This is a genomic window from Phycisphaerae bacterium (assembly GCA_012729815.1).
Classification (GTDB): Bacteria; Planctomycetota; Phycisphaerae; order JAAYCJ01; family JAAYCJ01; genus JAAYCJ01.
In genome coordinates this window covers 1-55,639 of the sequence record JAAYCJ010000016.1, presented here as the reverse complement: position 1 = coordinate 55,639, position 55,639 = coordinate 1, and the positions used below count along the sequence as shown (strand labels likewise).

At 63.9% G+C, this 55,639-nt stretch carries 61 protein-coding genes (1 of these 61 cut by a window edge); 44 read left to right on the top strand and 17 right to left on the bottom strand.

Annotated features, from left to right (window positions below):
* Positions 1-618, bottom strand: part of the annotated coding region (locus GXY33_01345) for a 6-bladed beta-propeller (GenBank protein NLX03767.1) (this coding region is incomplete at its 3' end). 619 nt of the annotated region lie to the left of the window's left edge; 618 of its 1,237 annotated nt are in view.
* 70 nt (positions 619-688) lie between these two features.
* Here GXY33_01345 and GXY33_01340 point away from each other — a divergent pair.
* Positions 689-2,035, top strand: a complete 1,347-nt coding sequence (locus GXY33_01340; GenBank protein NLX03766.1) for an insulinase family protein — start codon at positions 689-691, stop codon at positions 2,033-2,035.
* Here the strand turns inward: GXY33_01340 and GXY33_01335 are convergent.
* The gene (locus GXY33_01335; GenBank protein NLX03765.1) at positions 2,007-6,074 is read right to left on the bottom strand and encodes a hypothetical protein; all 4,068 of its coding nucleotides are present in this window, start codon (positions 6,072-6,074) and stop codon (positions 2,007-2,009) included. The two genes, GXY33_01340 and GXY33_01335, sit on opposite strands and share 29 nt — an antisense overlap.
* A 202-nt stretch (positions 6,075-6,276) precedes the next feature.
* Between GXY33_01335 and pfkA the strand changes: the two genes are divergently transcribed.
* Both pfkA and GXY33_01325 read left to right on the top strand, forming a co-directional pair.
* Positions 6,277-7,254, top strand: a complete 978-nt coding sequence (pfkA, locus tag GXY33_01330) for a 6-phosphofructokinase (GenBank protein NLX03764.1) — start codon at positions 6,277-6,279, stop codon at positions 7,252-7,254.
* A 292-nt stretch (positions 7,255-7,546) separates the two neighbouring features.
* Positions 7,547-8,242 (top strand): PEP-CTERM sorting domain-containing protein, encoded by a 696-nt coding sequence (locus GXY33_01325; protein NLX03763.1) that lies wholly within the window; start codon positions 7,547-7,549, stop codon positions 8,240-8,242.
* 12 nt (positions 8,243-8,254) lie between these two features.
* Here the strand turns inward: GXY33_01325 and GXY33_01320 are convergent, their stop codons facing one another.
* Together GXY33_01320 and GXY33_01315 are read right to left on the bottom strand one after the other, a co-directional pair.
* Complete coding sequence (locus tag GXY33_01320; protein ID NLX03762.1) at positions 8,255-9,061, bottom strand: SDR family oxidoreductase; 807 nt, start codon at positions 9,059-9,061, stop codon at positions 8,255-8,257.
* A 25-nt stretch (positions 9,062-9,086) separates the two neighbouring features.
* Positions 9,087-9,302 carry a hypothetical protein gene (locus GXY33_01315; protein NLX03761.1) on the bottom strand — a complete coding sequence of 72 codons (216 nt, stop codon included), beginning with the start codon at positions 9,300-9,302 and terminating at the stop codon, positions 9,087-9,089.
* A 96-nt stretch (positions 9,303-9,398) separates the two neighbouring features.
* Between GXY33_01315 and GXY33_01310 the strand changes: the two genes are divergently transcribed.
* Complete coding sequence (locus tag GXY33_01310) at positions 9,399-11,048, top strand: hypothetical protein (protein NLX03760.1); 1,650 nt, start codon at positions 9,399-9,401, stop codon at positions 11,046-11,048.
* Positions 11,045-13,174 carry a hypothetical protein gene (locus tag GXY33_01305; protein ID NLX03759.1) on the top strand — a complete coding sequence of 710 codons (2,130 nt, stop codon included), beginning with the start codon at positions 11,045-11,047 and terminating at the stop codon, positions 13,172-13,174. Before GXY33_01310 ends, GXY33_01305 begins: the two co-directional genes overlap by 4 nt.
* 25 nt (positions 13,175-13,199) lie before the next feature.
* Here GXY33_01305 and GXY33_01300 read toward each other — a convergent pair whose 3' ends face one another.
* Both GXY33_01300 and GXY33_01295 read right to left on the bottom strand, forming a co-directional pair.
* Positions 13,200-14,579, bottom strand: coding sequence for a phosphomannomutase/phosphoglucomutase (locus tag GXY33_01300; GenBank protein ID NLX03758.1), 1,380 nt, complete (start codon positions 14,577-14,579; stop codon positions 13,200-13,202).
* 304 nt (positions 14,580-14,883) lie between these two features.
* On the bottom strand, positions 14,884-15,900 hold the full coding sequence (locus GXY33_01295) for a methyltransferase (protein ID NLX03757.1): 1,017 nt from the start codon (positions 15,898-15,900) through the stop codon (positions 14,884-14,886).
* Between the two features lie 350 nt (positions 15,901-16,250).
* Between GXY33_01295 and GXY33_01290 the strand changes: the two genes are divergently transcribed.
* Positions 16,251-16,865: a histidine phosphatase family protein gene (locus tag GXY33_01290; GenBank protein ID NLX03756.1), complete on the top strand. Its 615-nt coding sequence runs from the start codon at positions 16,251-16,253 to the stop codon at positions 16,863-16,865.
* A gap of 165 nt (positions 16,866-17,030) precedes the next feature.
* Here the strand turns inward: GXY33_01290 and GXY33_01285 are convergent, their stop codons facing one another.
* Together GXY33_01285 and GXY33_01280 are read right to left on the bottom strand one after the other, a co-directional pair.
* A complete protein-coding gene (locus GXY33_01285; GenBank protein NLX03755.1) occupies positions 17,031-18,767 on the bottom strand; it encodes a CocE/NonD family hydrolase in 1,737 nt (578 codons plus the stop codon).
* A gap of 123 nt (positions 18,768-18,890) precedes the next feature.
* The gene (locus GXY33_01280) at positions 18,891-20,033 is read right to left on the bottom strand and encodes a hypothetical protein (protein NLX03754.1); all 1,143 of its coding nucleotides are present in this window, start codon (positions 20,031-20,033) and stop codon (positions 18,891-18,893) included.
* A gap of 550 nt (positions 20,034-20,583) precedes the next feature.
* On the opposite strand from GXY33_01280, the gene GXY33_01275 reads away from it, so the two are divergent.
* Both GXY33_01275 and GXY33_01270 read left to right on the top strand, forming a co-directional pair.
* The gene (locus GXY33_01275; GenBank protein ID NLX03753.1) at positions 20,584-21,048 is read left to right on the top strand and encodes a GNAT family N-acetyltransferase; all 465 of its coding nucleotides are present in this window, start codon (positions 20,584-20,586) and stop codon (positions 21,046-21,048) included.
* Positions 21,049-21,125: 77 nt separating this feature from the next.
* Complete coding sequence (locus tag GXY33_01270) at positions 21,126-22,148, top strand: DUF4037 domain-containing protein (protein NLX03752.1); 1,023 nt, start codon at positions 21,126-21,128, stop codon at positions 22,146-22,148.
* A 315-nt stretch (positions 22,149-22,463) separates the two neighbouring features.
* On the opposite strand, the gene GXY33_01265 is transcribed toward GXY33_01270, so the two are convergent.
* Both GXY33_01265 and GXY33_01260 read right to left on the bottom strand, forming a co-directional pair.
* The gene (locus GXY33_01265) at positions 22,464-24,284 is read right to left on the bottom strand and encodes an ABC transporter ATP-binding protein (GenBank protein ID NLX03751.1); all 1,821 of its coding nucleotides are present in this window, start codon (positions 24,282-24,284) and stop codon (positions 22,464-22,466) included.
* Positions 24,285-24,389: 105 nt separating this feature from the next.
* Entirely contained in the window at positions 24,390-26,468 is a 2,079-nt protein-coding gene (locus GXY33_01260) for a VWA domain-containing protein (protein NLX03750.1), read from the bottom strand.
* Positions 26,469-26,814: 346 nt separating this feature from the next.
* On the opposite strand from GXY33_01260, the gene GXY33_01255 reads away from it, so the two are divergent.
* A complete protein-coding gene (locus GXY33_01255) occupies positions 26,815-28,140 on the top strand; it encodes a hypothetical protein (protein NLX03749.1) in 1,326 nt (441 codons plus the stop codon).
* 231 nt (positions 28,141-28,371) lie between these two features.
* Complete coding sequence (locus GXY33_01250; protein ID NLX03748.1) at positions 28,372-29,541, top strand: phosphotransferase; 1,170 nt, start codon at positions 28,372-28,374, stop codon at positions 29,539-29,541.
* 417 nt (positions 29,542-29,958) lie between these two features.
* Here GXY33_01250 and GXY33_01245 read toward each other — a convergent pair whose 3' ends face one another.
* Positions 29,959-30,291, bottom strand: coding sequence for an inorganic pyrophosphatase (locus GXY33_01245; protein ID NLX03747.1), 333 nt, complete (start codon positions 30,289-30,291; stop codon positions 29,959-29,961).
* A gap of 390 nt (positions 30,292-30,681) precedes the next feature.
* Here GXY33_01245 and GXY33_01240 point away from each other — a divergent pair, with 390 nt between their 5' ends.
* The 31 genes from GXY33_01240 to rplQ all read left to right on the top strand — a co-directional run bounded on the left by GXY33_01240 (position 30,682) and on the right by rplQ (position 48,041).
* Positions 30,682-31,881 carry a 6-phosphofructokinase gene (locus GXY33_01240; protein ID NLX03746.1) on the top strand — a complete coding sequence of 400 codons (1,200 nt, stop codon included), beginning with the start codon at positions 30,682-30,684 and terminating at the stop codon, positions 31,879-31,881.
* A 420-nt stretch (positions 31,882-32,301) separates the two neighbouring features.
* Complete coding sequence (rpsJ, locus tag GXY33_01235; protein NLX03745.1) at positions 32,302-32,616, top strand: 30S ribosomal protein S10; 315 nt, start codon at positions 32,302-32,304, stop codon at positions 32,614-32,616.
* 29 nt (positions 32,617-32,645) lie between these two features.
* Positions 32,646-33,299 (top strand): 50S ribosomal protein L3, encoded by a 654-nt coding sequence (gene rplC, locus GXY33_01230; protein NLX03744.1) that lies wholly within the window; start codon positions 32,646-32,648, stop codon positions 33,297-33,299.
* 118 nt (positions 33,300-33,417) lie between these two features.
* A complete protein-coding gene (rplD, locus tag GXY33_01225; protein NLX03743.1) occupies positions 33,418-34,074 on the top strand; it encodes a 50S ribosomal protein L4 in 657 nt (218 codons plus the stop codon).
* A 19-nt stretch (positions 34,075-34,093) separates the two neighbouring features.
* Positions 34,094-34,387 (top strand): 50S ribosomal protein L23, encoded by a 294-nt coding sequence (gene rplW, locus GXY33_01220; protein ID NLX03742.1) that lies wholly within the window; start codon positions 34,094-34,096, stop codon positions 34,385-34,387.
* A 33-nt stretch (positions 34,388-34,420) separates the two neighbouring features.
* A complete protein-coding gene (gene rplB / locus GXY33_01215; GenBank protein ID NLX03741.1) occupies positions 34,421-35,272 on the top strand; it encodes a 50S ribosomal protein L2 in 852 nt (283 codons plus the stop codon).
* Between the two features lie 21 nt (positions 35,273-35,293).
* Complete coding sequence (gene rpsS, locus GXY33_01210; protein NLX03740.1) at positions 35,294-35,560, top strand: 30S ribosomal protein S19; 267 nt, start codon at positions 35,294-35,296, stop codon at positions 35,558-35,560.
* Positions 35,561-35,597: 37 nt separating this feature from the next.
* On the top strand, positions 35,598-35,936 hold the full coding sequence (gene rplV, locus GXY33_01205) for a 50S ribosomal protein L22 (GenBank protein NLX03739.1): 339 nt from the start codon (positions 35,598-35,600) through the stop codon (positions 35,934-35,936).
* Between the two features lie 18 nt (positions 35,937-35,954).
* Positions 35,955-36,653: a 30S ribosomal protein S3 gene (gene rpsC, locus GXY33_01200; GenBank protein ID NLX03738.1), complete on the top strand. Its 699-nt coding sequence runs from the start codon at positions 35,955-35,957 to the stop codon at positions 36,651-36,653.
* 19 nt (positions 36,654-36,672) lie between these two features.
* Positions 36,673-37,092: a 50S ribosomal protein L16 gene (gene rplP / locus GXY33_01195; GenBank protein ID NLX03737.1), complete on the top strand. Its 420-nt coding sequence runs from the start codon at positions 36,673-36,675 to the stop codon at positions 37,090-37,092.
* Between the two features lie 16 nt (positions 37,093-37,108).
* Entirely contained in the window at positions 37,109-37,363 is a 255-nt protein-coding gene (gene rpmC / locus GXY33_01190; protein ID NLX03736.1) for a 50S ribosomal protein L29, read from the top strand.
* Positions 37,364-37,388: 25 nt separating this feature from the next.
* A complete protein-coding gene (gene rpsQ / locus GXY33_01185; protein ID NLX03735.1) occupies positions 37,389-37,703 on the top strand; it encodes a 30S ribosomal protein S17 in 315 nt (104 codons plus the stop codon).
* Positions 37,700-38,089, top strand: a complete 390-nt coding sequence (gene rplN, locus GXY33_01180; protein ID NLX03734.1) for a 50S ribosomal protein L14 — start codon at positions 37,700-37,702, stop codon at positions 38,087-38,089. The genes rpsQ and rplN overlap by 4 nt, the downstream gene beginning before the upstream one ends.
* A gap of 24 nt (positions 38,090-38,113) precedes the next feature.
* The gene (rplX, locus tag GXY33_01175) at positions 38,114-38,470 is read left to right on the top strand and encodes a 50S ribosomal protein L24 (protein NLX03733.1); all 357 of its coding nucleotides are present in this window, start codon (positions 38,114-38,116) and stop codon (positions 38,468-38,470) included.
* Between the two features lie 18 nt (positions 38,471-38,488).
* On the top strand, positions 38,489-39,034 hold the full coding sequence (gene rplE, locus GXY33_01170; GenBank protein ID NLX03732.1) for a 50S ribosomal protein L5: 546 nt from the start codon (positions 38,489-38,491) through the stop codon (positions 39,032-39,034).
* Positions 39,035-39,060: 26 nt separating this feature from the next.
* Complete coding sequence (locus GXY33_01165; protein ID NLX03731.1) at positions 39,061-39,246, top strand: type Z 30S ribosomal protein S14; 186 nt, start codon at positions 39,061-39,063, stop codon at positions 39,244-39,246.
* A gap of 59 nt (positions 39,247-39,305) precedes the next feature.
* Entirely contained in the window at positions 39,306-39,704 is a 399-nt protein-coding gene (gene rpsH / locus GXY33_01160; GenBank protein ID NLX03730.1) for a 30S ribosomal protein S8, read from the top strand.
* Positions 39,705-39,722: 18 nt separating this feature from the next.
* Positions 39,723-40,298 carry a 50S ribosomal protein L6 gene (rplF, locus tag GXY33_01155; protein ID NLX03729.1) on the top strand — a complete coding sequence of 192 codons (576 nt, stop codon included), beginning with the start codon at positions 39,723-39,725 and terminating at the stop codon, positions 40,296-40,298.
* 41 nt (positions 40,299-40,339) lie between these two features.
* On the top strand, positions 40,340-40,708 hold the full coding sequence (locus GXY33_01150) for a 50S ribosomal protein L18 (GenBank protein NLX03728.1): 369 nt from the start codon (positions 40,340-40,342) through the stop codon (positions 40,706-40,708).
* Positions 40,709-40,711: 3 nt separating this feature from the next.
* On the top strand, positions 40,712-41,221 hold the full coding sequence (rpsE, locus tag GXY33_01145; GenBank protein NLX03727.1) for a 30S ribosomal protein S5: 510 nt from the start codon (positions 40,712-40,714) through the stop codon (positions 41,219-41,221).
* Positions 41,218-41,670: a 50S ribosomal protein L15 gene (gene rplO, locus GXY33_01140; protein NLX03726.1), complete on the top strand. Its 453-nt coding sequence runs from the start codon at positions 41,218-41,220 to the stop codon at positions 41,668-41,670. The genes rpsE and rplO overlap by 4 nt, the downstream gene beginning before the upstream one ends.
* 2 nt (positions 41,671-41,672) lie before the next feature.
* Entirely contained in the window at positions 41,673-43,043 is a 1,371-nt protein-coding gene (secY, locus tag GXY33_01135; GenBank protein ID NLX03725.1) for a preprotein translocase subunit SecY, read from the top strand.
* Between the two features lie 4 nt (positions 43,044-43,047).
* Positions 43,048-43,713 carry an adenylate kinase gene (locus GXY33_01130; protein ID NLX03724.1) on the top strand — a complete coding sequence of 222 codons (666 nt, stop codon included), beginning with the start codon at positions 43,048-43,050 and terminating at the stop codon, positions 43,711-43,713.
* Between the two features lie 13 nt (positions 43,714-43,726).
* Complete coding sequence (gene map / locus GXY33_01125) at positions 43,727-44,524, top strand: type I methionyl aminopeptidase (protein ID NLX03723.1); 798 nt, start codon at positions 43,727-43,729, stop codon at positions 44,522-44,524.
* Between the two features lie 10 nt (positions 44,525-44,534).
* Positions 44,535-44,759: a translation initiation factor IF-1 gene (gene infA / locus GXY33_01120; protein ID NLX03722.1), complete on the top strand. Its 225-nt coding sequence runs from the start codon at positions 44,535-44,537 to the stop codon at positions 44,757-44,759.
* A gap of 19 nt (positions 44,760-44,778) precedes the next feature.
* Positions 44,779-44,895, top strand: a complete 117-nt coding sequence (rpmJ, locus tag GXY33_01115) for a 50S ribosomal protein L36 (GenBank protein NLX03721.1) — start codon at positions 44,779-44,781, stop codon at positions 44,893-44,895.
* Between the two features lie 56 nt (positions 44,896-44,951).
* Positions 44,952-45,341 (top strand): 30S ribosomal protein S13, encoded by a 390-nt coding sequence (gene rpsM, locus GXY33_01110; protein ID NLX03720.1) that lies wholly within the window; start codon positions 44,952-44,954, stop codon positions 45,339-45,341.
* A complete protein-coding gene (rpsK, locus tag GXY33_01105) occupies positions 45,334-45,720 on the top strand; it encodes a 30S ribosomal protein S11 (protein NLX03719.1) in 387 nt (128 codons plus the stop codon). The genes rpsM and rpsK overlap by 8 nt, the downstream gene beginning before the upstream one ends.
* Positions 45,721-45,768: 48 nt before the next feature.
* On the top strand, positions 45,769-46,401 hold the full coding sequence (rpsD, locus tag GXY33_01100; protein ID NLX03718.1) for a 30S ribosomal protein S4: 633 nt from the start codon (positions 45,769-45,771) through the stop codon (positions 46,399-46,401).
* Positions 46,402-46,427: 26 nt separating this feature from the next.
* Positions 46,428-47,429: a DNA-directed RNA polymerase subunit alpha gene (locus tag GXY33_01095; GenBank protein NLX03717.1), complete on the top strand. Its 1,002-nt coding sequence runs from the start codon at positions 46,428-46,430 to the stop codon at positions 47,427-47,429.
* A gap of 21 nt (positions 47,430-47,450) precedes the next feature.
* On the top strand, positions 47,451-48,041 hold the full coding sequence (rplQ, locus tag GXY33_01090) for a 50S ribosomal protein L17 (protein ID NLX03716.1): 591 nt from the start codon (positions 47,451-47,453) through the stop codon (positions 48,039-48,041).
* Positions 48,042-48,152: 111 nt separating this feature from the next.
* Here the strand turns inward: rplQ and GXY33_01085 are convergent, their stop codons facing one another.
* From GXY33_01085 to GXY33_01060, 6 genes are all read right to left on the bottom strand, one after another.
* Positions 48,153-49,034 carry an EamA family transporter gene (locus tag GXY33_01085; protein ID NLX03715.1) on the bottom strand — a complete coding sequence of 294 codons (882 nt, stop codon included), beginning with the start codon at positions 49,032-49,034 and terminating at the stop codon, positions 48,153-48,155.
* 42 nt (positions 49,035-49,076) lie between these two features.
* On the bottom strand, positions 49,077-49,628 hold the full coding sequence (locus GXY33_01080; GenBank protein NLX03714.1) for a cupin domain-containing protein: 552 nt from the start codon (positions 49,626-49,628) through the stop codon (positions 49,077-49,079).
* A 117-nt stretch (positions 49,629-49,745) separates the two neighbouring features.
* The gene (gene rpmB / locus GXY33_01075; GenBank protein ID NLX03713.1) at positions 49,746-50,018 is read right to left on the bottom strand and encodes a 50S ribosomal protein L28; all 273 of its coding nucleotides are present in this window, start codon (positions 50,016-50,018) and stop codon (positions 49,746-49,748) included.
* Between the two features lie 273 nt (positions 50,019-50,291).
* Positions 50,292-51,014, bottom strand: coding sequence for a sugar transferase (locus tag GXY33_01070; protein ID NLX03712.1), 723 nt, complete (start codon positions 51,012-51,014; stop codon positions 50,292-50,294).
* Positions 51,014-51,820, bottom strand: a complete 807-nt coding sequence (locus GXY33_01065; protein NLX03711.1) for a WecB/TagA/CpsF family glycosyltransferase — start codon at positions 51,818-51,820, stop codon at positions 51,014-51,016. Before GXY33_01065 ends, GXY33_01070 begins: the two co-directional genes overlap by 1 nt.
* Positions 51,780-52,904 carry a glycosyltransferase family 4 protein gene (locus tag GXY33_01060; protein NLX03710.1) on the bottom strand — a complete coding sequence of 375 codons (1,125 nt, stop codon included), beginning with the start codon at positions 52,902-52,904 and terminating at the stop codon, positions 51,780-51,782. The genes GXY33_01065 and GXY33_01060 overlap by 41 nt, the downstream gene beginning before the upstream one ends.
* Positions 52,905-53,028: 124 nt before the next feature.
* Here GXY33_01060 and GXY33_01055 point away from each other — a divergent pair, with 124 nt between their 5' ends.
* The 3 genes from GXY33_01055 to tsaE are packed head-to-tail and all read left to right on the top strand — an operon-like array spanning position 53,029 to position 55,392.
* Entirely contained in the window at positions 53,029-54,129 is a 1,101-nt protein-coding gene (locus tag GXY33_01055; GenBank protein ID NLX03709.1) for an HlyD family efflux transporter periplasmic adaptor subunit, read from the top strand.
* Positions 54,083-54,886: a CDP-alcohol phosphatidyltransferase family protein gene (locus GXY33_01050; GenBank protein ID NLX03708.1), complete on the top strand. Its 804-nt coding sequence runs from the start codon at positions 54,083-54,085 to the stop codon at positions 54,884-54,886. The genes GXY33_01055 and GXY33_01050 overlap by 47 nt, the downstream gene beginning before the upstream one ends.
* 11 nt (positions 54,887-54,897) lie before the next feature.
* Positions 54,898-55,392, top strand: coding sequence for a tRNA (adenosine(37)-N6)-threonylcarbamoyltransferase complex ATPase subunit type 1 TsaE (tsaE, locus tag GXY33_01045; protein NLX03707.1), 495 nt, complete (start codon positions 54,898-54,900; stop codon positions 55,390-55,392).
* The last annotated feature ends 247 nt before the right edge of the window (positions 55,393-55,639 follow it).

The following is a 55,639-nucleotide window of genomic DNA, read 5'->3' as shown; positions in this document are numbered from 1 at the left end:
GCCGGTGTCGCTGAACCTCTGGATACGGTTGTTCTGGGTGTCGGCGACGTAAACGTCATTGGCCGCGTCAATGGCAATGCCGTCCGGCAGGTCGAATTGGCCGTTGCCCGTTCCCTGCGTGCCCCACGCCCGGTCGAATGCGTACGCCGCCGTGCCGTTGGGATCGGGAATGATGTCGTCGTCAAAGATGTTCTGGAACGCGATCACCAGTGCATTGAGGAACACGCGGCAGATCCGCTCTCCGAAGCTCGGCTCGTCCTCGGGCACCACGATCTCGTCAAACCCGTAGTTGAAGTTGCACGACCGCGCCCCGTTGACGATCCGCGAGACCCGCGTCCGCGACGGCTGGAGCAACCGGCCCGGATTGTTCGCCCGCACCCGGTCGATCGACTCGCACGGCGACGGCAACTCCGTGACCTCAGCCGCCTCGTCGCCCTCGTCCGCTTCGCCCAACAGGCTGCTCAGGTCCGTCCCGCCCAGCAGCGCCTCGATCTGGCCCTGAAGGTCCGATGGCAGGTTCGAAAGAATGGTGTTCGGATCGATCTGCGCGCTGGCACTGGCGAATGGAAAAGCTATAATCACCCCGACAAGTACGGGCAACCAAAACGTCCTTTTCATGGCGTGCTCCTCAACTTGCCTCCTATCCTTTATATGGGATCGGCAAACGAGGTTCCAGAGAAAAGTTTTAATGGAAAACAAGCAGGACTACACTCAGGCCGTCTTGCCCAACGGGCTGCGGATTGTCGCCGTCCCGGACGACCGGCTTCACTATTTCACCATCGGGGCCTACGTGGCGATGGGACCGCGGTTCGAACCCTTGGCCCACACCGGCATCAGCCACTTCATCGAGCATATGCTCTTCCAGGGCTCGCAGAAGTACCCGACCAGCGAGGACATCACCCGGGCGGCCGACCGGATCACCGGCCAGATCGCCGCCTCAACCTCGCCCGAGTACGCCTACTTCGCCCTCGCCGTCCACCGCAAGTATGCCGGCCAGGCCATCGAGATCCTGGCCGAACTGCTCCAGCGGCCGCGCTTCGAACTCGATGAGATCGAGCACGAAAAGAAGATCGTCCTCGAAGAACGGGCCCAGTTCCACGACCGCGCCCAGCGCAACCTCTCGGTCGATGAACTGCTCTACAATCTACTGACCCGCTCCAGGGAGCAGGACGTTTCCCTCGTCGGCACCGCCGCCAACATCGGCCAGTTCGACCGCGACATGGTCCGGAACTACTGGAAGCAATTCTTCACCGCCGGCAACACCGTCCTGGTGGCGGCAGGGGGGTTCGAGCCGGATGCTGTCGCCGCCAAGATCGCCAACGAGTTCGAGCCCATGCCCGCCGGCCGGCCCGCCGAGCCCCAAGCCGCGGAAAACCCCCGGCCCGGTCCCGAAGTCGTCTTTCGCCGCCAGGACTCTCCGATGCTCACCGTCGCCCTGGCCTGGCGGGCCGTCTCGTTCGATCATCCCGACTACGCCGCCTACGCTGCGCTCTCCGAGTTTCTCGGCGCCGGCACCAGTTCGCGCCTCTTCACCCGCATCCGCGAAGAGCTCGGCCTGGTCTACGACATCTCCAGCGGTCTGGTCACAGGCTCCCATTTCGGTTGGCTGCAGATCGACACCACGGTCAGCCGGTCCAACTACGTGGCCACCCTCGATGAGATCCTCAACGTGGTCGATGAATTCGTCGAGCGTCCAGCCGATGAGCAGGAGCTTGCCGTTTGCCGCGAAAAACTCCGCTGCGGCCTCGAAATCGCCCACGACGACCCCGCCGAAACCGCCGCCTGGTACGGCAAACAGACCCTCCTGCTGCCGCCCGACCGGATACTCTCCCTCCAGGACGAACTACGCCAGATCGAAGATCTGTCAATGGATCAACTCGTGAGGGTCGCCCGCTCGACCTTCACTCCCGACGGCTGTCACCTGGTGGCGGTCGGCCCGATCAACTGGCTCGACCGTCGGCGCACCCGGCGCCTGGTCCGCTCGAGGCTCGGCGTCGCCCCGCTCGTCACGGGACCGGGTCGGCCACCTTCCTGACGAACGCCCGCCCGTTCATCTGCCCCGTCATGTACAGCGATCCGCCCGAACAGGCCGCGTCATACGCAGCGTCCGGCGCCATCCCGCCCGAACACGAACTGGTCAGCAGGTTCAGATTCGTATCGTAGGTCAGCAGCAGGGCGTTGGTCTGCCCGTCCAGCGTCACCGTGCCCGTTACGTACACGAATCCGCCGTCCACCACGATACCCCATCCCTCATCGTCGCCCGGCCCGTCGAACGTCGCCGAGCCGACTTCGCTGTATGTCTCGCCGTCGTCGCTGAACTTGACCACCAGCACCGCGCTGCCCGTCGGCGACTCCATGGCGGTGAACGTCCCGACCACGTAGAGGTCCGACCCGACCACCGCCACGTCGCGGCCCACCTCGTCGGCGCTCGCGCTGCCCCAAAACGCGTCCCAACCCCACGTTCCATCGGCGTCCAACTGCCACAGCACCAACTGCTTGTCGCCCGTGCTGACCATGCTTGTGAAGCAGCCCGTCGCGTAGATTCGCGAGTCGCCCAGGCACAGGCCGTACCCGAGACAGTCCTCCCCGGTGGCATCGCTCCCGATCTCCACCACCCACGAGTCGTTATCGCCCGTGTCGCACTTCTCGACGTAGAACCACATGTTGTCGCCATCGTCCAGGGTGTAGCCGACGGTGTATACTTCGCCCGCCTCGTCCACCGCCACGTCCCGGGCCTCCTCCACGCCGAAGTATTCCGATTCCCCGCAGAACCGGCTCCAGTACCCTTCCTCCGATTGGCTTGTGTCCAGCGCGCCCACGTTGCTCCAGTGGACCACCACCGCGTCGCTGTTCGACTCGTCCGGAGACCCGACCACGTACGAATAGGTGGAGCCCGCCAGGTACACGTCCGATCCTCGCACCGCGATCCCGTACGCCCCGTCCGTCGCATCTCCTCCCCACGTCACGTCCCACACCGGCGTCCCGTTCAAGTCGTACTTGAGGGCCAGGAAATCTGTCGGCGTCTCACCGTGGCAGACATACCCGCCGGTATAGACGTACCCTCCCGACACCGCGATCCCTTCCGTACACGACGAGACCGGCTCGTCATAGGTCCACAACGACGCGGTTGGCGCGATCCTCACCAGGTAGTCGCCCGCGCCCGCCGAGGCGTGCACCTTCAGCGTATAATGCCCCGATTGCCCATCGGTCACAAAAGACGTCTCGGTCGCGCCCGTCGTTAAACCGGCCGCCGCCGTCATCGAATCGTTCAAATCATGGAGCGCGATCGCATACGCGCCCTCCGAGCCCGATGCCGTAAAATCGCCCCGCAGCCGCAATATGCTGATCTCCACGAGCCCGGTCGGCAGGTCGAATTGGAAGCAGTCAGCGCCATCCGTCTCCGCGTTGATCCGCCCGACTAACTCAATCGCATAGCCGCCGACTCCCTCGATCGTCTGGGCCTGGCTCGCATCGTCGTTCGGCTCGATCTCCGCGATTGCCCGCGGGCTCCGCATCACGGTCAGGTTGTACGTCGCGGGCGTCCACCCCGGCCCCGGCTCCACCAGCACGTAGTGTGTCCCGCTCTGAACCGCGATCGTGCCGAACGAGCCCTGAGGCGGCGTCACCGCGTAGTTGAACGGCCTGACCGCCATCAGCGAATTGCCCGCGTCCACCAGCGAGACCATCATTTCGTACGAGCCGATCACCTCCGCCCTGCCCGCGCTCGCCGCCGCCACCGGCTCAGCCGAAATCCACACGCTCACCTCGTCGCCCGCCTCAAGCTCGATCGCGTAGTAGTCCTTCAGGTCCGTCTCGGACGTCACCGCGCCCGCCGCCGTGCCCATTCCGTCGCAGAAGCCAAGCGGATTCGCCTCCGCCATCGTGTCGTTACTCTCACTCTCGGTGATATCGCACGATTCCAATCCCGTAAACGCGAACGTCGCCGACGCGGTATCGCTGGCCGCCATGTCCGGTGCGAACGCCTTGGCTTTCAGCGTGCCGCTCGTCGACAGAACGAACGGCCCCGCATACAGCGTTGACCCCGTAGTTGGCTCGCTACCGTCTATCGTATACCGGATTTCCGACCCCGTCGTGCCGCACGCGAGAGTCACCTGCACGCTCTGGCTGTGCGTGCCGCCGTTCGGGTTGATCGTCGGCGTCGCCACCTTGATGTTGGCGAAGCTCGCCGTGCCGATCGGGCTGGGCGTCATGCCCGCCGCGTACGCCCGAGCTCTGATCGTCGCCGTCTGCGTCAACACCACCGGACCGCTGTAGGCGATATCGCCCTCGTCCGGATCGCTCCCGTCGAGGCTGTAGTAGATTCTCGCCTCGGGCGTGCCGGTGCTGATCGCGACGCTCGTGCTGCCCGCGAATTGGGTTCCGTCCGGCGGGTTGAACACCGGCGTCGCGACCTGCGCGCGGCTGTACACGCCTAAAACGGTTCCGCTGGGCGTCATACCCGCCTTGAACGCCCGGGCCTTGACCGTCGCGCTATATGTAAGGTCAAACGGCCCTTCGTACAGCGTGCTGGCCTCCGTCGGTTCGCTCGCATCCAGGGCATACCGGATCTCCGCCCCCTCCGTCGCACACCGGATCGTCACCGCGAGCGGCGCCACGAAATCCTCCGCGCTCGGCGGCTCCAGCGCCGGCATCGCCACCGTCGCCCGCGTGTACGTCGCCTCCGCCACCTCGCTGGCGCTCAGCCCCGTCCGCACCGCCATCGCCATGATCGTCGTCGTCCGCTCGATCCGCAGCGGCTCCACGTACAGCTCGGATTCAACGCTCGGCGCACTGCCGTCGGTCGTGTAATAGATCTTCGCGCCCGGTGTCCCGCAGCCGATCCCGACCTCCAGAACACCCGAAAACTCCTGCGCCAGCGGACTGAAGAACGGCGCCGTCGTCACTCCATCCGACTCGCCGGCCAGCCGACGGTGCGAGATCACCTCCGACGAGTACTCACCCAGATTTGCGCACAAACGCCCCGGATCGAACGCCAACTCCGCCGCCAGCCGCCCGTACATCCGCCACCACGGCAACCCCTCCGGCATCACCGTCCACTGGCTCTGCCCCTTGACCTTCGAACCGAAGGTCTGCCGCCCATAGAGCAGCACGCCAAGCTCCGGCCTGACCGTCAGGTCCGTCTCCGACGCCTCCGACGCCCGCGGCGCGGTCGCGTTGTATTCGGTCTGGTAATCGCTCAACGGCCGCCATTTGCCGTTCAAATAGCTGATCCCCGCCGTATAGGTCACCCGCTGATCCGAAGCCGCCTCGAACCCCACGCGCACCTGCCCGTCCACGTTCACCGACACCACCAGCACCGGCCGAAGGACCACCGGAATCCCGTCCACGTATTCCGTGATCGGCGCAAACGACAGTTCCGCGATGACCGTCTCCGCCGCCGGCCCGTTCGCCGACGCCCCGGACCGTACGCTCAGCGAAGTCTCCAACGCGGTGCGATTGACGAATGTCACCTCCGTCGCCGTCAGCCACGAAAACACCACCCTCAGGTCAAAGGCCGGACTGATCGCCACCGTTCCGCTGACCGTTACCCGGTCGTCCGTCGTCTCCGCCAGCCCGTCCTGGTCGTGGAGTACCACGTCGGCCAACTCCAGGACGAACGCCGCCTCGCCCTCCGCCTCCGCCAGCGTCGCCCCTTCACCCATCCGAGGCTCCGAGGCCAGATCGTCGCCCGTCAAATCCTTGCTCACCTCCAGAACGCCGCTGCCCACCACGCTGGCCAATCGGACGGACTCGGTTTGAAGCACCGTCGTTCCGCCCTCCTGATCCACCGCCGTCACCAGGGCCAGCATCCCATCCGGCATGCCCGGGCGCGGACCGCTGGCGATCACGCTGCCCACCGCCACCTGGTCGAGGATCGCCGCGTCGCCGGAGACCCGCAGCTCGCCGTCTTCGGGCGAATAGGAAACGCTCGCCGTGCCCGCCGCCTCGTCCAGCGTCACCACATTCCATGCCGGCGGGCCGAAGGGATACGAATCACAGGAACTTATAACCCCCACAGCCGCAAGTGCACACACCGCATAATAGGCCCGGCGCATCCGGTTTTTGCTCATCATCTGTGATGCTCCAGAAGCTCGCTCCGCCACATCCCAAGGCTCCATTGTACCGAGCCTTCATGTGACGGCAAGGACGTGCGGGGGCCTGATCCGCGAAATGCTGTTGATCCGTGTGATAATTCTGACTACCATTCAAGCGATTTACATCCATAAACCGAAGATTCCTCCGCCTGCCCCTCAAGGATATCAGCGAGACTTAATTATGAACAAATCCATTGCGGTCTTCACCAGCGGCGGCGACGCACCCGGCATGAACGCTGCCATCCGTGCGGTCGTCCGAATGGCCATTGCGAGTGGCTACGAGGTTCACGGCGTCATCCGCGGCTATCAGGGCCTCATTGATGACAACCTCCGGCCAATGGACTCCCGATCGGTCTCCAACATCATCCAGCGGGGAGGAACTATCCTCCATACCGCCCGCTCCAAAGAGTTCATGACCGACGAGGGTCAGAAGAAGGGGGCAGCGAACCTGGCCCGCCGCAACGTCTCCGCCCTGATCGGCATTGGCGGCGACGGCACCTTCCACGGCCTGGCCGCCCTGTCCCGATTCTGGCCGGGCCAGATCATCGGCGTTCCCGGTACCATCGACAACGACCTGTTCGGCACCGACTACACCATCGGCTACGACACCGCCATTAACACCGCCCTCGAGTCCATCGACCGCATCCGCGACACCGCCGAATCCCACGACCGCTTCTTCCTCGTCGAGGTCATGGGCCGATGGGCGGGCTTCATCGCCCTTGACGTGACCGTCGCCGGAGGGGCCGAATATGTCGTTCTGCCCGAGAGCGGCGAATCCCTCCAACAGATCGCCGATCTGCTCGAAGCGGGCCTCGCCCGCGGCAAACGCACCGGAATCGTCGTCGTCTCCGAACGCGGAAAAGCCGGGGCCGTCCACGAGATCGCCGAAAAACTCGAACAACTCGGCCGCCACGAGTACCGCGTCGCCATCCTCGGCTACATCCAACGCGGCGGATCGCCCACCGCCCGCGACCGAATCCTGGCCAGCAAGCTCGGGGCCTACGCCGTCCAGCTCGCCGCCGAGGGCCAGACCGGCGTCATGGTGGGCGAAATCGCCGGAAAACCCGTCGCCACCCCCCTTGAACAGACGTGGTCCCGGCGCGACGAAAAACCCCTCGATCCCTTCCTCATGGAAATCCTGCCCGTCCTGGCGCAGTAGAAGATGGGTCACAGATCAGTAACTCCTTGGCTGCCGGATAGTTATAGGACCAAGCGGGGCTCCTGGGCCGACTTTTTTGTTTCCACTCGCGGTTTTCCATATTGACGGTTCCAGCGGAATTCCCTACAATGAAACTATTCCGTCGTAGAAAACTGCGGCGGATGATAACAAGTGAGACTTGGAAGCCCGGGAGAGAGATCGCTGAGACTCCGTCCCGGGCTTTTTTATTGTCCGTAGGTTGGCGGCGGCCCAGGAGTAGTCACTGGCCCCGCTGGGAAAAGGAGCAGGAAAGATGAATCGAGGGGATCGGGTCGCATCGGTTGGTGGAAAGTTGGGCGGGGTCTGTCGGGTGCTTCTGATCGCAGCGGCGATTGTTGCCCCAGCCGTCGCCCAGGCGTCTTTCTACGAGTTCACCGCCTTCGACCAGGAGGGTGAGGATATGCCTTACCCGGGGCTGTACCTCTACATGACCGTCGAGGACTACGGCGACGGCTTGGCCCATTTCACCTTCTACAACGAAAGCGCCATCGACTGCTCCATCGCCCGAATCTACTTCGACGACGGTTCGCTGCTGGGCGTCGATACGATCACCAACGGACCGGGCACCGAGTTCGCCCGTGCCTATCCCGGCCCGGATAACCTGCCCGGCGGCCAGAACCTGACCCCGCCGTTCGAGGCTTCTCGCGGGTTCAACATCGGAGCCGTCAACCCGCCGCCGAAAAACGGCGTCAAGAATGACCCCTTCGGCGAGTGGGTCGATATCGCCTTCACGCTGCAGAACGGCCAGACCATCTTCGACGTGATGGATGAACTCCAGAACGGCACGCTGCGGGTCGGCCTGCACGTCCTGGCCTTTCCCGACGGCGGAAGCGAATCCGTCATCGATGCGGTCAACGAAGAAATCCCGATCCCCGAACCTTCGGTGATCGCGCTGCTGGCCTGCGGCGCTCTCGGAATGCTCGTTCGCCGCCCGCGCCGATCCGCCTGATACATTCAATCGCTACGACCGGCTCTCCTGAAACCGGCGCACGATTTCCGTCACCGTCTTGCGCGGCAACAGGCGTTCAAGCTGTATCAACAGCCGGTCGCCGCCTTTGGGGATGATGATCGTCTTGCCCCGCATCAGCCCGCGATACCCGATCCGGGCCACCGTCCTCGCGTCCATCGCCCGCGACGATTGAAACATCGCCACCTTCCCCGTGCCCGCCCGACGCGTAAAGTCGGTCTCCGTCGGACCCGGACACAGCACGCTCACCGTCACGCCGGAGCCGGCAATCTCATTGGCCAACGCCTGCGTCAGCGACAGCACGTACGCCTTGGTCGCATAGTACACCGCCATCAGCGGCCCCGGCTGAAAACCCGCCATCGAACCCACGTTCAGAATCCGCCCGCGCCCGCGCCCCAGCATGTCCCGCAGAAACAACTTGCTCAACCCCGTCAACGCCGTCACGTTCACCTGGATCATCGCCAGTTCCTTCTCCAGGTCGGTCTGGGCGAACCGCCCGTACGTCCCGAGCCCGGCGTTGTTGACCAGCACGTCAATCTCCACCCCGTCGCCGGCCAGCCGGTCATGCACCTGCCGCGACGCCGCCGGATCGGAAAGGTCCCTGGCGAGAACCCGCGTCTCTACCTCGAACTCGCGGTGCATCTCCTCTGCCGTCTTCTCGAGCGCCTCGACCTGCCGGGCCAGCAGCACCAGGTCGTACCCGTCCCGCGCAAAACACCGCGTCAGTTCGTACCCGATCCCGCTGGACGCCCCGGTCACCAGAACGCTCTTGCCCCGTGCGAACGCGTCGCCTGTCGCCATCGATCACGCCCCCTTCAAAGGTGCTTCATGACCGCGAGTCCCCGCCCTTGGAGATCGGTTCGTGGGCCTTGCGCCCGTACACCCGCTCGTACGCCTTGCAGTTCGGACACAGCGACCCTTCGACCCGCTTGACCAACCAGAACGCCAAGCCGCGCTGCTTCGCCCGCGCACGCCGGCAGACCGGGCATTCCAGGCACTGCTTGGCCCGCTGGCGGTCCTTCTCGCTGATTGGACGCTCCATCGTCGCCTCCCGTTCTCGATTGTACCGGCTTGAGCGGCGGCTACCGGCCGGTTATCATCCAGCCGTCTTGCCGTTTCTGCCGATCGAATGCATTGTATGAATGACCCATTACACCGTCAATCGACAAACCGATCGCTCAGGTCAGCGGCTTTCCCCGCCGCCGTCATTGCCGCCGGACTGTTCGCGGTCTATCTGATCTCCATTGTCTCCGCATCTCTCCACCACGGCCTCGGTTTCACCCTCGACGATGGCTGGATCCACCTCGCCTACGCCCGAAACCTCGCCGACTTCGGAGTCTGGGGCCTCAATCCCGACCAGCCTTCAGCCGGCGACACCTCCATCCTGTACGTCCTGGCCTTGACGCCCGCCTTTCTCCTGAACCACGCGGGTGTGCTCGCCGCCTACGCCGTCAACCTCCTCGCGCTGATCGCCGTCGCCGTCCTGGCCGCTGGAATCGCACGCGAACTCGTGCCAGCCAGTCCTCGCCAACGGCTGCTTCTGGTCGTTCTCGTCGCCGCCTGCGGCAACCTGATCTGGTACGCCTTCACTGGCATGGAGACGCTGCTCATGCTGGCCCTGGGCCTGGCCGCCATCCGATCCGCCTCCGCCGGCCGCCACTGGACGACCGGCCTGCTGATCGTCCTGACCGGCCTGACCCGTCCGGAAGGCATCACCGTCGGCTTGGCCGTCGCCGCGTGGGCTTTCCTCCATCGCCTGCGAGAACCCTCCGACCGGTGCCGCCGCGCATCGTGGCTCATTCCCCTCGCCGCCTGCGCAGCCGCCGTCGCCATCGGTCTGATCTGGCAGCACGCCGTCACCGGCCAATGGCTGCCCACCACCCTCCAGGGCCGAAGCTGGATCATCGGCCAGCCTCCCGGCCCCGCTCTCAACCCGCTATCCATCGCCGCCAATGTCCTCTGGCTGATCGGCGTGTGGGGCTATCGCCTCCTGCAGTTCAGTTTCGGCCAAGCCATCCTCGTCCATCTGGGCCTGCCGGGCACCGTCGCCTGGATCGTCTCCGGCCTCGCCGCCGCAATCGCCCTCGTCGGATTCATTGCCTATCTGGCCCGGGCCGGCACGCAGGCCGCGATCCTGCTGATCTGGGCAATCCTTCACCTGCTCGCCTACGCCGTCTTCCTGCCCACTCGCGGCCACGCTGGACGGTATCAGCCGATGGTCCTGATCCTCGCCATGCTCTGCCTCGGACTGGGCATCCTCTGGCTGATCGACCGCCCGCGGTCCCGGCCGCTAAGGACGACCTTGATCGCCCTGGCCTCCGTCGTCGTGGCCGCCGCCCTGGGCGGCAACGCCCTCTGGATAATCGCGGCACGGCAGTCCATCACCCTCTTCGACCGCGTCCACCTATCAGCCGCTGCGTGGCTCCACAGCCACACCGCCTCCGACGCCAGAGTCGCCGCCTTCGACATCGGCGCTATCGCCTACCTCGCCGGCCGCACCGTTATCGACGTCGGCGGCCTCTGCGACCCCGATGCCGCCCGCGCCCTCTACAACCGCACCATCCCGCATTACCTCCGCCAACGCCAAACCGACTACCTCGCGATGATCTTCCCCTACCACGACCCGGACGAGTACCTCCGCCGGCTCGACCTCCAGCCGCTCCTTGACGAACGCATCCTCCAGCCTGTTCAGTCCTTCTCCTTCAGCCCAGAACCGATCCTCGCCGGCAAAACCGCACGGGTCGTCGCTGGCAAGATCGTCATCTATCGGCTAAACTCTCGTCCGTGAAAACGCAAACTCTGATCACCATCGCCGTCGCCTCCGCCGCCGTCGTCGCTATCGTCGCGGCCCTCTACTGGGTCTCACCCGTCGTTTTCTACATCGTCCTGACCGAAATCCCAGCCGTCCTCGGCATCTTCCTCGCCTCACTGACCGTCGGCTGCCTGCCGGTCCGATGGCTCGTCCCAAAACTGACAATCAGCCAGCGCTTGGTCGCCTCTTGGGCCCTCGGCTCGGGCCTGCTGGCCACGCTGATCCTGCTGGCCGGATTGGCCGGCCTCCTCTCGCGAACGCTCTGGCTGATCGCCGTCATTGCCCTGGCCGCCGTCGCCCTCGGCATCCTCTACAAAAACCTGCGCCGCACCGCTGCGGAGAAAGTCGTCTACGAATTCGGCCGATGGTGGGCCCTCCTGTTGCTCGTCATCTTTCCCTTCGCCGTCATGGCCCTGGCCGCCGCCACCGTCCCGCCGGGTTTCCTCTGGTCAGCCGAAGGCGGAGGCTACGACGTCCTCGAATACCACCTCCAGGTCCCCAATGAGTGGTACCACGCCGGCCGCATCGAGTTCCTGCCTCACAACGCCTACGCCAACCTGCCCGCCAACGCCGAAATGTTCTACCTCCTGGCCACAATCCTGAACCGCGGACCATACGCCGCCGTCTACGCCGCGCAACTGACCCACACCGGTTTCGCCTTCGCCTGCGTCCTGGCCGTCTGGATCTTCGTTCGCCCGTGGGGAACCTGGCCCGCCGCCCTGGCCGCCGCCGCTTTGGCCACCTGCGGCTGGATGGCCTACCTCGCCCCGCTCGCCTACGTCGAAATGCCCATGCTGTTCCTGTCGATCGTGATTGTCGGCGTCCTCGTCACCACCCTGCGCGACGCCACACTCGACCTTCGCGCCTCCGGCCTGATCGGCCTGATGCTCGGCCTGGTAGGGGGGTACAAGTACACCGCCCTGGCCATGCTCGCTCCCGGCGTCGTCATCGCCGCCGCCCTCGGCGCCGTCGCCGTTCGGCGCTACCGCGGCTTTCTGCTCTATCCGCTCGCCGTCGCCGTCTTCGCCGCCATCGGTCTCTCGCCCTATCTGCTCCGCAACCTCTTCTGGACCGGCAACCCCGTCTTCCCAATCGCCTACGACCGCTTCGGCGGCCGCGACTGGAGCGACGCCCTCGCCGAACGCTGGCAACAGGGCCACTCGCCGCGTCCGGACCAGCAATCGGTCGCCGGACGCCTCGCCGCCCTCTACTGGACCGGCGGCCGCAACATCGTCGTAGATCACTTCCTCGCCCAGAAGCACCGCAACCTCGGCGACCAGCAGCGGGCCCGCGACATCCTCAACCCGCCGCCCATCCTCGACCTGCCCCGCTTCGGCCTCGCAGTCCTCCTGCTGCCCTGGCTGGTCTTCCTCACCCGCCGTCAGCGGTTCTGCGACCACCTGTTGCTATTGATCCTTCTGATCGGGATCGCGGTCTGGCTCTTCGCCACCCACCTGCAGGGCCGCTTCCTCGTACCGCTTTTGGCCCTTGTCCCGTTCCTGATCGCCCGTTCCGCCGAAACCGTCGCTCCGCCCGGCCGCCAGTTCTGGTCCGTGCCGCTGGTCGCCCTCCTCCTGATCGCCTCCGGCATCAACTGGCTCGACGCCCAACGCCGCTACCACCGCCACCTCTACGCGCCTACCGGCCAGCCCCTCAACCTCTTCGGCGCTCACGCCTACTTCCTCCGCGGCGACGTGCCCGGAAGCGAATACCTGGGCGTGGTCAACGAACAGCCGAACGCCCGCGTCATGCTCATCGGCGAAGCCCGGCCCTTCTACGTCATCGGCAATCCGATCTACTGGACCGTCTTTAACCGCAACGATTTCGCCCAAGCCGCTGGAATCGCCCCGGGCCTGCGCGACCTCAAGGAATACCTCGCCCGCACCAAACCGGACTACATCTACGTCGATTGGCTCGAAATCCGCCGCCTCGCCGACACCTACGGCTTCGACCAGTCCATCCGCCCCAGAATCTTCCGCTACCTCAACTCACGCCCGCAGTTCACGGTCCGCCGCGCCGGAGCCTGGGGCCCGACCATCGAATTCCGCGGCGACCACACGCCCGCCCGCGTCCTCTACCGCGTCAACCACTCGCCCGACTGACCGCCGCCCCCCATCACGCCGCCGATCAGTGCTCCTCCGGCTCGCCCAGCATCGGCGCCACCTCCGCCAGCTTCGCGGTCAGCAGCCCCTTGTCCTTCGCCTCCATGTTCAGCCGCAACAGCGGCTCCGTGTTGCTCTTGCGGACGTTGAACCACCAGTCCGCATACTGCACCGTGATCCCGTCCAGATAGTCGACCTGCCCGTCGCTGAACTGCTCGCCCAACGCCTTGATCCGCGCGTCCTTATCGTCGGTCGTAAAATTCAACTCGCCCGACTGCGCGTACCGCCGAAGCGGAGCCACCAGCTTCGACACCGGCTTGCCGCCCTCCTGCTCGATCACGTTCAGCAGCGCCACCACCGCCAGATATCCCGAATCGCAATACCAGTTGTCCTTGAAGTAGAAGTGCCCCGACAGCTCCCCGCCGAACACCGCGTTGCTCTCCGCCATCGCCCGCTTCATGAACGAATGCCCCACCCGCTCGCGCCGCGGAACCCCGCCTGACTTCTCGATCTCCTCCTTGACCACCCGGCTGCTCCGAAGGTCGTACACCACCGTCGAACCCGGCGTCCATCGCAAAAATGCCTTCGCCAGCAGCGCCGTCAGCAGATCGCACGGCACGATCTGCCCCTTTTCGTCCACGATCATCGACCGGTCCGAATCGCCGTCGAAACAGATCCCCAGATTGCAGCCGTGCTTCCTGACCGCCGCCTGAAGCTGCCGCAAATTCGCCGCCACCAGCGGGTTCGGATCGTGCGCAAACTCGCCCTTGTGCTCGAAATTCAACTCCACCGTCTCCAGGTCGGCCAGGTCGCCGAACACGATCGGCCACATCTTGCCCGCCATCCCGTTTGACGCGTCGATCGCCACCTTCAGCTTCCGACCCGGACCACGCAAAAAACTCCGCACGAACGCCTTGTACTCCGGCGCCAGATCCCGCCGCGTCAAGGTCCCCTGCGCCGTCGCCGACCGCGGCGGCACCGCCAGCGCGATCCGCTTGATCTCCATCAGACCCGTGTCCTGACCGATCGGCTTGCCGCCCGGACCGGTGATCTTAAAGCCGTTGTACTGCGCCGGATTGTGGCTCGCCGTCGTCTGAACGCCGCCGCCGCTCTTGAGGTGGTTGACCGCGAAGTAGATCTGCGACGTGTCGATCATCCCAACGTCCACCACGTTCATCCCGCCGCCCAACGCCCCCTCCACAAACGCCTGGCACAGCGATGGGCTGCTCTTGCGCATGTCCGAGCCGATCGCCAGGCTGTTAAGCTGCGGGTCCGTCCGGTCGATCCCCGATAGCTGACCCCGCAAAAACTGCGCCGTCGCATACCCGATGCACCACGCTATCTCCTCGTTCAACTGATCCGGATACACGCCGCGAACGTCATAAGCCTTGAATATCGCGTCCATTTCACTGCCCCTCTCGAGGTTCTTCGACCCCACCGGGTTCGTCCGTGGTTTCACTGCCCCGCGATCCGCATCGCGAAAGGGGCACTCCTGGCACACCGGATAGTTCCGCATCTGACGCGTCTTGCATACCGCGTCCGAAATCCGGTACGTCTGCCCCGGGCACTGTCGCTTGTAATCCTTTGGATCCTGCAAAGCGCTCATCGCCCCCATTATAGGCCCCAACCCGCCCCAATCAAGCGCCACCCGCCGCCATTGTGGGTCCGCCGCCCTCGGCGGACTCCCTCCCCCTTCGAAGCCAATCCCCTCAACCCGCCCCGCAACCCGCCTGCTCCCATTCCTCGAACGCCGCCACCGCGTTCTCCGGCCGCGTGTCGATCCCGTACTCGAACTGCGCGATCACCCCGCCGCCCTCGCGGGCCAGATTCCGCCACACCCGCCGAACCCCTTCACGCACCTGCCCGACCGTCCCGCGCGGCATCAGATTCTGACGGTCAATCTCGCCCCAGAACGTGATCCGACCCGCGAAACGCTTCCCGATCTCCTCGATCGGCATGCAGAAAAGCTGGCTGTTGATCGCGTCCACCCCGATCTCGATCAGGTCCTCGTAGATGTCCATGATGTACCCGTCCGAGTGCATGAACACGAACTTCCCAGCCGCCTTGGCCATCGCCGCGTAATCCCGGTACAGCGGCTTGTACAACTCCCGCCACCGCGCCGGACTGATCAGCAGCGCCTTCTGACTCCCCCAATCGTCCGCGAAAATGATCCCGTCAATCTTCGTCCGGCACAACGCCTCCTGGCCCGCCAGGTTGAATTCGTGTACCATCCTCCGCAGCTCGAAAAACTCCGCCGGCGGATCCGCGATGTCCATGTACAGGTTCTCCGAACCGCGAATGTACTGCATCCGCTCAAAGGGAGTGCCCCACCCCGCCAGCACGAACGTCTCCGTCGACTCGCAGAACCCGTCCACCTCCTCCAACCCGACGCCCACCAGCTCCATCGGCGCCTTCACCTTGCCCAACTCGCTCCACTCGCCCACCAGCGGCTCTTTCACCTCGCCCACCACGCCCCGCTGAATGTTCTCAAACCGACACCCCCACTCATCCACGTACGTCCCGACTTCGGTCGGATGACCCACCTGATGCGCCAGCCGCGGCTGATGAATCGGCGGATGCGCGATGTCCCCTGGGAACCGCTCCCGCAACGCCTCCACCGCCGCCTTGTGATGCACCATCGCCCCATCCAAAACCCACAAATCCCGCGCCACCCGATCCGGCCTCTCAAACCGCAACGCCCGCCGCACCCGCTCTCGAGACGTCATCGCACACTCCTCGCCATGCACACGCCATCTTCCTCATCCAAACACAACGCCGCATACCTCTACCGCCGCCCAACCCCAAAGTCAATCCCGCCCCGCTCAGAAAAAGGGGACATTCTACTTTTCCGCCACCCGCCGCCTCCGCCGATCCCCAATCGCGGTTCCCCTCCAGATAGAGCCCCGACCGCTGGGAGCGAGCCCCCTCAACCGCCACAGGCGGCCCTGAAGCCTCTTTCCATCCCTACCACAACCATTGAATCCCCAGCCCGAATCGCGGTATCATCAACCCCGTCGCGTAGCGGACTACCGACCATCACGACAAAAAGCAACGCCCAGCCGGGATCAGGAGAACCATGAACCTGCTCATCGTCCGACACGCCGAGTCCAAAGGAAACGCCAACGGCGACTACTCCGTCCTCTCCCACGACTCCCTCTCCCCTCAAGGCCACGCTCAGGCTTCTGCTCTTGCCCGCTGCCTGACATCGCGGCACTTCGACGAAATCCTCGTCAGCCCGCTCCAACGCGCCCTCGAAACCATCGCCCCCTATCTCGAAACAACGCATCAACGCGCCGAAATATGGCCCGAAATCGCCGAAGCCTGCTGGCAGGAACGAGAACCCCACCCCAGCCCCTCCTGGAACGCCCAGCCCGCCTCCGTGCCCGACCGCCTCGCCAACCTCTTCTCCTACCGAAACAACCAGGCAGTCAAACCCGTCGAACCCGAATCCTTCGCCGACGGCCTCTGCAGGGTCCACACAACCGCCCAGCGGATCAAAGACGCCGCCGCCAGACCAAACCACTCCATCCTGATGGTCACCCACGGCCTCTTCATCAGAGAACTCCTCAACCTCCTTTTCGATACCCGCAGCCCAATCCGATTCCCCCACGACAACTGCGGCATGACGTCCGTCAGCTACAACGGCGCGTGGACGATGGATTTCTGCAACCGCCAAACCCACACAATCTGACCCAACCACCCGAACTCAACGCGCAACCTGCCACGAAAAGAGCCGCGACTGTGAGGGAGCGGGGCCCTCAGCCGCCGAAAACGGCCCCCAAAGCCTCTCCTCTGCCGACCTCCCGCCACTCCACCTGCTTCGCTCTCTGCTCCCGACGCTGCCCGGAGACTCCCATCAAGGAATCAGCGGAAGCACGATTCGCGATGGATACTCCGTACTATGAAAGACGGTCTGCCGGGCGACTCGCAACTCGGCATCCTGACCTTGCTCGTGGCCCGTGTTCGGATTGCGATCCCACAGAGGGAAGTTGCTGCTGGATATCTCGAGGCGAATCCGGTGCCCCTTCAGAAACACGTTACTCGTCGGCTGAATCTCGATTCTGTAAGCGTACACCTTGCCCGGTTCAAGCAGCTCCGGCGGCTCATGAACGGACTTGCTGAACCGGGCCCGCACGTTGCCTTCGGTAAGATTGATGGCCCGACCGTCCGGATGCACGTCGACCAGTTTGGCCGTCCAGTCGGTGTCGCAAGCATCGGTCGCAGCGTAGAGGTGCAGAACGATGGGACCCGTCACTTCCGTGTCCGCCTCCATCGGTGGCGTCGTATAGGTCAACACGTCGGGCCGTTGCTCGATCGACCGCTGATCGAACGGACCGGGTTGAATCACGTGGAAAGCGTCTTGCCAGCAGATCGAGTGGTTTCCGCCCAGAGTCGGCACCGGATCGTCCGGATCATATGTATACTGATCCGGCGGTTCGTCTTGAGGTGGCTCCACGCTGAGGTATCCATCATCGGGATCGCAGCCGGCGGCGCCGCCGCTGTGCAGGTAGTAGTCCGTAAATCGCGTCCGCGCCAACGGCCACTCGTTCTCATGCCGCCATTCGTTAATGCCCATCACGAAAATGGCAATGGGAGGTTCGTCGAGAATACCGGTGTTCATGTCCTTCAGAAGGCAATCGAACCAGCGCAGGGCCAGCGAGTTGATATTGAGGTGGGAATGCGCCCCAAAATCGACCTCGCCGAGCTTCGGCGAAAGGCTGATCAAATGGCTCCACGGGCCCATGATGATCCTCGATTGTTCGCGCGCCTTGCCCCGCGCCTGGGTCCGCATGCCCAGGAATGCATCAAAAAACTCGCCGGGGTAATAGTCGTACCAGCCGCACATGAGGTAAGCCGGAACCGCGACCTGGTCAAACCGGCCCTGGATCACATTCATGCGCCGCCAGTAATCATCGTACTGTGAGTGCTTCAGGAAATCCTGCCAGAACTCACACGGTCGGCCGGCATGGCTGTCCAGCGTGCGCAGCGGCAGATGCCGGAAGAACTTGTTCAGATCGTAACACGGAATCATGCCCAGATCACTGGTCCGACTGGCGATCTCCAGGCAGGTCCACAAGGAGTTGAGCGCCAGGCTGAACGCGCCATTGCGCCAATATCCGCTCTTCCAGAAATCGCACGGAACCACGATAGGCACGATGGCCTGCAGCGCGGGATGCCGCTCCCCCGCAACCGCCCACTGCACTCCCGCAAGATAGGACGCTCCGAACATCCCCACCCGCCCGTTGCTCCACGGCTGCGCACAGATCCAGTCCAGGCTGTCCAGACCGTCCGGGGTATCGTCGCGGAACGGGTAGAATTCGCCTTCCGAGTCGTGCCGTCCGCGGCAGTCCTGGATAACGAAGGCATATCCGCGTCGAGCATAGAATTCGCCCGGTTCGCGCCCGCTGTCGCCATACGGCATGCGCTCGAAGATAACGGGGAACCGCCCCTCGGTCTCGGGCAGGAAGATGTTAGCCGAAAGCCGCACCCCATCGCGCATCGGAACCTTCACGTCGCGTAAAATTCGAATGCCATAAATCGGCTCCGACTTGACGGCGTCCGAAGAGCCCATGGGTATCGATGTCGTATTCATTTCGTCACGGCTCCCGGTTGAGGTGAAAATGAACCAAGTGAGTATGTGTCAGTCTTCCTTCCGATACGTTCTGACTTCACAGCCCCAGTCGCAGGTCCTCTACATACACGGCGGACGGAGTCCTCACGAGCGACAAGGCCTGCCGCCCAGCTCGCGGCAGCAATCGACCACGAAGGTCGTCTGCTCCATGGTCCGGTTCGGATAGCCCGCGAGCATCAGCATGAAATGATCCCACGGCCGGGCGTCTTCGATCATCCTGTGGATGCTCTTCCGCACCGCCGCGCGATCGGCCATCGGCCCAGCCAACTGGTCGACGACGGCCATAATGCTGATCCGGCCGCCCAACGCCTCGCGCCCCGCCGCCACTGTCACGTTCCCGACCGGCGGAATGGTATAACCGTGCACGGCATCCATCTTCGTGCGTCTGTAAAGCGGCAGCAGGCTGCGGATAAGCCCGCAGGAGTGATGAAAATACAGCTTCCCAGCCGCGTGGGCCGCATCCGCCCGCGCGTCGGTCAGGTCCATGTTGCACGCCTCGAACATCGCCGGCGAGATCGCCGTGGTCGACGTGTCATCGACCGCGATCACCGCGTCGGCGTCGCACCCCAAGCCGACCGCCAGGCGCTTGCGATAGTTGGCCTCCACGACGGCGAAGAGGTCGTGCATCGCCCGCGGCGCGTCCGCCCAGAGGTATGCCAGCGCCGCCACCCCCGAATAGTCCCGCACCATCATGCCCAGCGGCGTACCCGGCATGCCGATCACCGTCACCCCGTCGTCGCCGAGTCGTTCGCGCCGCTGCCGTATCCGCTCGATTCCCTCAGCGTCGCTCTCGATGACCTCGTCCTCGAAGATCGCCGCCAACGCGGGCAGATCCTCCGGGCCCTTGACCATGTGCTCCGTACGGTTACTGGACACAGCCCCGCTAACATCGCGGCAGACCCGGATGCCCTCTCGCAGGTCGCCCGCCGGCGTGTGCCACACCCACGTCGTCTGGTCGCCCTCCACCTGCTGCTCGACGGACACGTTGCGCCGCGTGATGCGCACCGGCATCGCGCACCCGTCCATGATGTCCAGCCCCAGATACCGCGACAGCGTCACCGAAGCCTCATCGCCCCAGCGGACCTCGCCCAGCGCCTCAGCCAGCGCGGGGTCCATCCCTTCGCGATTGGGCTGGTTGTACGGATCGCAATGCCCGGTCGCCGGAACCCATTCCGGCCTCTCGTGCCGGAAGACCCGCAGCAGGTTCTCGCGTGGACTAATCATCATCGCTCTACTCTACTGAAAGCACAACGCGACGTATTCACCGAAGACCATTTTCGAGCACGCCCCCAAACCCCACAAGGCGAATATCTTGCGAAAACCGGCCAAAAAGGAGACATTCTACTTTTCCGCCCTGACACTTCGCGCGACCACTCCCCAAAGAGCCGCGACCGTGAGGGAGCGGGGTCCTTTCGCCCAAATGTAGATCCGCCGCCCTCGGCGGACTCTTCGCCGCAATAGGTCGTACCACGACCTATCGTACCGCTGTATGTCCCAATACAACCGCTCTGAAGCTGTTTCGCCTCCTCTCATGCGAGCCGGCCGACAACAGCAATAGGTCGTTGTACGACCTATCGCGCCAGAAGCCATCCAACACGCCCATACGATTCCACCATCGGCGAGGTGGCTTCTGCTCCTTGTCCAGCCACACCCGTCGAGAGGCATCCCGCACAAGCCCTTGATGGCCCTCTTGGCTTCTGATGGCATCCTCCCAAACCAGCAATCCGCCGACACACGGAGATACGCGTGGAATCAGAAGTCGGCTTCGGAGATGGATATGAGGCTTCGCAAGGCAACACCTGACGACGCCCAGCCCGTGGCCCTGCTCTGGCACGAGTTGATCCGGACCCATCTGGATTACGATCCCCATTTCGAAGTCAAAGCGGACGCCGCCGGCGGCTTTGCCGACCACATCAGACAAGCAGCCAACGAGACCACAACCCTCCTCGGCGTCGCCGAAGACAACAGCCGCCTCGTCGGCTTCATCCACGCCTCCATCCTGAAACGCCCGCCGTGCTTCACCGTCTCTCACCAGGGGCAGGTCTGGGATCTTCTTGTCCGGCCTGAATGCCGGCGGCAGGGCGTCGGCAGGGGATTGGTCCAAATGGCGCTGCGGTTCTTTCGGGACAACGGCGTCGAATTCGCGGATGTCCGCGTCGCATCACAGAACGCCCCCGCCATCGCCTTCTGGAACAGCATGGGCATGCAGCCATACATCACCGTGGGCAAACTAAAACCCTAAAAAGGTCGGCTAAGCACTGCGCGTGCGTGCCTGCTGCATGCCGGGCGTGAGTGCCGACGACGGACCGAGCGAACGAAATGAAAGGACTTGAACTATCCGAGCGGTACTTCCTCGACTGCGGGTTGCCAATCCTCCAGACGCACTTTCCCCATCTGGTGGACAGGATGGCAGCGGGTCTCATTTCCTGCGGCAGTGAGGTCGCCGGGTTCGACGACGAAATCTCCCGAGACCACAACTGGGGACCCCGTTTCATTCTCTTCCTCAGCGCCGACGACCAAGCCAGATTCGGACATCAAGTCCAGGAAACACTCAACCGTGAACTGCCCAGGGAGTACTCGGGCGCATCCGTTCATCGAACTGGCCGCCAGTTCCCGACCGCCCCGGCGCCTGTAACAACCCCCGAAGAAAGCTGCCGTTTCAACACCGGCTTTCCGACCGCACCCGACAGCGACCGCGATTGGCTCGCGATCCCGGAACACCGTCTCTTCGAGTTCACAGCCGGCAGAATATTCCACGAGCCGACACCGCTGATCTCCCCGCTGCGAGACGCGTTCGCGTACTTCCCCGACATGGTGTGGCGCAAACGCCTTTCGTTCGCCTGGCTGCAGTTGTCCCACTGCGCCAACATATCGCGAACCGTGGCGCGAGGCAACCGGGTTGCCACGCATGCTTTTCTGTGCTGGGCTCTGGAGTGCTGCATGCGGCTGGGCTTCCTTCTGAACCGCAGGTATGCCCCATTCAGGAAATGGCTCTATCATGCGTTCAGGGAGCTTCCGCGTCTTCCGGATGGGATCAGCGGACAGATGGAGGAAATCCTGCAGGTCGACGACCTCCGCACCATCGAGTCCGGCCTTCTCGGCATTCTCGACGCCTTCGGCCGCATGGCAAACGAATCCGATCTGATCCTTCCGCAGCCGTTGCGGATCGAAAGACCCGACTCGTTCCTGCCGTTCAACTTCGCGGGCTACATGAATGCGTTCCACGAAACGTTGGACGGCCCCCTCAAGCAGATGAACCCCTCTGACGGCCCCATGGACCTCTGGGGAGCCATCCACCTCCCTCTCAGCACCAACCTGGCGGAAGGCATCCGGTGGGGATAGCGGTCCGGTAGGCCCCTGATGGTGCAGCAACGCTGCCGTTGTCCGCTCTCGCAGGCCAACTGGGGTCAGATCCTCAAAGCTCGGTTCTCGACCCTCCTTCGCTCCCTTCGCTCCCTTCTGTTCAGACCCGCCCCCTGTGCCTCCCCATTCTGAGTTCTGACCACTGAGTTCTGAATTCTCTCCGTCCGACCTCCCGACTACCTGACCCCTATCTTTCTCCGCGTGTTCCGCGTACTCCGTGCCGTCCCAAAGGAAGCTGCCAACACCGGCGGACGACTCCGCAGGCGACAGCCCCTAAAGCCTAAAGCCCAGAGCCTAAAGCCTGCTCCTCTCCTGCCCGCTCCCCATCCCCCGCTGACTCTTATCCAACAGCGTCTTAAGCGGCCCGAACTGCTGATCCAAAAGCCGCGCGTACAACCCGCCGCGCTCCCACAACTCCGAATGCGACCCAGCCTCCGCGATCCGTCCGTCCGCCAACACCACCACGAGATCTGCGCTGGTGATCGTGCTAAGCCGGTGCGCGATAATCACCGACGTCCTCCCCTCCATCACCCGCTCCATCGCCTGCTGAATCAAATTCTCCGACTCGCTGTCCAGACTGCTCGTCGCCTCATCGAGGATCAGAATCCGCGGCCCCTCCAGCATCGTCCGCGCCAGACAAATCCGCTGACGCTGACCCACGGACAGATTCCCGCCCCGCTCGCTGAGCATCGTCTCGTACCCCTCCGGCAGCCGGCTGATAAACTCATGCGCGTTCGCCGACCGCGCCGCCTCCTCGATCTGTTCCATCGTCGCGTCCGGTCGGCTGTACGCGATGTTGTCCCGAATGCTGATCGAGAACAGAAACGGCTCCTGCTGCACGATCCCGATCATCCGCCGCAGCGTCTTAAGGTGAATCTCCCGTATGTCCGTCCCGTCAATCCGAATCGCACCGCCGCTCACATCGTAAAGCCGCGGAATCAAACTCACCAGCGTGCTCTTGCCCGCCCCACTCGGACCCACCACCGCCACCTTCGTGCCCGGAGATACGTCCAGATCGATCCCGCGAAGCACCTCCGCGCTCTCACCGTACGCAAACCGCACGTCGTCAAACGTCAGCCGCCCCTCGCCCGGAACCTCCCGCACCGCCTCCGGCGAGTTCTTGATCTCCGGCGTCGTCTGCAGGATATCAAAAATCCGCTCCAGACTCCCCAACGCCTGCTGAATGTGAATGTTGATCTCCGCCAGCCGCCCCAGCGGCCCGTACACCTGCGCGATGTACAACACAAACGCCACGATGTCACCAGAATTCATCGACCCCCTCAGCGCCAGATAGCCTCCCGCCACCACGATGATCCCGGTGCCCAACTGGTTCACCGTCACCGTCACCGACCGCAGCAGCAGGTTCAGGTTCCGGCGGTGCAGCACTTTCCGCGTATATTCCTGGTTATCGGCTGTGAACAGCTCCTGCTCCCGCTTCTCCGTCATCGACGTCTGAATCAGCGAAATCCCATAAAGCCGCTCCTGAACGTTCCCGCTCATCCTGGCCATAAGGCTCTGAACGTCCCGGCTCGCCTCCCGGATCTGCGGATTCAGCTTCCGGAACGCCACGAAGTACACCGGCAGCACCACCAGCGTCAGCATCGTCAGCCGAGGATTGATCTGCCAGAGAATCACCACCGCCGCGACGATGAACCCCATGTCCAGAAACAAATTGATCGCCCCCTGGCTCACCAACGCGCTGCTCTGGTTGATGTCGTTGATCAGCCGCGAAACCAGATGCCCCGTCTGCTGACGATTATAAAACGACAAACTCAACTTCTTCAGGTGCCAGCTCAAACTCTGACGAAGCTCAAAAATGATCTCCCACAGCAGCTTGCCCAGTAGGTTGCCCCGGGCAAAACTGGCGATCCCGATCCCGAACGCCATCGCGAACATCAATCCGCCCGCAACTTTCAGAATCCCGATCCGCTCCGCCATCGGCAGCCCCGACTTTCCGGAGACCACCTCGTTCACGATCCAACGGGCCAGCCACGGAAACGCCAGCACCATCGCCTGATTACCAATGGCAATCACCAGAACCAGGATCAACAACCCCTTGTACGGCTTGAACAGCCGTAAAAACTGCCAGATATATGATGCGCGTTCAGCTTCCATGAATCATACTCGCATAAACGTCGTCCCCCTTCAGATTCCACTTAAACCACCCGCCCCCCGATTGTCAACCCCGCACCGCCGCATAATGGCATAAACACCGGATAATCAAGCAGATACCGACGCCGAAGGCTTCCGTTCCCGCTTGCCGCCCCGATGAAGATTGGCCACAAACGTCTCGCCCAGCATCGCCACCAACGCCACCGCCAGCACGTAATCCCACATCGGCCGGCCCTTCGACAGCTCCGTCAGCACCTCCGGCAACTCCCGGTCCGGCTCAGCCAGGTACCGCACCTGACCCCGTCCCGCCACCGTGGGCCCCACCTCGTCCGTCCGAACCAGATCGGTCGCCCTCGGCGAAACGTTCACCGCCAGGTGCTCCCGCACCGCATCATCCGATCCCACAACGCGATACAAACCCGCCCGCCAAAGCACCGCCCGCCCGCCTTCGCCGCCCACCTCCGCCAACGTCTTGCCTTCCGCGTCAACCACTCTCCCAGCCTCTTCGATCGTCCACACCTCACCCGCATCCCGATCGCCCCCTTGCGCATCGCCCAGTCCACCGACCGGCATCTCCGCCAGCAGGGCGGGAAACACCGGCGCCATCGGCAGCGACCCGGTCGCCGGCCGCGCCGTCGTGGCGAATGTATAGACCGTCGATTTGCCAGGCCGCGACCGGACCAGCAGGGGGGCGCCGCCCTCCAAGCTGATGAGAGTCGTCGCCCCGGATGCCGGCTCGATCGGCACGTAGTCGCTCGCCGCCAGCGGATTGTAAGTTGTCATATCATCTGACAAATTCGCCAGAAGAACATCGGACGTTCGGGCCTCCGCCACCCGCGCCGCCGGCTCGCTCTGGACTGCCTCGCCGACCCGTCCGACCCCCAGCCGACCGAGCAATTCCGCATAGCCCGGCACCGCTTCGCCGATCGAAGGAAATATCACCAGCGTCCGGTTGTCTTGTTCCGTGAACGCCGTCAGCTTTTTAGTCAAGGGGTCTGAAATGTCCGTAAGCTCCGCCAGATAAACGGCATGCACCGCCTCCAGGTCGCTGTTGAGAAACTCTTCGACCGCCACCCGTTGGACCTCAAACCATCCCGCCGCCCGCAGCGCAGCCGCCACGAAAAAACCCGGATCGTCCTGCCAATCGCCGTACCGCGCCTCGTCCGTAACGATCATCACCTTCAACGACGCCGCCGCATGCAACACCGTGCAACGACGGTTATCCGATGGTAGGGCGTCACTTAGCGAAAGCTCCGCACGAATCGCCAGATCGCGATCCGGCAGGGGAGGCAGGCTCAGATCGACCGCATGGCGCAGCGGTCCGCGATCCAGATACACCTGCTGCGACGCCAACACCTGCCCGTCATCTGAAATCGCCTGGACGGCTGATCCGGCCGGTTCGCTCAGCCTTCCAGCCAATTCCACCCGGATGGTCAGCGGTTTGCCCGCGATGGCTGGTCCGATGGGTCGGACGCCGCCGATTCCCATGTTCGACCCGCCGGTATCGCCCAGTTCCAGCAACACCACCGGTGTTTCCCCGGCGATCTGGCCGTCCGGCCATTCGAACGTCGCCTCCTGGAAGTCGGTCAGGACATAGACCACCTTGTCGGCTGCGGGAAGCTCATCGAGCGCCTGCGCAGCGGCTTGCACCGCCGGTCCGAGGCGTCCTTCGGCGTCCGCGGGTTCCAGCGATCGGATTGCCTCGGCGGCGGATCCGGCACCGGAAAAGACCCGCGGCCCGCGGGTTCCGGTCACGGTCACCACCGCCACGTGTCCTGGGGCGGGCAGTTCCTGGGAGCCCCGGACCAGCCGCAGACCCCAGAGCCGGGCCCGCTCGAAAGCGGTCTGGCCGTCCGTTTTCTGGCTCATCGAGCCGGTATCGTCGATGACCAGGGCCACCGCCAGGCCGTCGTCCGCGGCACCCGACGGGCGGCCGGAGCGGTAGAACGGCAGGGCCAGGGCCACCGGCAGAAGCGCCATAAGTCCCGCCCGAAGCAAGAGAAGGGCCAGATTCTCGATCCGCCGGCGACGGGAGGTTCGGGCGGATGCCCGCCGGACGAACCGCATGGCTGCGAACTCCAGGCGGGGGGCCCGAGCCCGTCCGAGCAGGTGCAGGGCCACGGGGGCCAGGGCCGCCAGTGCGGCCAGGAGGACCAGCGGGGCGGCAAAACTGATACTTGCAACCATTGTATCTCCCGTCTCGCCCGCCGTCGGGGCTGGGGTCAACTCTGCGTCGAAGCAATCATACCATAGCACTGGGGCGGGGACCACCGGGAGTCGCGGTGGCGGGTTTGCGGGTTGTTTTCGGAGCGATTTTTGGTGGTGTTTAGCGGTTTGGGGGTAGATTTCCCTTGCCTTGTCGCGGAATGACTATTAATATCGGCCTCCCGAGCCGGTAGCCGCCCGGAGCATCTCACCGAGTGCAGAAGGAAAAGATGACACTTTCAACGCTGAACCTACCGCTTGACGACAGGAAGTTTTTCGTATAAAGTAATCTGTCCAATGAGTTCCATATACGAGGCTGGATGAGAGCATGAGCGCTGTGAAACGGTCGCGTCGCGTCGGTCCCCGGCAAGGCAAGCCTGTCGCGGGAGTGGATTTTGGTTCATTCAAGAGCATGGTTGAGAGTTGGCTCGCCGAAGGCGTGGCCAACGAGCGGGACCGCAAGGTCTTCACCATGCGGCTTGGGCTGTGGAAGAAGGAGCAGCCCACCCTCAACGAGTGCGGCTTGAAGATGGGCATGAGCCGCGAGCGGGTCCGCCAGATCGTCAACATGTGCGTTGAACAACTGGAGGAAGAGGATCATTTCGCGAAACTGGCCCCCTTCTGGAACGCCTGCGAGCAGACCCTGTTCGCGTGGGGCGGGGTGATGTCGGCTGAGGAGTTGAGCGAGAAGGTCGCGGCGGAGTTCAAATGGAAACAGAAGCCCGAGCCTCGGATTTTGCGGACGTTTCTGCTGCACTTCGGGTTCGAGGGCTTCGGCGAGCAGGACGTCTGCCTCGCAGAGCACCCGTGCCTAGAGGCCAAGAAGGTCCGCGAGGACCTGATCAAGCTGATCGAGGAGACCGCGTCGATGCCGGTGGCGAAGGCGGCTTCGGCGTTGTGGGACCGGAGCAAGGGGGCGTGCCGGGCCAAGGCCAAGAAGGTCCGCGGTTTTTCGGAGGCTCTGGTTCGGTACCTGATCGACACCGACGAGGCGGTGGCCGAGCAGGTGGTCTACGAGAACGGGACGGTGTTTACGGCCAGCCAGTGGGATCTGGAGCGCGGTTTTGTCGCGTCGGCGGTCTCGGCGATTCTGGATGAGGCCGGTCGTCCGATGCACTTTACGGAAATCGCCGACGAGTTGTCGAAGCGGCGCGGGCACAAGGTGACGCACCGGTACGCGTACAACCGGATCTGGCTGGCTGAGGACGTGGTGCCGGTCGGCCGGGGCAAGTTCATGCACCTGAAGCACATGGCCCCGTCGCCCAAGCTGATCACGGACGTGGAGCAGTGGTTCTTCGACCACCTCAACGACGAGGTCAAGTACGTCGCTGCGTACGGGGCGTTTGCGGTCTACCGCCAGCGGCTTGAGAAGGTGGGCATGACCACGCCGGAGAGTCTTTACGGGTGGCTCAAGGAATCGGGCAGCAAGGAACTGGCGTATCCGCGGTTCCCGCACGTCTGCCGGGCCGAGCATGCCCAGCGCCGCGTTCCGCTGCGGAAGGTCATCGAGGAGTTCATCGACCGCAACGGCGGGACGGTGACCTGGAAGCAGTTTGAGGAATACGTGGTCAAGAAGATGCACCTGCGGCGTTACTTCCTGCAGTACCTGATGAAGAACCTTCCGGCCAGCGTCAGTTCGCGGATCAAGGACTGACGGGTGAGGTAACGAATACGGCGGTTTCTCTGTGCTGGGCTTGCGTCCGCGGCGTACAGCTTATCTGAGCCGGGAGAGGGTTGCAGGCCTCGGCTGCGCCTCTGGATCAATCGCACCGGCGTCGGAGGGGTCTTGCCTGCTTGGGGTATAGGCACCGGCGGCGTCGGTTGAAAGGGAAGGACCTCGTCAGCCATCCCCCTGCGCCGCACCTGTTGTATTGGGGCCTGGTCGATGGCGGCGAACAAAGGACGTTGTGAAGACTCCCGAGTGGTCGGCAACGATCTGATCCGTGTCGCCTGCGCGGAGGATCAGGCGTTTGTGTACGTTCCGCCTCGGCTGGACCGGCCGTATCTGGAGGACGTCCTGTCGGCTTGGCTTGGGCGAAGGGTGGGCATCCGCCGTTGCCGGACCACGAATCTGTGCGCTTTGGTGTGGGGAGGGGTGAGCCACTCCGGGGCGACGGTCCTGCGTCTGGCTGTGGAGTTTGAAGACGGGGACAGCCTGGACGTGGCGGCGAAGATTCTCTGCCCCGACTCGGTGAACCTGTTCAAACTTGACAGGCGATTTTCGGGACGTCTGGCGGAGGTGGCGTGGGCGGAGTGGTGGGGGCGTCAGGAGGTCCGATGGGCGCCGAAGGTCTATGCGACGCGTGCGGACGTCGCGGCGCGTGAGTTCTGGATTCTGCAGGAGTACTTTCCGCAAGTCGGGTGGCCGGAGACGGTGTCGGCGGACTCGAAGTGTTTTACGCGTGACCGCGGCCTGTCGCTGATGAGTCACGCCGCCGACGTGCACGCCCACAGCCGTGCGCGGATCGGGGAATTAGCGGCTTTGTTCCCGGACGACTGGCCCGGCTTGACGTTCCTGGCGGCGGACGTCGCCGAGGCCATGGCGGATGCGTCTTTCCTGGCCGGCTTGGGCGTCAGCGACCATGAGCGGGCGGTGATCGATCGATGCCTGCAGGCAGTCGAACGCCGGCCCGGATGGGTGGACGAGTGGGAACTCGTGTGCGTGACGGCGGACATTGCCCCGGACAACGTGGGCGTGCGGCGGGTTGGGACGGTCGAGGAGGTGGTGACGTTCGACTGGGGCACGGCGAGTCTGGCTCCGATGGAGGCTGAGATCTACGTCCTGCTGTGGCGGCTGAAGGACGGGGCCGAGGCGGAGAAGGCCGATCTGGTGCGATTCTACCTCGACGAGTACGCGGCCCGAACGGGACGGACCATCGCTCACGATCGGTTCATGGCGCGGGTGGTCTGGGCGCAGTTCGTCCAGCATCTCGGGCGGATTGCGGGGTGCGTGAAGGGGCTGCGGTGGGTGCCCGGTGTGACCGGCCCGCGAGATTATATTCACGTGTGTGTTGAGCTGTGCGAACGGTTGTTGCCCCAACTGCCAGGGGACTGATTTGGGTTTGTGCCCTTTGGCGGGGAGGTGATGGGCGTTGCGGCGGTTGGGGGGACGTCCAGACTCTCGGCTGAGTTGACGAGTGTAGACCGAACGTTCTGGCTCCGGCGCGGTGGTCGAAGGAGGCAGAGACTCTGCCAAGGGCGGCAGGACCCACATTCGGGCAATCGCCCTCGGCCATGCGCCTGAGCGTGGAAGCGATCTGCGGCGGCGCTGCGTGTCGCGGCAGGGGCTGCTTGCCGGCATCCGGTGCTATTGCGGACGGCGACCACGACAGGTCGTACTACGACCTATTGCGGAACTGCGCCGCGGGTCTTGAGTCGTACATGCAGAGAGAAAGGCATATTCTTGCGGTTGTTGGGTTGGCGATCGGCGGCAGGCGGCGTCGGTGATGAGCGCGTGGCCGGTGGTGGAGCGTCAGGGCATGGCGGGTCGTTCGATCAGGACGGCCTCCTGGGATGAGCAGCCGATCAGGAGTTTGATTTCGGTATCCCGTTTGAGCAGATCCACGGTGCAGATCACCGCGGTCACGCGGTCGGCTGGGAGAGTCCCTCGCCACAGGTCGATCGGGTTGCCGTCGGCGGCTTGGGCGCCTTCGAGGTAGCCGTAGTCCAGCGGGTAGATGAAGTCGGGGAATCGCGGATGGGCGCTGCCGCGCGGGCCGTCGATGCGGATCGCGGACTGCGAGGTGAGCTGGTCGAGGGCGGCCCAGAATCGGTCGGTTTGCGTTGCGGGCGGCAGAGCGGGCATTGGATGTCCTTTCTGATGGACACGATGATGGCCGGGTTGGGGTACAAAAGCCAGAGGTATTGGCGTGAGGAAGGCGGCGGTTGGCGGCTGACGGCTGAGGGATATGGTTGGTGTCGGTCTTTCGGTCGGAGTTCTGCGCCGCTTGCCGCGGTTCGTTGCGTTTTCGATCGCGGGCTCCGCCTGCGATCGGGAATACAGGAGCCAAATTCCTGATTGTGTCCGGAGAGTTATTCTGTGCGGCTGCCGCCGTGGTAGGTGACCGGTGAGGGGGGTGTGGTTTTCGGGGGCATTCCGGTTTGCAATTTGGGTATTGGGCGGCTATAAAGGCCATGCTGCAAAGCGGTTTTGCGGAAACCAAAGTTTAGACCCATATCTATGGAGTTTTGACCGATGGCGGAGATTCTGAAAGGCAAGGCGGTGGTGGGGCAGTCGGGCGGGCCGACGGCGGTGATCAACCAGTCGCTGGTGGGGGTGATCCAGGAGGCGGTGGGCCACAGCCAGATTACCGGGTTGCTGGGGGCTCGGCACGGGGTTCGGGGCATCATCAAGGGCGATTTCATCGACCTTTCGAAGGTGAGCGGAAAGACGCTGGAGGACGTGGCGGTCACGCCGTCGTCGGCTTTGGGGTCGACCCGCGACAAGCCGGATGAAGAGTATTGCCGCAAGATGTTCGAGGTGTTCAAGCAGAACGACGTGCGGTACTTTTTCTACATCGGCGGCAACGATTCGGCGGACACGGCGAACATCACGAATCAGCTTGCCGTTCAGTCGGGTTATGAGCTGCGGGTGTTCCACATCCCCAAGACGATCGACAACGATCTGCGGGTGACGGATCACTGCCCCGGATACGGGTCGGCGGCGAGGTTTGTGGCGTCGGCGGTGATGGGCGACGATCTGGACAACCGGTCGCTTCCGGGGATTAAGATCGACGTTATTATGGGACGTCACGCGGGGTTTTTGACGGCGGCGTCGGTGCTGGCCCGGACGCGCGAGGGGGCCGGTCCGCACCTGATCTACGTGCCGGAGGTCAGTTTCGACGAGGACAAGTTCGCAGCGGACGTGGACCGGGTGATGAAGAAGTACAACCGCTGCGTGGTCGTGGTCAGCGAAGGGATCCATTTTGCGGACGGGACGGCGGTGACGACGAAGATCGCCAAGATCGATGAGGTGGACGGCCACGGCAACGTGCAGCTTTCGGGAACGGGGGCGTTGGGCGATTACCTGTCCACCCTGGTCAAGGCGAAGCTCGGGCAGAAGCTGCGGGTCCGGGCGGACACGTTCGGGTATCTGCAGCGGTCGTTCCCCGGGTTCTACAGCGAGGTGGACGCCCGGGAGGCCCGGATGGTGGGCCGTGCGGCGGTCAAGTGCGCGGTGCAGCAGAACGTGGACGGGTCGGTGGCGATGCGTCGGACCGGCGAGGGCGCGAAGTACGCGGTTGAGACGTTCGTCACGGAGTTGACGTCGGTGGCGCGGCAGACCAAGTCGTTGGACGCCAAGTACATCGTGGATGGCAACGACATCGCGGATTCGTATCGTGACTACGTGGCCCCGCTGGTCGGTCAACTGCCGACCACGGGTTACCTGTTCTAGGCGGATGGAAGACCTCCCGACGCATTGGATTGACAGCGGAGCCGCTGACGACCTCAGCGCGACCTCACTCGACGCCCGGCCCACCACGGTCGGGCGTCGCCCTATATGGGCTGCAAGTCGCGCGAATTGAAGCACTTGTGGCGATCGGGAGCGGGAGCGAGGCTGACTTTGGGGGCGTCGGCGGATAGAAATTCTTACTTTTGGGAAAATTGCGTGACAACGGCTGAGAGTTTGGATACAATCTTGCGTTTACGGGTTTCACCTGGAGCGATCAGCCGCGGGTGAAAATTCTGTAAATTTCTTTCAGAAAATTAGTTGACTGCTGCGTTAGAACGGATAGATTAAAGAATCTGCACCCTTGGTGCCGGCAGCTCGGGCCGGGTGCGTGGTGTTTTCCGAAAACGGTTGAGGCTGCACCCTATGGCGGTTGAAAGCGAACGTATTCGTATACGCATGGAAAGTTATGACCACCGGGCCTTGGATTCCTCGGCCCGCGAGATCGTCGATCACGCCCGCAGGACGAACGCGCGGGTTCGCGGCCCGGTTCCGCTTCCCACGCGGATCGAGCGGTACACCGTTCTGCGGTCGCCTCACATCGACAAGAAGTCTCGCGAGCAGTTTGAGATTCGGACGCACAAGCGTCTGATCGATATCCTGGAGCCGACCCCTCGGACGGTCGAGGCGTTGAACCGTCTGGCGGTTCCGGCGGGCGTGTTCATCAAGATCAAAGCTTAACCCGTTGCTACGGAAAGAGTTGAACTGAGATGGTTGCTGCAATACTAGGCAAAAAAGTCGGGATGACGCAGATTTACACCGAGGACGGTCGTGCGGTCAGCGCCACCGTCGTCGAGGCGGGCCCGTGTACGGTGCTCGAGGTGCGGCGGCCGGATGCTGATGGCTACGAAGCGGTTCAGCTCGGTTTCGAGGGCGTCAAGCCATCGCGTTCGACCAAGGCGATGATCGGTCACTGTGCGAAGGCGGGGGTGGCCCCTCAGGCGTTTATCCGAGAGTTCCGGATGGCCGGGGCGGCCGATCACCAGGTCGGGGAGATGGTGACGGTTGAGGTGTTCGAGCAGAACCAGGTCAAGCACGTGGACGTGGTCGGGGTGACCAAGGGCCGCGGGTTTGCCGGCGTGATGAAGCGGCACGGGTTCGGCGGTCAGCCGGACAGCCACGGCACGGAGCGGAAGCACCGGTCGTCGGGCAGTATCGGCTCGCACGGCTGCGAACGCGGTCGCAGCGGCGGGATCAAGAAGGGCAAACGGATGGCGGGCCACATGGGGAATGCACGCCGCACGGTTCGCAATCAGGAACTCGTGGGGATCGTCAAAGACAAGAACCTCCTGCTGATCCGGGGCGTGGTTCCCGGGCCGACAGGAGGTTTTGTGATGATCCGTGCGAGCAAGACGAAGTCCTAAGGTTTCAGTAAAACCAATAGAATATTTGCTTTAGTCAGTAGATGCTGCGATTCGAACCGCTGGGCCACCGGGCCGACAGGCGAATCATCACCAGCTCTACCATAGGAGAATTGTTGCCATGATCGAGGTGCCCGTTTACAACCGCCAAGGGCAGCAGGTTGAGACGGTGTCGGTGGATGAGACCCTTTTTGGGTCGATCGTCCGGCGCCGGTTGCTCAAGCAGGCCATGGTGATGTATCAGGCCAATAAGCGGCAGGGGACCATGGCGACCCGGAGCCGCGCGATGGTTGAGGGTTCGACGCGGAAGCTTTTCAAGCAGAAGCACACGGGCCGGGCGCGGATGGGTCCGCTTCGGACGCCGATCCGTCGGGGCGGCGGCATGGCGTTCGCGAAGACTCCGCGGGACTTCTCGCAGGACATGCCGAAGAAGGCCAAGCGGATGGCGCGGTTGTCGGCTTTGCTGGCCAAGATGCTGGACCAGGAGCTGCTGCTGATCGACGGGCTGCAGGCGGATCAGCCGAAGACGAAGGAGGCGGCGGCGCTGCTGAAGGCCCTGAAGATCGAGACCTCTTGCCTTATCGGAATTGAGGGGTATGATAAAAACGTTTACCTGTCGGTCCGCAATCTGCCGCGGGTGGACGTGCTTCCGGTGGGGGACTTCAACGCGTACGACATTCTGAGCCACCGGAAGGTGCTCATCACGAAGGCCGGGTTCCAGAAGCTGCAGGATTTGGCCAGCGGGAAGGCCGTGGCGGCTGAGCAGCCGGCGAGCTAGCGAGTAAGGGTCACAAGCGATGGATATTTACCAGGTTATCATCCGACCGTTGGTCACCGAGAAGGGCACCTTTCTGGCCGAGCGCCGGTTCGAAGGGCGGGGCGGGGTGTATTGCTTCGAGGTGCACCCGGACGCCAAGAAGTTCCAGGTCAAGGAAGCGGTCGAGAAGATCTACAACGTGAAAGTCAGCGGGGTGCGGACGGCGAACCGCGAGGGCAAGCGTCGTCGGTTCCGTCTGACCTTCGGCAAGACGCCGCGGTGGAAAAAGGTGTACGTCGAGTTGCACCCGGACTACCACATCGACCTGTTCTGATCGGCTGGATATCAGGGAATGGGATTTTGAGACATGGCAGTTAAAAACTACAATCCGACATCCGCGGGACGGCGCTTCGGTTCGGTCAACTCGTACAGCGAGATCACGCGGACCGAGCCGGAGAAGTCGCTGCTGGAACCGCTGAAGAAGACGGGCGGCCGGAACCACCACGGGGTGGCGACGGCGAAGCGTCGCGGCGGCGGGAACAAGCGCCGGTACCGGCGGATCGACTTCCGTCGCGACAAGGACGGGGTTCCGGCGAAGGTGGCGTCGATCGAGTACGATCCGAACCGGACGGCTTTCATCGCGCTGCTGCACTACGCGGACGGCGAGAAGCGTTACATTTTGGCCCCGATCGGTCTGAAGGTGGGCGACGTGCTGGAGAGCGGCGAGGGCGTCGAGCCGCGGGTGGGGAACGCGATGCCGCTTTCGTCGGTGCCGGTGAGCTACGAGATTCACAACATCGAGGTGATCCCGGGTCAGGGCGGCAAGATGGTGCGTTCGGCGGGGAACGTGGCGCGGTTGATCGGCCGGGAAGGTCCGACCGCCCACATCCAGTTGCCTTCGGGCGAGATCCGGATGCTCAGCTCGCGTTGCCGGGCGACGATCGGTCAGGTCGGGAACCTGGACCACGCGAAGATTTCGCTGGGCAAGGCGGGCCGCAATCGCCACGTGGGTCGTCGGCCGCGGGTTCGCGCGATCGCGAAGAACCCGGTGGACCACCCGATGGGCGGCGGCGAGGGCCGCAGCAAGAGCGGGAAGCACCCGCAGTCGGCGACCGGGGTGCTGGCCAAGGGCGGGAAGACGCGCAAGCCCAAGAAGGCGTCGAACAGCCTGATCATGCGTCGCCGGCGCAGCAAGCGCTATGGGCAGTTGACCCTGTAAGGATATTGGTGGAGAGCGACGATGGCTCGATCGTTGAAAAAAGGACCTTACGTAGCCGAGAAACTCCTGGTGAAGGTCGAACGCATGAGCGAGACCGGGGATCGCAGTCCGATCCGGACGTGGTCTCGCCGGAGCACGATCGTGCCGGAGTTCATCGGATTTACGTTCGAAGTGCACAACGGAAAAGCGTTCAACAAGGTGTTCGTGACCGAGGACATGGTCGGGCACAAGCTGGGCGAGTTCTCGCCGACCCGGACGTTCCGCGGGCACGCGGGAACGAAACGGTAACGGACGCCTTCGGATTACGAGCGACGAGGAAACAGATATGCCTTGGTCTGCGACACATCGAGGAGCACAGATATCGGCCCGGAAGGCCCGCCTGGTGATCGACATGATCCGGGGGCGGAACGCCGCGGAGGCGCTGGACCTGCTGAAGTTCACTCCGAAGCGGGCGAGCTACATGATCCGCAAGGTCTTGCAGTCGGCGGTGAGCAACGCCCAGTCCCAGGGCGACGCGGACCGCGAGGCGTTGTTCGTCTCGGCGGCGCGGATCGACGAGGGGACGCCGCTGAAGCGTCTGAAGATGGGCGACCGCGGTCGGATGTTCGTGATCAAGCGGCGGACCAGTCACATCCACATTGAAGTGGACCAGGCACAGGCATAGCTTTTAGCGAGGAATACCGTGGGCCAGAAAGTATCTCCAATCGGATTTCGAACCGGGGTGACCCTGGATTGGCTGAGCCGTTGGTACGCCCCGAGCAAGCAGGCGTACGGCGAGTGCCTGGTCGAGGACCAGAAGATTCGCAGCCACGTGGACCAGCACCTGAACCGTCAGCCTCCGTACGCGGGGGTGGCGCGGGTCGAGATCGAGCGGACGCGCGAAGAGGTGAAGGTGGTGCTGCACACGGCGCGGCCGGGCCTGGTGATCGGGCCGCGCGGGGCGGAGGTGGAGAAGCTTCGCGGCGCGCTGGAGGACCTGACGGGCCGGAAGGTGAACGTGGAAGTGGTGGAGATCCGCAACGCGGACATCGACGCCCAGTTGGTGGGCGAGGCGATCGCGGAGCAGCTTCGCCGCCGCGCGAGTTTCCGCCGGGTGATCAAGCAGCGTTGCGAGTCGGCGATGCAGGCCGGGGCGAAGGGGATCAAGGTGATCGTGTCGGGCCGCCTGGGCGGTTCGGAGATGGCCCGGACGGAGACGCAGATTCTCGGATCGATCCCGCTGCACACGCTGCAGGCGAACGTGGATTACGGTTACGCGATCTCCCGGACGACGTACGGGGTGATCGGGGTGCGGGTGTGGATTTACAAAGGAATGTTCGGCGAGGAAGTGGTCGAGCAAGAAGCCAAGGCCGGTCGGTTCACCCGTCGCGGCAAGCGCTAGAGGTTGAGGAGTACGATCGATGGGATTGATGCCCAAACGAGTCAAGTTCCGCAAGAGCCAGCGTGGGAAGATCCACGGCAAGGCGACCCGCGGGAATACGGTGGCGTTCGGCGACTTCGGACTTCAGACGCTGGAGCCGGCGTGGATCACGAGCCACCAGATCGAGGCGGGCCGTATGGCGGCGACCCACTTCCTCCACCGCGAGGGGCGGGTGTACATTCGGATTTTCCCGCACAAGTCGATCACGGGCAAGCCGCTGGAGACGCGAATGGGAAAGGGCAAGGGCGAGATCGAGGACTGGGTGGCGGTGGTCAAGCCGGGCACCGTTCTCTTCGAGATCGGCGGCGTGGACGAGGAGACGGCCCGTCTGGCGTTCACCCGGGTGGCGCACAAGATGCCGATCAAGGTACGGTTCGTCCGGCGGCATCACGGGCTGTAGGAGCAGGAGCACAGTCGTGAAGATAACGGAAATTCGAGAGCATAGCACCGAAGAGCTTCACAACCTGCTGGAGGACCTGCGAAGGCGTCTTTTCGACCTTCGGGCCCAGGCGGTGACGGAGAAGCTCGAGGACCCGACGCAGTTGACCAAGACGAAGCGCGACATCGCCCGCGTCATGACGTCGCTTCGCGAGCGCGAGGTCAAGGACGTCGAGTCGACCCAGCATCACCTGGAGAAGAGCCACTCGACGGCGGGCAAGGGCGGCAAGTGATTACTGACGGCAAAGGAACAGGTCGATGACCGCAGACGAACAGACAAAACAAACGGAACGCAAGCCGCGCCGGAACTACGAGGGCGTGGTGGTCGCGGCCAATCGCGACAAGACGATCAAGGTCATGGTCGAGGAGCTCACGCGGCACCCGCGGTACAACAAGTACCTGCGGCGTCGGACGACGATGCACGTTCACGACGAGCGGAACGAGGCCAAGACCGGCGACCGCGTTGAGATTATGGAGTGCAGGCCGGTGTCGAAGACCAAGACCTGGCGTCTGGTCCGGGTGGTGCGGCGCTCGGAGAGCGTCACGGCCGGTGCGACGGAGAGCAATCAATGATCCAGTTGCAGACCATGTTGGACGTGGCGGATAACACCGGGGCCAAGCAGGTCCAGTGCATCCGGGTGCTCAAGGGTTCGACGGCCCGTACGGGCAAGTACACCCTGCAGACGGCGGGCCTGGGCGACGTGATCGTCTGTGCGGTCAAGAAGGCGCTGCCGTCGGGCGACGTGAAGGAAGGCGACGTGGTCAAGGCGGTGGTCGTCCGGTGCAAGCAGTCGACGCGTCGGACGGACGGCAGCTACGTCCGGTTCGACTCGAACGCGGCGGTGATCATCGACGCGGAGCGGAACCCCCGCGGCACGCGGATTTTCGGCGCGGTGGCCCGGGAGCTTCGCGAGAAGAATTTCGGCAAAATCATCTCGCTGGCCGGCGAGGTGGTTTAGGACCAGAAACAGGAGCTTGCAGTCATGCGAGTCATCAAAGGCGATACGGTGGAAGTGAAAGTCGGCAACCAGGCGGCGGCCGAGCGGCCCAGCAAGGTCCGCGGGACGGTGCTGCGGGTGATGCCGGGCGAGAACAAGGTGGTGGTCGAGGGCGTGAACCGTCACTACAAGCACGTGCGTCGTTCGCAGCGGTATCCGCAGGGCGGGCGGGTGCAGCGGGAGATGCCCATCAACCTTTCGAACGTCATGCCGGTCTGTCCCAAGTGCGACCGCGGGGTGCGGGTCGGCTACCGGGTGAGCGAGAACGGGGCGAAGCACCGGGTGTGCCGCACGTGCGGGACGGAGTTGCATCAGATCAGGAAGCCCACGTCGGGCAGGTAATCGGAAAGAGACGCAACGATGGCGAGATTACAGGAACGATACAAGAACGAGATCCTTCCCGCCCTTCAGGCGGAGTTGGGGATCGGCAATCCCCTGGCGGTGCCGCGGCTTGAGAAGATCGTGGTGTCGATGGGGATGGGCAAGGCGGTGGCGAACAAGCAGCTGATCGACACGGCGGCGGCGGAGCTGGCGATGATCGTCGGCCAGCGTCCGATCATCTGCAAGGCCCGCAAGAGCGTGTCGAACTTCAAGCTTCGCGAGGGCATGCCGATCGGGGTGAAGGTGACGCTTCGGCACCAGCGGATGTACGAGTTTCTCGACCGCCTGGTGAGCGTGGCGATCCCCCGCGTGCGCGACTTCCGCGGACTGGATCCGACGGGTTTCGACGGCCGCGGGAACTTCAACATGGGCCTGGGCGAGCAGACGGTGTTCCCGGAGATCTCGGTGGACAAGGTCCAGTTCCAGCAGGGGATGAACATCACGATGGTGACCAGCGCGGGCAGCGACGAGCACGGGCTCAAGCTGCTCCAGAAGCTGGGTCTGCCGTTCCGAACCGGCAAGTAAGGCACACAGTTACAGGATACGAGAACATGGCGACAAAGGCGTGGATCGCAAAAGCCAATCGAAAGCCGAAATTCAAGGTCCGGAACTACACGCGCTGCCAGTTGTGCGGCCGGAGCCGGGCGGTGTACCGGAAGTTCAAGATCTGCCGGGTCTGCCTCCGCTCGCTGGCGAACGAGGGCAAGATGCCGGGCATGAAGAAGGCGAGCTGGTAACAGAGGGCCACTGGTTGCTGCGTGGATAGGAAGGTCTTGTCCGCAGCTAGGAGCAGAATATGAGTCTTTCGGATCCGATTGCCGACATGCTGACCCGCATCCGGAACGGGGTGCGAAACAACGCCAAGCACGTGACGGTGCGCGGGAGCAAGCTGTGCGCCAGCATCGCGAAGGTGCTGAAGGATGAAGGCTACATCGAGGAATTCGACGTGATCGACGACGGTCGGCAGGGCGTCATTCGGGTGACGCTCAAGTACGGTCCCAACGGCGAGCGCGTCATCCAGGACCTGAAGCGCGAGAGCAAGCCGGGGTGCCGGGTGTACCGCGGGGTTCGCGAACTGCCGCGGGTGCTGGACGGTCTGGGCGTGGCCATCGTTTCGACCAGCAAGGGGGTCATGAGCGACCGCCAGTGCCGGGCGGAACGGATCGGCGGCGAATTGATCTGCACGATCTACTAAGGACAGAGGTTGATCATAATGTCGCGAATGGGAAGAAAACCGATCAGCGTCCCGGGCAACGTGAAGGTGTCCATCCAGGGCTCCACGGTGTCCGTCGAGGGACCCAAGGGCAAACTGGCGTACACCCACCGGGCCGAGGTGACGGTGAGCTTCGACGCGGAGGCCAAGGAAGTGACGGTCGGCCGGCGGGACGACTCCCGCGAGGCCAAGTCGATGCACGGGCTGACGCGGGCGCTGGTGGCCAACATGGTCGAGGGGGTGGCCAACGGGTACACCAAGACCATGGAAATCTACGGGACCGGATACAACGTCAAGCAGGAAGGCCAGCAGGTGGCGATCAACGTCGGTTTCGCCAACACGGTGAAGCTGGACATCCCGGCGGGCGTGACGCTCCAGATCCAGACGCCTCAGTCGCGGTCGGACACCATGCCGGCGGTCTTCTCGATCTCGGGGCCGGACAAGCAGGTGGTGAGCGAACTGGCGTCCCGGATCAAACGGATCAAGAAACCCGAGCCGTACAAGGGCAAGGGGATCCGGTTCCAGGGCGAGCGGATCCGTCGGAAGGCGGGCAAGGCGTTTGGAGCGGCGAAATAGTGCCTCGGGCACGTTGACACGTTGGGCATGAGCGGAAAACGATGAGTGCAATAAAAGAAAAGCGGGAACAAACGTCACGGCGTAAATGGAGTGTGCGGAACCGGGTGTTCGGGACTCCCGAACGGCCCCGGCTCTCGGTGTTCCGGTCGCACAAGCACATCTACGCCCAGGTGATCGACGATCTGGCGGGCAGGACCCTGTGCTCGGCGTGCAGCCTGAACCCGGAGATCAAGGAGCAGGTCAAGCACGGCGGCGACCGCAAGTCGGCGGAGATCGTCGGAGCTATCCTCGCCCAGCGGGCGGTGATGCACGGGATCAAGAAGGTGGTCTTCGACCGCGGGCCGTACAAGTTCCACGGTCGTGTCAAAGCGCTGGCCGACGCGGCCAGAAAAGCGGGATTGGAGTTCTAGGGCATGAGTCAGCAGCCGACACTGGACATACCGATCGTAACGGGTGAGCAGCCATTTGAAGAAACCGTGGTGCGGGTCTACCGCTGCACTAAGGTGGTCAAGGGCGGGCGACGCTTTTCCTTCGCCGCGCTGGTCGTCGTGGGCAACCGCGGCGGGCAGGTCGGGGTCGGATACGGCAAGGCCAACGAGGTGCCTCTGGCCGTCGAGAAGGCGATCAAGGACGCCAAGAAGCACCTGCACGCGATCCCGCTCCGCGGCCGGACGATCCCTCACCGGATCTGGGGCCGGTTCGGGGCGAGCAAGATCGTGCTGATCCCGGCCAGCGAAGGTACCGGCGTTATCGCCGGATCGGCGCCGCGGGCGGTGCTGGAGCTGGTGGGCATTCACGACATCCTGACCAAGTCGTACGGTTCGACCAGCCCGAAGAACCTGGTCAAGGCGACGCTGGAAGGGCTGCTCGAACTGCGATCGAAACAACAGGTCGAAGAACTCAGAGGAGTGACCGTAGCATGATGCTCCACGAAATAAACGCCGGCAAGGTGGTCAAGAACCGGGACCGCAAGCGGATCGGCCGCGGCGAGTCCAGCGGTCAGGGCAAGACCAGCGGGCGCGGGCACAAGGGCAAGGGCCAGCGGGCGGGCAGCGGCCCCTCGCCCCGCCACGAGGGCGGGCGCGTGCCGTACTTCCGGTCGATCCCGAAGCGCGGGTTCTCGAACTTCCGCTTCCGGACCGAGTTCCAGGTGGTGAACCTGGGCGAGTTGGACCGGGCGTTCGAGGCGGGCCAGACGGTTGATCCGGCGGCCCTGGCGGGCAAGGGCCTGATCGCCGCGGCTGAGCACGCGGTCAAGATCCTGGCCGACGGCAAGCTGGAGAAGGCCTTGACGGTCAAGGCCCACAAGTTCAGCAAAGCCGCCGCCGAGGCCGTGACGGCCGCCGGCGGATCGGCGGAGGTGATCAAGTAGGAATGATCAAGACGCTGATCAACATCTTCAAGGTCCCGGAGCTGCGGAACAAGATCCTGTTCACGCTGGGCCTGCTGGCGGTGTACCGCATCGGGTTCCACGTGCCGTTGGCCGGCGTCAATCAGGAGATGATCGCCGAGCACTTCGGGAACGTGGGCGGCGGGCTTGGTCGGATGGCTGAGTACTTCGCGGTGTTCACCGGCGGATCGCTGGCCCAGAGCACGATCTTCGGCCTTGGCATCATGCCGTACATCACCGCGGCGATCATTTTCGAGCTGCTGGTGACGGTGATCCCCTCGCTGGAGAAACTCCACAAGGAGGGTGAGACCGGACGGCGGAAGATCCGCGAATACACGCGGTACGCCACCGTGCTGATCTGCGTGATCCAGGCGATGTTCTGGCTCAAATACATTTCGAGTCAGAACCTGGTGTATCCGGAGTTTGTCGGCAGTCCGCTGTTCATCATCATGGGCGTGCTGGCGTTGACCACCGGCACGATCTTTCTGATGTGGCTGGGCGAGCAGATCGACGAGTACGGCATCGGCAACGGGATCAGCTTGATCATCACGGCGGGCATTCTCTCGCAGATGCCGGGCGCCATCATCCAGGCTGGACAGATGGCCACGACGAAGATCGGCGGCGCCGCGCCGGGCGAGATCGGTCCCCAGAAGATCGTGTTCCTGGTGCTCGCGTTCGTGTTCGTGGTGGCCGGTTCGATCCTGATCACGCAGGGCCAGCGGCGGATTCCGATCCAGCAGGCCAAGCAGATGCGCGGCCGGCGGATCTACGGCGGCATGCGGCACTATCTGCCGCTGCGGGTCAATCACGGCGGCGTGATGCCGATCATCTTCGCCTCGAGCTTGATGCTGTTCCCGCAGATCATCTTCGACTATTTCGCCCAGCTCGGGTTCTGGGGTTCGCAGTTCTTCGTGTTCCTGGCGACGTCGCTGCAGGACGGCGAGTTCCTCTACACCGTGGTCTACGTGGCGATGGTGTACTTCTTCGCGTACTTCTGGACGACGGTCCAGTTCAAGCCCAAGGAGATGTCGGAGCAGCTTCGCGATTACGGCAGTTTCATTCCCGGTCTGCGGCCGGGCAAGCGGACCGAGGACTACCTGGAGCGCGTGATGGAACGGATCACCTACGCGGGTGCGGCGTTTCTGGCGCTGATCGCGGTGATCCCGTCCCTGGTGGCCCGGTGGATCGGCATTCCGTTCGGGATTTCGACGTTCCTGGGCGGCACCGGACTCCTGATCGTGGTCTCGGTCATACTGGACCTGGTCCAGCGGATCGAGGCGAACCTGATGATGCGGAATTACCCCGGTTTCCTGTCGGCCAGCGGCGGTGGAAGGATCAAGGGCGCGCATGGCTAAGCATTTGAATGTCATTCTGGTCGGACCGCCCGGGGCAGGAAAGGGCACGCAGGCCAAGCGCCTGGTCGACGGGTACAACCTGGTACATCTTTCCAGCGGCGACATGCTGCGGGCTGAGCGGGCCGCCGGGTCGGAGCTGGGCCGCAAGGTCACGCAGTATATGGACTCCGGCCAACTGGTGCCGGACGAGCTGGTCACGCAGGTGGTCCTGAATCGCATCCGCGAGGAACTGACCTCGGGCGAGAAGGGCCTGCTGCTGGATGGTTTTCCGCGGACCATCAGCCAGGCGCAGGATCTGGATCAGACCCTGCGGGGCATTGGCGAGCGGATCGCCGCGGTGATTGACCTGAGCCTGGGCGACGAGACGATCGTCGAGCGGATGGCCGGCCGGCGGAGCTGCCCGCAGTGCGGGCGCGTCTACCACGCCAAGGCCAACCCGCCCGCCGACGGCACGCATTGCGACGCCTGCGGGACGGCGGTGGTTCAGCGGGCGGATGACCGCGAAGAGGTGGTCCGCAATCGTCTGGAAGTCTATCGCCGCCAGACCCAGCCGCTGGAGGACTACTACCGCCAGGCGGGACTGCTGAGGGAGATCGACGCCGAGGGCGACATCGGCGACATTCAGAAGAAGATCGAACACGAGCTGAAGCGAAGTACCGTTGACAAGTAGATTTGAGGCCCGAATGGCGATCAAACTCAAGAGCGACATCCAGATTGAGAGGATGCGCCGGGCCGGACACATAGTGCACGAGGTGTTGGAGCATCTGCGGACGCTGGTCAAGCCGGGCGTTTCGACGGGAGCGCTGGAGGAGCAGGCCGACGCGATGATCCGGAAGCTCGGGGCGCAGGCCCTCTTTCGAGGGGTGCCGAACCCGCGGGCCGGGTATCCGTTTCCGGCGTGCATCTGTGCGAGCATCGACGGCGAGGTGGTGCACGGCATTCCGAGCGAGAAACGGGTGCTCGAAGAAGGACAGATCATCAGCATCGACTGCGGAGTTCGCTATCAGGGCTACTGCGGCGACGCCGCGACCACCTGTCCGGTAGGGCGGGTGAGTGAGAAGGTGCAGCGGCTGATGGACGTGACGGTCGAGGCCTTGGCGCTGGCGATCGAGACGATCGTGCCGGGCGGAAAGTGGAGTCAGGTGGCCGCGAAGATGCAGACGCACGTGGAGAAGGCCGGTTTCGCGGTGGTGACCGACTTTGTCGGGCACGGGATCGGGACGGAAATGCACGAGGACCCGAAGATACCGAACTTTGTATCCTCGGACTTGTTAAGGAATGATATAATTCTTGAACCGGGAATGGTCTTGGCGATCGAGCCGATGGTCAACATGGGGTCCGCCGACGTGCGATATGCCTCGGACGGCTGGACCGTCGTCACTCGCGACGGGAAGCCTTCGGCGCATTTCGAGCATACGGTGGCGATCACCCGGGACGGGGCTTCCGTCTTGACCGACGGACAACCGGGCCGCAAGCCCTAGGGAAGGAACGATGGCCAAACAGGACGCCGTCAGAGTCGAAGGTGTGGTCAAGGATGCTCTGCCGAACGCGATGTTCAAGGTGGAGATCAACATAGGCGAGAAGAAGCACGAGGTTCTGGCCCACGTCAGCGGCAAGATGCGGATGCACTTCATCCGGATTTTGCCCGGTGACCGGGTCGTTGTCGAGATTTCGCCGTATGATCTGACCCGAGGTCGGATCGTCACACGCGGATAGACGTACGGGAGCAGTGGTCATGAAAGTCAGAAGTTCGGTCAAGCGAATTTGCGAGAACTGCAAGATCATCCGCCGCAAGGGCGTGGTCCGGGTGATCTGCACCGACCCGCGGCACAAGCAGCGCCAGGGCAAGTGACGCGGGGACGCCGCGGGTGTCGCTGGTAACTATCTTTGACGTAAGGAGTTAGATATATGCCTCGCGTAGCAGGCGTGGAAATTCCGGACGACAAGCACATAGAGGTATCGCTGCGATACATCTATGGGATCGGGCCCAAGACGGCCCGGCAGATCCTGGAGGAGGCCCGCATCGACGGGAACATCCGGGCCAACAAGCTGACCGACGAGCAGATCAGTATGATCTCGTCGATCATCGACCGGGCCCACGTGACCGAAGGGCAGCTTCGCCGCCAGGTCGCGCAGAATATCGCCCGGTTGCGGGACATCGGCTGCTACCGGGGTCTGCGGCATCGGCGCGGGCTGCCGGCCCGCGGCCAGCGGACGCGGACGAACGCCCGCACCCGCAAGGGCCCGCGCAAGACGGTTGCCGGAAAGAAAGGCGTGAAGGAGATGCATCGTGGCTAAAAAGGCTCCAGGCAAGAAGAAGATCCGGCGGAACGTGCCTCGCGGGATCGCGTTCATCAAAGCGACGTTCAACAATACGATCATCACGATCACCGACATGAACGGCGAGGTGCTCTGCTGGGGTTCGGCCGGAGCGGCCGGCTTCAAGGGCGCCCGCAAGAGCACGCCGTTCGCCGCCCAGCGGGCCGCTGACCAGGTGGCCAGCACGGCCAAGAAGTACGGGGTCAGCGAGCTGGAGGTGAAGGTCAAGGGCCCGGGTTCCGGCCGCGAGTCGGCGATTTCCGCCCTTCAGGCTTCCGGGCTGCGGATCCAGTCGATCGAGGACATCACGCCGCTGCCGCACAACGGCTGCCGGCCTCCCAAGCGCAGGCGCGTCTAGTGTTTGACGATAACCGAGTGAACCTTGATAAAGTGAGTGAATAGAGACATGGGTAGAATCACAGGACCATCCTGTCGTCAGTGCCGGCGAGAAGGCATCAAGCTCCTCCTGAAGGGGATTCGCTGCCACACCGCCAAGTGCGCCATGGAACGCCCCGGCCGGAACAACCCGCCCGGACAGCACTCGTGGCGCCGAGGAAAGTCCAGCGAGTACGCGGTGCGTCTGCGCGAGAAGCAGAAGGTCAAGCGCTACTACGGCGTGCTGGAACGGCAATTCATGATCTACTTCCGCATGGCTGAGCGGCTCAAGGGCAACACCGGGGTCAACCTGCTCGTTCTGCTCGAACGCCGGCTCGACAATGTGCTCTACAAGGTGGGCTTCGGGCTGTCGCGCAAGGCGGCCCGGGAGTTGATCACCCACGGGCACATCCGCGTCAACGGCCGTAAGATCGACCGCCCGAGCTACCTGGTGCGGCCGGGCGACGCCGTCACGCTGAAGCCGACCGAGAAGTCGGCCAAGGCGGTCAAGGCGTTCTTGGAGATGGACCCGAACCGGCAGATTCAGCCGTGGCTCGAAATCGATCGCGGGAAACTCGAAGCAACCGTCAAGGGACTGCCCACGCGCGAGGACGTCCAGATCCCGGTCGAGGAGCAGTTGATCGTCGAGTTGTCCAGTCGATAACAAACCCTTTGTGCGGAGGCGTGCTAATGCGTGTACGTTGGCGCGGGTTGGAGCTACCCTCACAAGTTGCCATAGATAAGGAAGTTTCGACGCCGACCTACGGAAGGTTCGTCATCGAGCCCTTCGAGCGCGGCTTTGGGACCACCGTCGGGAATTCCCTGCGGCGAATCCTCCTCTCGAGCCTCGAGGGGGCGGCGGTGTCGTTCGTGAAGATCTCCGGCGTAACCCATGAGTTCATGGCCATCGACGGCGTTTACGAGGATGTCACCGACATCATCCTGAACGTCAAGTCGCTGATCATTCGCATGGAAGGCGACGGCCCCAAGACGATGAAGGTGAGCCGCAAGAAGAAGGGCGAGATCCGGGCGTCGGACATCGAGACCGATCCGGCGATCACCATCGTCAATGCGGATCAGCTCGTGGCCACGCTCACCGACGACGTCGAGTTCACCATGGAGATGACGGTGCAGTCGGGCCGGTCCTACGTGACCGCGGCCGAGAACATCGCCGCCCAGGAAGAGGAGGAGATCGGCGTGATCGCGGTCGATTCCCTCTTCTCGCCGGTGGTGCGGGTCCGCTACCAGACCGAGGACACCCGGGTCGGCCAGAAGACCAACTACGACCGGCTGGTCATGGAGATCTGGACCAAGGGCACGATCAGCCCCGAGATGGCGCTGGTCGAGGCGGCCAAGATCCTCCGGAAGCACATGAACCCGTTCGTCCAGCTCAGCGAGCTGGGCGTCGAAACGGCGACGGTTGAAGGCCTGGCAGAGGAAGCCGCCGGCGGCGGCATGGACGAGGCGCTCCGGGAGAAGCTCGACATGAGCATCCAGGAACTGGACCTGTCGGTCCGGGCCACGAACTGCCTGGAGGCGGCCAACATTTCGACGTTGGGCGAGCTGGTCGTGCGCAGCGAAGCCGACCTGCTGAAGGTCCGCAGCTTCGGAAAGACCTCGCTGCGGGAAGTGAAACGTAAACTGTCCGAACTGGGGCTCTCGCTCGGCATGGCCGTGCCCCAGGAGTCCTAAGCATCCACAGGAAATGACGCTATGAGACATATGGTTTCCGGAAAGAAACTGTCGCGCGATACCGACCACCGACGGGCCCTGCGGCGCAACCTGGCCGCGGCCCTGTTCATCAGCGGCCGGATCAAGACGACCGAGGCCAAGGCCCGGTTCGTCCGCCCGTTCGTCGAGAAGATCATCACCATCGCGCGGAAGGGCGACCTGACCGCCCGCCGCCGGGTGGTCGCGATGCTCCAGGATCGGTTCATCGTGGACGCCGAGGAGACCGACGTGAAGCGCGACAAAAACTACCGCGTGGTCAAAGCACCGCGCCTGGTCGCCAAGGTCTTCTCCGAGATCGCTCCGAAGTACGCCAACGTGTCCGGCGGTTACACGCGGGTGATCCACCTGCCCAAGCCGCGGCTGGGCGACTGCGGGCCGACCGTCTACCTCGAGCTGGTCGATCCGACGGTGGAGAAAAAGACCAAGCGGACGCGCACCGGCGGCAGCCGCCGCAGGAAGACCCAGATGCGCGAGCAGTTCGCCGCCGGTCTGCTCAAGGGCAAGAAGCCCGCAGCCAAGGCTGAGGAAGCCTCAGCCGAGCCGGAATCGCAAAGCGAGCAGAAGGCCGAATAGCGGCCCAGGATTTGGATTGTCACGAAGCGGCGTTTCCCACGCGGAGACGCCGCTTTTTGTATCTCCGCCGGTCTTCAGGGATGGTCTTCTCCCGCGTGTTCCGTGCCGCTCTCACGTTCGGCTTAGCAGCAGGATCGCCGCCACGGCCAGACCCAGCCCGGCGGCTTTGGCGCCGGAGAGCTTCTCCCGCGTCACCGGCAGCGACAGCACGGCGGTTACCAGAAAGCTCATCTGGGCGATCGGGATCACCACACTGGCCTGGCCGGCCGCCAGCGCCCATGCGAAAAAGAGCACGATCCCGCAGATCAGCAGCCCGCTGAGCGTCCCGTAGACGACATTGCCGGCGGTCAGGCGTGGGCGGCCCTCGAACCTCGCCGAACACAGAAAGCCGACGACCATCCACATGCCGCCCTGAACGGCCAGAAACCACTCGTCCTGCGAACCGTGTCCCGCCGCCTGCAGTTCGGCAAAGTCGCTGGTCGCCAGCTTGTAGGTGATTCCCATCAACGCCCGCAGCAGCGAGGCGGTGACCACCATCATCATCGCCCCGGTCAACACGCTGCGCAGCGACTTTTTTCCATTGCCCAGCGAGAACATGACCACCGACGCCGCACCGGCGGTCAGTCCCAGCGACTTGACCGCTCCCAACGGCTCGCCGAGGAACACCACCGCAATCAGCGCGGCGGCCACCATGTTCAAGCGGTAGATCGTCGCTCCGACACTGGCGTCGAGCTGGCGAAGGCTGGCGATCAGGAGGTAGTTGGCGGACACGGATAACGTGCCCGCGGCTGCGCCCCAGGCGATCGCCTGCCAGGCCACGTCGGTACGCCCGTGAATCAAGCCCCACCCCACGAAGAACGCCGCCCAGACCACTCCGGCGATCGACATGTACTGGCCGCGGCCGTACCCGCTGGTCGCCTGTTTCTTGAAGACCAGGTCATTAACCCCGGCGAACAGGAGGCTGCACAACGCAAACAGGATGCTTCGGTCCATAACCAAACGCCAGCCCGACATCGTCGCGACCAGCGGCCCTTCTTACCTGGGATTGCAGTACACCACCATCAGCCGTACCGTATGGTCCGACCGGTTGACCAGCGTATGCACCTCGTTACCGACGTCGTAGACGCTGTCGCCGGTCTCCAGTTGGTGCGTCTCGCAGCCGTAGACGTAATCGACCGGTCCTTCGAGCACGAGCATGAACTCCTCGCCCTCGTGGGCGGCGGCCTCGCGCCGCTGCTCGCCCGGCGGAATCTCAATCATGAAGGGATCCATCACCCGTCCGCTGGGCCCAGCCGCCAGCGACCAGTAGATCCACGGCGAGTCGTCACGCGAGAGCCGCCGCCGGTGGTCTGCCTTCACGACGGTCAGTTTGGGCCGCTCGTCGAGTCCCTCGAACAGCTCCGAGAGCGTCACGCCCAGCCCCTCGGCGATCCGCGACAGCCCCGGTAGGGACGGGGTGACCCGGAAATTCTCAATCTTACTCAACATGCTCCCGGTCAACCCCGTTCGCCCAGCCAGTTCCTCCAGCGTCAGTTCCCGCGCCTTGCGGAGCCCCTTGATCCGGATCGCCAGTTCCACCAGATTCATCGCGCTCTCCTCGACTTGGGCCGTAGGGACTATTATTCCAAAAAATGGACTACCAGTTAATACGCGGCGCAAGAAAAAGGGCACGACAGAGGTGCCCTTGATCGGTGTACCGATTGCCTACTCGCTGGCGGCCTCAGTCGGCTGGGGCTTCCAATTCCGCTTGAGCGGCTTTTCGACCAGGCCCATGCGGATGGCCTTGGCCGAGACCTTGATCCGGACCGGCTTGCCGTCGATGACCGCCCGAACCGTCTGGATGTTCGGCTTGAACGTGCGTTTCTCGATCCCGGTGGTCTTGATACCGACGCCGCCGAGGTATTTGGCCTTGCCGCGACGGGAAATGGTCCGGCCCGCGGTCGTCTTCTTACCCGTGAAGTAGCACTCTCTAGGCATTTGCCGAGCTCCTGTAAGCTGTTTTATGCAGGGCGGTTAGGGGCAGACGCCCCGGCTGCGGCCTTCGCCGCCCATCATCCTGCAAGCCATGGAAAACCCTGATTTTAGCCCCCCCAAACAGACATTGCAAGCGCAACTTAACGAAAATCCGCCACTATCAGGTGACCGCGTGGAGAGACTGCGTAGCGGGATAGACAAGACCAAGTCCACATCTGGAGGCCGGACCGCCTTCCCGCGCAGTCCGCGTGTTCCGTGCGGAACTTGGGTGAAGGCTCAGTACGCGCCGCGGCAGGTCAGGACGGCGGGGATGGTTTTGAGGAGGATTTGCAGGTCGAGGCGGATGGAGCGGTGCTGGACGTAGTAGAGGTCCAGTTCGACCCATTCGTCGTAGGGGATGTCGGCCCGGCCGGAGACCTGCCAGAGGCCGGTCAGGCCCGGCTTGACCGAGATTCTCGCCCGTTCCGACAGCGTTTCGAGTCGCACCTGGTGCAGCGGCAGCGGCCGCGGTCCGACCAGCGACATCTCGCCGCGCAGCACGTTGAGCAGTTGCGGCAGTTCGTCGATACTGGTCCTTCTCAGCAGCCGTCCGATGTGGGTCACGCGCGGGTCGTTGCGGAGCTTGAAGGCTGGGCCGTTACGCCCTTCGTCCTGCTCGGCGAGTCGCAAGTGCGGGGCGTTATGGCGCATCGTGCGCAATTTGTACATGACGAACGGCTGACCGTACCGGCCGGCGCGGACCTGCCTGAAGACAGCCGGCCCGCGGCTGGTCAGACGGATGGCCAGGATGGCGGCCGCCATGACCGGCAGCGTCAGCAGAAGCAGGACGATGCTGCCCGCGACGTCGATCGTCCGGCGCAGGACCTCGTTCCACGTTGACGCGGGCCAGACATGCAGGTGTGTCCAGCCATCCGGGTTGTACTGCTCCGGCAGGCGAAGCGGCATGGCCAGCGTCGGGCCGATCCCGCCGCTGTAGTCGAGCTTATAAGCTGTACTCATTACACTCTCACCCTCTCCCTGATCGCCGCCACCGATACGCGGGCCACGAATTCCGCGTTGCCTAAGAGATACCGCTTCCACTTGCCCGCTGGGTCCTGCCAGAGCCGATAGAGCCACTCGAGACCGGCCCGCCCGACCCAGCGCGGGGCCAGCCGTTCGGTCCCGGCGACGTAGTCCAGCATCGCTCCAACGGTCCAGACCACCGGGACATCCAGCCGCCCGCTGTGACGGGCAACGAAACTCTCCTGCTTGGGCGAGCCCATGCCCACCACCAGCACATCCGGCCGACGGCGGTTGATCTCGCCGATCACAAAATCGGTCAACTCGGGCCTCTCACCCAGATAGCCGTGATGATGGCCCACGATCTCCAGCCGTGGGAACCGTGACCGCAGGCGAAGCATCGCCCGGTCGATCACGTACGGCTTGCCCGCCAGGAAGTAGACCTTCAGCCTCGCGTCCTGGGCGGTCCGGCAAAAATCTTCGAAAAAGTCGCCCGCGGTCATCCGCGCGGGCCTGCCAACCCCGGCCAGACGGCACGCCCCGGTAACACTGATCCCGTCGGGATACAGGATATCCGCGGTCCGGATCGTTTGGCGAAACGCCTTATCGGACGCGGCCAGCACATAAGTCCAGGCGTTTAAATAGAATGCGCGCGTCGGGCGACGAGCCTGTGCCCGGGCGGCCAGTTCATTGACGAACCGCGCAGCCCCGAGGTTCCAGATCCGATAGCCGTCGAATTCGACGAACGCATCCGCCTTGGTATGGCTAGGGTTCAGATTGTAACAGTGAAACGTATAGTCGTTCATACTCTGCCGCTACACGGGCGGTCGCAAGGTTCCGCTTAATTATACGTAATCCTCGGTCGGCAAGGTCGGCCGCGAGGCTGGGGCTGCGGAGCACCTCTAGTATTCTATCGGCCAGATCAAGCGGTCGGCCCGGTTCGACCCGCACGATGGCCCGCGGATCGTATTCGGCCAGGTCGTTGATCCCGCCGACGGCTGAGGCGACCAGCGGCCGGGCCGCGGCGAAGGTCTCGAGTGCGGCGTTGGGCAGGCCCTCGGAGTACGACGGTAGGACAACGAGGTCCGCCGCCGCCAGAAGCAGCTCAATGTCATGCACGAAGCCGAGGAACCGCACGTGCGGCTGTAGGTCCAGACGCTGGGCCAGGTTGTGCAACTCGGTCTCAAGGGCGCCCGTTCCAGCGATCAGGAACGCCGCCCGTCCGCCGCGGTCCAGGAAGGCCCTGACCGCCCGCAGCAGGGTGTCGATACCCTTTTCGTAGCTCAGGCGGGCTGGGACCATGACGACCGGCCGGTCCGAAGGCAGGTCATACTGCCGCCGAACGCGGTCAACGTCGGCCGGCGCGGTCTCCAGCGGGTCCATGCCCGTGTGGATGACCGCGACTCGGCAATCGGGAACGCCAAGACGCCTGACCAAGTCCAATTTGATATCGCGGCAAACCGCGACGATCCGATCGGGCAGCCGCACGGTCAGCCGGTCCAGGAGGGCATCCAGGCCGGGCCGGCGGTACTGGCGGCGGTAGGGGCCGTGGGCGTAGACCGTCGAGACCAGCGGCGTGCCGGTCATCGCCGCGGCCAGGCCGCCGAACAGGTCCGCCCGCAGCAAGTGCGTGTGGACCAGGTCGGGCCTCAGCCGTTCGATCAGCCGTAAAGGCGAGACCAGCGACCGGCCATCCCACGCCGATCGCACGCCGAGCAGGCGACACGCGATCCCATGTCGTTCAAACTGGGCCCGAGCCGGACCGTCGTCGTAAAATGCCGCGACGGTCAGCTCGAATCGGTTGCGATCGATGGCCGGCAGCAGTCGGGCCAGCCATTTTGTGTCGGTTTTGATCTGGAATGTCGATACAAGCTGCAGTATTTTGGTCATGAAATCGGCGCATCGGCCCCTTGCCCTATTTTCGGCAGGTTCGCCGGGTGCTGATGAGCTCAAAGCGTCGCGACCGCCGTCGGTCGGCGGTTGGACGTGAGGGAAAGAGTCTGGTGGAACGGCGATGGCTGAGCAAGCAGAGCGGAAGCCCGCGGGGGCGGGTCGGTCCGGATGGGGAAAGCGGATTCTGGCGGGGACGGGACTGATCGCGGTTGCCATTCCGGCGGCCCTGTATTTCATACCGACGAACTTCTACGTCGCTTCGTACGGCAATATCCTCTCGGCCCGCGACGCGGTGATCCGCGCGGGCAGCAAGGGCCCGATCGAGGCGATCCTGCTCGAGTCGGGCGACCGGGTTACCGAGGGGCAGGTGATCCTGAGGCTTTCGTGCGAGGTGGAGCGGTCGGAGGTGGTCCGCTGCGAGCGCGAGCTGGCGCAGCAGACGGCGGAACTCCAGTATCTCGAACGAAAACTCGCGGTCGACCGGGAGCAGGAGGACCGCGAGCTGACGCACGCCCGCATCCAGCTTGCCGACGCTGAGCGCGAGTACCAGCGGGTCTCGACCCTCCACGAGCAACTGGTGGCCAGCGAGACCGAGTTCAACCAGGCCAAGGCCGCCTACGATCTGGCCAGCGCGGTCTGCGACCGTCTGGCCGTCGACCGCACCGCGATGCGCGAGGCGATGCTCGACGTTCAGCGGAAGAAGATCAACATGCTCGAAGCGGAACTCGAACGGGCCCGCGGCGAACTGACCCGCCGCAGCGTCGCCGCGCCGCTGGACGGCGTGATCGTGCTGCACTCGCTGGGTATCGGCCGGGTGGTCGACGCCGACGAAGTGCTCGGCCAGATCTTCGACGACAGGTATCACCAGGTCGTGGCGCGGGCGCCCGAGCGGCACGTCCGCTATCTTCAGACCGGCCAGTCGACTTCGGTTGTGCTCAGCGCCTATCCCGAGATCGACTATGGCGTGATCAACGGCGAGGTCTACTGGGTTTCGCCGGTGGTCAACCCGCAGGGCAGCGGCGACGGGACGATCCTGGTCAAGGCGCGGCTCACCGAGATTCCGCCGCACGTCCGGCTGACCGCGGGTATGGCGGCGAAGCTGTCGGTGCACGTGGGGCAGACGAATTACCTGTTCAAGCTGATCGGCATTCTGCCGAGGGACCGGGTGCAACAAGATGGGAACCAGCGCAATACAACCACGCAGCCGGCATCTGGCGGCTAGAGTCTTTGCCGATCCGATCGCGACGGCGAGGGATTCTCTGGCCCGGATCCTTGTGCGTCTCGGCGTCTCGCCGAACGTTCTGACCGTTCTGGGAATGCTGCTGACGCTTGGAGCGGCGTGGCAATTGGCGGCAGGGGCCGATCAGACGTGGGACCAGGTCCGGCCGCCCGCTCCGTTCTGGGCTGGGCTGTGGCTGTTCGGCGCGTGCGCGATGGACATGCTGGACGGGGCGGTGGCCCGGGTGGGCAATCTCAAGACGGCCTTCGGCGGGATTCTCGACAGCACGATGGACCGTGTCTCGGACATTGCGATCTTCGGGGCGATCGCCATCGCGTTCGGCCGGGTGGAGAACGTGACGTTCCAGGTTCTGGCCCTGCTGGCGATGACCAACGCCGTTCTGATCAGCTACATCAAGGCCCGGGCGGAGAAGGAACTCGACGATTGCTCGGTCGGTTTCTGGCAACGAGGCGAACGGCTGGTGGCGGTGATGCTGGGCTGCTTCCTGGGCCACGTGGCGACCATGGTGCTGATCCTGGCGGTTCTGCCGTGGACGAGCGTCGCCGGGCGGCTGGCCCTGTGCTATCGCAAACTCGAAGGCGCAAAGCGACAGCCCAACGGCGGGGCGTCCGGGAAGGCTGAGATGTCCCTGGCCCTCAAGCGCCGCACCTGGCCGCACACGCTGTTCGCCGCCGCCGTCGCCGTGACGATCATCGCCGTGCGGATTCGTCCGTTCAACCTGTCGGACCTCATCAGGTAGCAGGGGGGCTTGTGACCGATCGCTTGACCGTCCAGACCCATAGCCCGGAGCAGACGCGGGAGCTGGCGTGCCGGCTGGCCCGCCGGGTGCAACTGCCTGCGGTAATCGGCCTGGTCGGACAGCTCGGAGCGGGCAAGACCGAGTTCGTCAAAGGGCTCGGCCGTGGCTTGTCTGTCGATGAGCGAAGCATCTGCTCAGCCACGTTCGTGATTATCTGCGAGTACGGTGACGGCGTGACGCTTGTCCATGTGGATGCCTACCGCCTCACCAGCGGCCAGGAACTTGACCCGCTCGGCTGGGATGAAATCCTCGAACGCAAGGACTGCCTGGTCGCCGTCGAGTGGGCCGACCGCGTCGCCGACCGCATGCCCGCCGAGACCCTCTGGGTCCGCCAGGAAGTCATCGCCGAAACCGACCGCCGCATCACCCTCGAAGCTCCGCGATCCGGCCCGTGGCAGGCCGTCCTCGCCGACCCGCAGATCATCACCGCCCTTGCCGGCTCTTAGTCGATCCGAATCTCCACGTGCTCGACAACGTACGCGGCGCGAGCGGTGGCGAATTCGGCGACGCTCGAAGTGGGGACTCCCTCGCTGTGACCGCCGGTCCCCAGCATATCATCCCAACGCCCGGATGTCACCACCAACTCAGCCTTCGGTCTTCTCCGGCGTACGGGTCTCGGCGCCCTTGCTGATCGCCTCGAAGCAGGCGATGGGCATGGTCATGGCAAGCTCGCCACGCCGTGTGGCGACCCGG

Excerpts from the sequence above, each read along its gene's own strand:
- rplQ (NLX03716.1), top strand. The coding sequence starts at position 47,451 with ATGAGACATATGGTTTCCGGAAAGAAACTGTCGCGCGATACCGACCAC.
- GXY33_01165 (NLX03731.1), top strand. The coding sequence starts at position 39,061 with ATGGCGACAAAGGCGTGGATCGCAAAAGCCAATCGAAAGCCGAAATTC.
- GXY33_01250 (NLX03748.1), top strand. The coding sequence starts at position 28,372 with ATGGCGGCGAACAAAGGACGTTGTGAAGACTCCCGAGTGGTCGGCAAC.
- GXY33_01080 (NLX03714.1), bottom strand. The coding sequence starts at position 49,628 with ATGAATCTGGTGGAACTGGCGATCCGGATCAAGGGGCTCCGCAAGGCG.
- GXY33_01280 (NLX03754.1), bottom strand. The coding sequence starts at position 20,033 with ATGATGATTAGTCCACGCGAGAACCTGCTGCGGGTCTTCCGGCACGAG.
- GXY33_01255 (NLX03749.1), top strand. The coding sequence starts at position 26,815 with ATGAGCGCTGTGAAACGGTCGCGTCGCGTCGGTCCCCGGCAAGGCAAG.
- rplN (NLX03734.1), top strand. The coding sequence starts at position 37,700 with ATGATCCAGTTGCAGACCATGTTGGACGTGGCGGATAACACCGGGGCC.
- GXY33_01290 (NLX03756.1), top strand. The coding sequence starts at position 16,251 with ATGAACCTGCTCATCGTCCGACACGCCGAGTCCAAAGGAAACGCCAAC.
- secY (NLX03725.1), top strand. The coding sequence starts at position 41,673 with ATGATCAAGACGCTGATCAACATCTTCAAGGTCCCGGAGCTGCGGAAC.
- GXY33_01265 (NLX03751.1), bottom strand. The coding sequence starts at position 24,284 with ATGGAAGCTGAACGCGCATCATATATCTGGCAGTTTTTACGGCTGTTC.
- rplD (NLX03743.1), top strand. The coding sequence starts at position 33,418 with ATGATCGAGGTGCCCGTTTACAACCGCCAAGGGCAGCAGGTTGAGACG.
- rpsS (NLX03740.1), top strand. The coding sequence starts at position 35,294 with ATGGCTCGATCGTTGAAAAAAGGACCTTACGTAGCCGAGAAACTCCTG.
- GXY33_01335 (NLX03765.1), bottom strand. The coding sequence starts at position 6,074 with ATGATGAGCAAAAACCGGATGCGCCGGGCCTATTATGCGGTGTGTGCA.
- GXY33_01310 (NLX03760.1), top strand. The coding sequence starts at position 9,399 with ATGAATGACCCATTACACCGTCAATCGACAAACCGATCGCTCAGGTCA.
- GXY33_01070 (NLX03712.1), bottom strand. The coding sequence starts at position 51,014 with ATGAGTACAGCTTATAAGCTCGACTACAGCGGCGGGATCGGCCCGACG.
- GXY33_01295 (NLX03757.1), bottom strand. The coding sequence starts at position 15,900 with ATGACGTCTCGAGAGCGGGTGCGGCGGGCGTTGCGGTTTGAGAGGCCG.
- GXY33_01275 (NLX03753.1), top strand. The coding sequence starts at position 20,584 with ATGAGGCTTCGCAAGGCAACACCTGACGACGCCCAGCCCGTGGCCCTG.
- rplX (NLX03733.1), top strand. The coding sequence starts at position 38,114 with ATGCGAGTCATCAAAGGCGATACGGTGGAAGTGAAAGTCGGCAACCAG.
- infA (NLX03722.1), top strand. The coding sequence starts at position 44,535 with ATGGCCAAACAGGACGCCGTCAGAGTCGAAGGTGTGGTCAAGGATGCT.
- map (NLX03723.1), top strand. The coding sequence starts at position 43,727 with ATGGCGATCAAACTCAAGAGCGACATCCAGATTGAGAGGATGCGCCGG.
- rpsE (NLX03727.1), top strand. The coding sequence starts at position 40,712 with ATGAGTCAGCAGCCGACACTGGACATACCGATCGTAACGGGTGAGCAG.
- GXY33_01060 (NLX03710.1), bottom strand. The coding sequence starts at position 52,904 with ATGACCAAAATACTGCAGCTTGTATCGACATTCCAGATCAAAACCGAC.
- rpmJ (NLX03721.1), top strand. The coding sequence starts at position 44,779 with ATGAAAGTCAGAAGTTCGGTCAAGCGAATTTGCGAGAACTGCAAGATC.
- GXY33_01315 (NLX03761.1), bottom strand. The coding sequence starts at position 9,302 with ATGGAGCGTCCAATCAGCGAGAAGGACCGCCAGCGGGCCAAGCAGTGC.
- rplO (NLX03726.1), top strand. The coding sequence starts at position 41,218 with ATGATGCTCCACGAAATAAACGCCGGCAAGGTGGTCAAGAACCGGGAC.
- rplC (NLX03744.1), top strand. The coding sequence starts at position 32,646 with ATGGTTGCTGCAATACTAGGCAAAAAAGTCGGGATGACGCAGATTTAC.
- GXY33_01320 (NLX03762.1), bottom strand. The coding sequence starts at position 9,061 with ATGGCGACAGGCGACGCGTTCGCACGGGGCAAGAGCGTTCTGGTGACC.
- GXY33_01085 (NLX03715.1), bottom strand. The coding sequence starts at position 49,034 with ATGGACCGAAGCATCCTGTTTGCGTTGTGCAGCCTCCTGTTCGCCGGG.
- rpsM (NLX03720.1), top strand. The coding sequence starts at position 44,952 with ATGCCTCGCGTAGCAGGCGTGGAAATTCCGGACGACAAGCACATAGAG.
- GXY33_01240 (NLX03746.1), top strand. The coding sequence starts at position 30,682 with ATGGCGGAGATTCTGAAAGGCAAGGCGGTGGTGGGGCAGTCGGGCGGG.
- GXY33_01095 (NLX03717.1), top strand. The coding sequence starts at position 46,428 with ATGCGTGTACGTTGGCGCGGGTTGGAGCTACCCTCACAAGTTGCCATA.
- GXY33_01050 (NLX03708.1), top strand. The coding sequence starts at position 54,083 with ATGGGAACCAGCGCAATACAACCACGCAGCCGGCATCTGGCGGCTAGA.
- GXY33_01245 (NLX03747.1), bottom strand. The coding sequence starts at position 30,291 with ATGCCCGCTCTGCCGCCCGCAACGCAAACCGACCGATTCTGGGCCGCC.
- rpsH (NLX03730.1), top strand. The coding sequence starts at position 39,306 with ATGAGTCTTTCGGATCCGATTGCCGACATGCTGACCCGCATCCGGAAC.
- rplB (NLX03741.1), top strand. The coding sequence starts at position 34,421 with ATGGCAGTTAAAAACTACAATCCGACATCCGCGGGACGGCGCTTCGGT.
- rplV (NLX03739.1), top strand. The coding sequence starts at position 35,598 with ATGCCTTGGTCTGCGACACATCGAGGAGCACAGATATCGGCCCGGAAG.
- GXY33_01300 (NLX03758.1), bottom strand. The coding sequence starts at position 14,579 with ATGGACGCGATATTCAAGGCTTATGACGTTCGCGGCGTGTATCCGGAT.
- rplW (NLX03742.1), top strand. The coding sequence starts at position 34,094 with ATGGATATTTACCAGGTTATCATCCGACCGTTGGTCACCGAGAAGGGC.
- GXY33_01065 (NLX03711.1), bottom strand. The coding sequence starts at position 51,820 with ATGAACGACTATACGTTTCACTGTTACAATCTGAACCCTAGCCATACC.
- GXY33_01270 (NLX03752.1), top strand. The coding sequence starts at position 21,126 with ATGAAAGGACTTGAACTATCCGAGCGGTACTTCCTCGACTGCGGGTTG.
- GXY33_01150 (NLX03728.1), top strand. The coding sequence starts at position 40,340 with ATGAGTGCAATAAAAGAAAAGCGGGAACAAACGTCACGGCGTAAATGG.
- rpsQ (NLX03735.1), top strand. The coding sequence starts at position 37,389 with ATGACCGCAGACGAACAGACAAAACAAACGGAACGCAAGCCGCGCCGG.
- rplF (NLX03729.1), top strand. The coding sequence starts at position 39,723 with ATGTCGCGAATGGGAAGAAAACCGATCAGCGTCCCGGGCAACGTGAAG.
- rpsD (NLX03718.1), top strand. The coding sequence starts at position 45,769 with ATGGGTAGAATCACAGGACCATCCTGTCGTCAGTGCCGGCGAGAAGGC.
- GXY33_01055 (NLX03709.1), top strand. The coding sequence starts at position 53,029 with ATGGCTGAGCAAGCAGAGCGGAAGCCCGCGGGGGCGGGTCGGTCCGGA.
- GXY33_01260 (NLX03750.1), bottom strand. The coding sequence starts at position 26,468 with ATGGTTGCAAGTATCAGTTTTGCCGCCCCGCTGGTCCTCCTGGCCGCA.
- GXY33_01340 (NLX03766.1), top strand. The coding sequence starts at position 689 with ATGGAAAACAAGCAGGACTACACTCAGGCCGTCTTGCCCAACGGGCTG.
- rplP (NLX03737.1), top strand. The coding sequence starts at position 36,673 with ATGGGATTGATGCCCAAACGAGTCAAGTTCCGCAAGAGCCAGCGTGGG.
- GXY33_01325 (NLX03763.1), top strand. The coding sequence starts at position 7,547 with ATGAATCGAGGGGATCGGGTCGCATCGGTTGGTGGAAAGTTGGGCGGG.
- rpsJ (NLX03745.1), top strand. The coding sequence starts at position 32,302 with ATGGCGGTTGAAAGCGAACGTATTCGTATACGCATGGAAAGTTATGAC.
- pfkA (NLX03764.1), top strand. The coding sequence starts at position 6,277 with ATGAACAAATCCATTGCGGTCTTCACCAGCGGCGGCGACGCACCCGGC.
- GXY33_01285 (NLX03755.1), bottom strand. The coding sequence starts at position 18,767 with ATGAATACGACATCGATACCCATGGGCTCTTCGGACGCCGTCAAGTCG.
- rplE (NLX03732.1), top strand. The coding sequence starts at position 38,489 with ATGGCGAGATTACAGGAACGATACAAGAACGAGATCCTTCCCGCCCTT.
- rpmB (NLX03713.1), bottom strand. The coding sequence starts at position 50,018 with ATGCCTAGAGAGTGCTACTTCACGGGTAAGAAGACGACCGCGGGCCGG.